54 protein-coding genes and 1 pseudogene (2 of these 55 running past the window's edge) are annotated in these 57032 nt (G+C 56.7%); 20 read left to right on the plus strand and 35 right to left on the minus strand.

The features are described from left to right. The 3 genes from lgt to rppH form a co-directional block, all read right to left on the minus strand. Positions 1-747 carry the 5' portion of a prolipoprotein diacylglyceryl transferase gene (lgt, locus tag ACQUTD_RS01035; protein WP_072569920.1) on the minus strand. Its footprint begins 129 nt before the window's first position, so 747 of the gene's 876 nt are visible here — the first part of the coding sequence; it begins with the start codon at positions 745-747; its stop codon lies beyond the left edge, outside the window. 161 nt (positions 748-908) lie between these two features. Continuing rightward, positions 909-3155, minus strand: a complete 2247-nt coding sequence (gene ptsP / locus ACQUTD_RS01040) for a phosphoenolpyruvate--protein phosphotransferase (RefSeq protein ID WP_318376359.1) — start codon at positions 3153-3155, stop codon at positions 909-911. Between the two features lie 12 nt (positions 3156-3167). Continuing rightward, entirely contained in the window at positions 3168-3698 is a 531-nt protein-coding gene (gene rppH / locus ACQUTD_RS01045; protein ID WP_072569918.1) for an RNA pyrophosphohydrolase, read from the minus strand. 681 nt (positions 3699-4379) lie between these two features. On the opposite strand from rppH, the gene mutH reads away from it, so the two are divergent. From mutH to ACQUTD_RS01065, 4 genes are all read left to right on the plus strand, one after another. Next, the gene (gene mutH, locus ACQUTD_RS01050; protein ID WP_473276746.1) at positions 4380-5075 is read left to right on the plus strand and encodes a DNA mismatch repair endonuclease MutH; all 696 of its coding nucleotides are present in this window, start codon (positions 4380-4382) and stop codon (positions 5073-5075) included. Positions 5076-5137: 62 nt separating this feature from the next. Next, positions 5138-5851 carry a TerC family protein gene (locus ACQUTD_RS01055; protein ID WP_072569916.1) on the plus strand — a complete coding sequence of 238 codons (714 nt, stop codon included), beginning with the start codon at positions 5138-5140 and terminating at the stop codon, positions 5849-5851. A gap of 131 nt (positions 5852-5982) precedes the next feature. Continuing rightward, the gene (locus ACQUTD_RS01060; protein ID WP_072569915.1) at positions 5983-6201 is read left to right on the plus strand and encodes a YgdI/YgdR family lipoprotein; all 219 of its coding nucleotides are present in this window, start codon (positions 5983-5985) and stop codon (positions 6199-6201) included. A gap of 124 nt (positions 6202-6325) precedes the next feature. Then, a complete protein-coding gene (locus ACQUTD_RS01065; RefSeq protein ID WP_318363816.1) occupies positions 6326-7366 on the plus strand; it encodes an NADP(H)-dependent aldo-keto reductase in 1041 nt (346 codons plus the stop codon). A gap of 124 nt (positions 7367-7490) precedes the next feature. On the opposite strand, the gene lplT is transcribed toward ACQUTD_RS01065, so the two are convergent. Next, entirely contained in the window at positions 7491-8681 is a 1191-nt protein-coding gene (gene lplT, locus ACQUTD_RS01070) for a lysophospholipid transporter LplT (RefSeq protein WP_321987984.1), read from the minus strand. Further along, on the minus strand, positions 8674-10833 hold the full coding sequence (aas, locus tag ACQUTD_RS01075) for a bifunctional acyl-ACP--phospholipid O-acyltransferase/long-chain-fatty-acid--ACP ligase (protein WP_473276747.1): 2160 nt from the start codon (positions 10831-10833) through the stop codon (positions 8674-8676). The genes lplT and aas overlap by 8 nt, the downstream gene beginning before the upstream one ends. Before the next feature lie 431 nt (positions 10834-11264). Here aas and galR point away from each other — a divergent pair, with 431 nt between their 5' ends. After that, positions 11265-12272, plus strand: a complete 1008-nt coding sequence (galR, locus tag ACQUTD_RS01080; protein ID WP_072569911.1) for an HTH-type transcriptional regulator GalR — start codon at positions 11265-11267, stop codon at positions 12270-12272. Here the strand turns inward: galR and ACQUTD_RS01085 are convergent. From ACQUTD_RS01085 to ACQUTD_RS01100, 4 genes are read right to left on the minus strand one after another with little or no spacing between them, the layout of a single operon-like run. After that, positions 12269-12718, minus strand: a complete 450-nt coding sequence (locus ACQUTD_RS01085) for a GNAT family N-acetyltransferase (protein ID WP_473276748.1) — start codon at positions 12716-12718, stop codon at positions 12269-12271. The genes galR and ACQUTD_RS01085 overlap by 4 nt on opposite strands. Further along, on the minus strand, positions 12715-13488 hold the full coding sequence (locus ACQUTD_RS01090) for a GntR family transcriptional regulator (protein ID WP_072570142.1): 774 nt from the start codon (positions 13486-13488) through the stop codon (positions 12715-12717). The genes ACQUTD_RS01085 and ACQUTD_RS01090 overlap by 4 nt, the downstream gene beginning before the upstream one ends. 11 nt (positions 13489-13499) lie before the next feature. Then, a complete protein-coding gene (locus ACQUTD_RS01095) occupies positions 13500-14927 on the minus strand; it encodes a family 1 glycosylhydrolase (protein ID WP_473276749.1) in 1428 nt (475 codons plus the stop codon). Positions 14928-14934: 7 nt separating this feature from the next. Further along, entirely contained in the window at positions 14935-16272 is a 1338-nt protein-coding gene (locus ACQUTD_RS01100; protein WP_072569908.1) for a PTS sugar transporter subunit IIC, read from the minus strand. Between the two features lie 250 nt (positions 16273-16522). Here ACQUTD_RS01100 and ACQUTD_RS01105 point away from each other — a divergent pair, with 250 nt between their 5' ends. Continuing rightward, a complete protein-coding gene (locus ACQUTD_RS01105; protein ID WP_473276751.1) occupies positions 16523-17542 on the plus strand; it encodes a substrate-binding domain-containing protein in 1020 nt (339 codons plus the stop codon). Here the strand turns inward: ACQUTD_RS01105 and lysA are convergent. Next, complete coding sequence (lysA, locus tag ACQUTD_RS01110; protein ID WP_473276752.1) at positions 17534-18796, minus strand: diaminopimelate decarboxylase; 1263 nt, start codon at positions 18794-18796, stop codon at positions 17534-17536. The genes ACQUTD_RS01105 and lysA overlap by 9 nt on opposite strands. A gap of 119 nt (positions 18797-18915) precedes the next feature. Between lysA and ACQUTD_RS01115 the strand changes: the two genes are divergently transcribed. Further along, positions 18916-19842, plus strand: coding sequence for a LysR family transcriptional regulator (locus ACQUTD_RS01115; protein WP_473276753.1), 927 nt, complete (start codon positions 18916-18918; stop codon positions 19840-19842). On the opposite strand, the gene ACQUTD_RS01120 is transcribed toward ACQUTD_RS01115, so the two are convergent. Next, on the minus strand, positions 19839-20531 hold the full coding sequence (locus tag ACQUTD_RS01120; RefSeq protein WP_473276754.1) for an aspartate/glutamate racemase: 693 nt from the start codon (positions 20529-20531) through the stop codon (positions 19839-19841). The genes ACQUTD_RS01115 and ACQUTD_RS01120 overlap by 4 nt on opposite strands. A gap of 147 nt (positions 20532-20678) precedes the next feature. Here ACQUTD_RS01120 and ACQUTD_RS01125 point away from each other — a divergent pair, with 147 nt between their 5' ends. The 5 genes from ACQUTD_RS01125 to ACQUTD_RS01145 all read left to right on the plus strand — a co-directional run bounded on the left by ACQUTD_RS01125 (position 20679) and on the right by ACQUTD_RS01145 (position 25676). After that, a complete protein-coding gene (locus tag ACQUTD_RS01125) occupies positions 20679-21005 on the plus strand; it encodes a cupin domain-containing protein (RefSeq protein ID WP_072569903.1) in 327 nt (108 codons plus the stop codon). A 441-nt stretch (positions 21006-21446) separates the two neighbouring features. Further along, on the plus strand, positions 21447-22337 hold the full coding sequence (locus ACQUTD_RS01130) for a carbohydrate ABC transporter permease (RefSeq protein WP_318363807.1): 891 nt from the start codon (positions 21447-21449) through the stop codon (positions 22335-22337). After that, entirely contained in the window at positions 22330-23232 is a 903-nt protein-coding gene (locus ACQUTD_RS01135; protein WP_072569901.1) for a carbohydrate ABC transporter permease, read from the plus strand. Before ACQUTD_RS01130 ends, ACQUTD_RS01135 begins: the two co-directional genes overlap by 8 nt. A gap of 12 nt (positions 23233-23244) precedes the next feature. Beyond that, positions 23245-24372 carry an ABC transporter ATP-binding protein gene (locus ACQUTD_RS01140; protein ID WP_318363806.1) on the plus strand — a complete coding sequence of 376 codons (1128 nt, stop codon included), beginning with the start codon at positions 23245-23247 and terminating at the stop codon, positions 24370-24372. Positions 24373-24386: 14 nt separating this feature from the next. After that, complete coding sequence (locus ACQUTD_RS01145) at positions 24387-25676, plus strand: extracellular solute-binding protein (RefSeq protein WP_473276755.1); 1290 nt, start codon at positions 24387-24389, stop codon at positions 25674-25676. Between the two features lie 141 nt (positions 25677-25817). On the opposite strand, the gene kduD is transcribed toward ACQUTD_RS01145, so the two are convergent. Next, on the minus strand, positions 25818-26579 hold the full coding sequence (kduD, locus tag ACQUTD_RS01150; RefSeq protein ID WP_072569888.1) for a 2-dehydro-3-deoxy-D-gluconate 5-dehydrogenase KduD: 762 nt from the start codon (positions 26577-26579) through the stop codon (positions 25818-25820). Between the two features lie 62 nt (positions 26580-26641). Next, positions 26642-27478, minus strand: a complete 837-nt coding sequence (gene kduI, locus ACQUTD_RS01155) for a 5-dehydro-4-deoxy-D-glucuronate isomerase (RefSeq protein WP_318374091.1) — start codon at positions 27476-27478, stop codon at positions 26642-26644. A 483-nt stretch (positions 27479-27961) separates the two neighbouring features. On the opposite strand from kduI, the gene ACQUTD_RS01160 reads away from it, so the two are divergent. Next, positions 27962-29137 carry an oligogalacturonate lyase family protein gene (locus ACQUTD_RS01160; RefSeq protein ID WP_473276756.1) on the plus strand — a complete coding sequence of 392 codons (1176 nt, stop codon included), beginning with the start codon at positions 27962-27964 and terminating at the stop codon, positions 29135-29137. Between the two features lie 180 nt (positions 29138-29317). Here ACQUTD_RS01160 and ACQUTD_RS01165 read toward each other — a convergent pair whose 3' ends face one another. From ACQUTD_RS01165 to ACQUTD_RS01185, 5 genes are all read right to left on the minus strand, one after another. Beyond that, positions 29318-29998 (minus strand): oligogalacturonate-specific porin KdgM family protein, encoded by a 681-nt coding sequence (locus ACQUTD_RS01165; protein ID WP_473276757.1) that lies wholly within the window; start codon positions 29996-29998, stop codon positions 29318-29320. 585 nt (positions 29999-30583) lie between these two features. After that, positions 30584-31765, minus strand: a complete 1182-nt coding sequence (locus tag ACQUTD_RS01170; protein WP_072569884.1) for an acetyl-CoA C-acetyltransferase — start codon at positions 31763-31765, stop codon at positions 30584-30586. A gap of 156 nt (positions 31766-31921) precedes the next feature. Beyond that, a complete protein-coding gene (locus ACQUTD_RS01175; RefSeq protein WP_072569883.1) occupies positions 31922-32734 on the minus strand; it encodes a MetQ/NlpA family ABC transporter substrate-binding protein in 813 nt (270 codons plus the stop codon). Positions 32735-32761: 27 nt separating this feature from the next. After that, positions 32762-33430 (minus strand): methionine ABC transporter permease, encoded by a 669-nt coding sequence (locus ACQUTD_RS01180; RefSeq protein WP_072569882.1) that lies wholly within the window; start codon positions 33428-33430, stop codon positions 32762-32764. Beyond that, positions 33423-34445 carry a methionine ABC transporter ATP-binding protein gene (locus tag ACQUTD_RS01185; RefSeq protein ID WP_072569881.1) on the minus strand — a complete coding sequence of 341 codons (1023 nt, stop codon included), beginning with the start codon at positions 34443-34445 and terminating at the stop codon, positions 33423-33425. The genes ACQUTD_RS01180 and ACQUTD_RS01185 overlap by 8 nt, the downstream gene beginning before the upstream one ends. Before the next feature lie 396 nt (positions 34446-34841). Here ACQUTD_RS01185 and ACQUTD_RS01190 point away from each other — a divergent pair. The 3 genes and pseudogenes from ACQUTD_RS01190 to ACQUTD_RS01200 all read left to right on the plus strand — a co-directional run. Beyond that, positions 34842-35804, plus strand: a pseudogene (locus ACQUTD_RS01190) (PLP-dependent cysteine synthase family protein); the annotation flags it as partial. A gap of 23 nt (positions 35805-35827) precedes the next feature. Next, positions 35828-36976, plus strand: coding sequence for an aminotransferase class I/II-fold pyridoxal phosphate-dependent enzyme (locus ACQUTD_RS01195; protein WP_473276759.1), 1149 nt, complete (start codon positions 35828-35830; stop codon positions 36974-36976). A gap of 188 nt (positions 36977-37164) precedes the next feature. Beyond that, the gene (locus ACQUTD_RS01200; protein ID WP_473276760.1) at positions 37165-37413 is read left to right on the plus strand and encodes a biofilm development regulator YmgB/AriR family protein; all 249 of its coding nucleotides are present in this window, start codon (positions 37165-37167) and stop codon (positions 37411-37413) included. 65 nt (positions 37414-37478) lie between these two features. Here ACQUTD_RS01200 and ACQUTD_RS01205 read toward each other — a convergent pair whose 3' ends face one another. From ACQUTD_RS01205 to ACQUTD_RS01215, 3 genes are all read right to left on the minus strand, one after another. Further along, entirely contained in the window at positions 37479-37691 is a 213-nt protein-coding gene (locus ACQUTD_RS01205) for a hypothetical protein (RefSeq protein ID WP_158684865.1), read from the minus strand. 159 nt (positions 37692-37850) lie between these two features. Next, on the minus strand, positions 37851-38138 hold the full coding sequence (locus ACQUTD_RS01210) for a hypothetical protein (protein WP_072569877.1): 288 nt from the start codon (positions 38136-38138) through the stop codon (positions 37851-37853). A gap of 104 nt (positions 38139-38242) precedes the next feature. Further along, complete coding sequence (locus tag ACQUTD_RS01215; protein ID WP_318363798.1) at positions 38243-38476, minus strand: hypothetical protein; 234 nt, start codon at positions 38474-38476, stop codon at positions 38243-38245. Positions 38477-38740: 264 nt separating this feature from the next. Here ACQUTD_RS01215 and ACQUTD_RS01220 point away from each other — a divergent pair, with 264 nt between their 5' ends. Both ACQUTD_RS01220 and ACQUTD_RS01225 read left to right on the plus strand, forming a co-directional pair. Beyond that, positions 38741-39649 carry an SDR family oxidoreductase gene (locus ACQUTD_RS01220; protein ID WP_072569876.1) on the plus strand — a complete coding sequence of 303 codons (909 nt, stop codon included), beginning with the start codon at positions 38741-38743 and terminating at the stop codon, positions 39647-39649. Between the two features lie 59 nt (positions 39650-39708). After that, the gene (locus tag ACQUTD_RS01225) at positions 39709-40902 is read left to right on the plus strand and encodes an alcohol dehydrogenase catalytic domain-containing protein (protein ID WP_473276761.1); all 1194 of its coding nucleotides are present in this window, start codon (positions 39709-39711) and stop codon (positions 40900-40902) included. A gap of 98 nt (positions 40903-41000) precedes the next feature. Here the strand turns inward: ACQUTD_RS01225 and urtE are convergent, their stop codons facing one another. From urtE to atzF, 8 genes are all read right to left on the minus strand, one after another. Beyond that, positions 41001-41699, minus strand: a complete 699-nt coding sequence (urtE, locus tag ACQUTD_RS01230; RefSeq protein ID WP_072569874.1) for an urea ABC transporter ATP-binding subunit UrtE — start codon at positions 41697-41699, stop codon at positions 41001-41003. Positions 41700-41701: 2 nt separating this feature from the next. Next, entirely contained in the window at positions 41702-42493 is a 792-nt protein-coding gene (gene urtD, locus ACQUTD_RS01235) for an urea ABC transporter ATP-binding protein UrtD (protein WP_473274688.1), read from the minus strand. Next, positions 42486-43562 (minus strand): urea ABC transporter permease subunit UrtC, encoded by a 1077-nt coding sequence (gene urtC / locus ACQUTD_RS01240; protein WP_473274686.1) that lies wholly within the window; start codon positions 43560-43562, stop codon positions 42486-42488. The genes urtD and urtC overlap by 8 nt, the downstream gene beginning before the upstream one ends. Further along, positions 43562-45136 (minus strand): urea ABC transporter permease subunit UrtB, encoded by a 1575-nt coding sequence (urtB, locus tag ACQUTD_RS01245; protein ID WP_473274698.1) that lies wholly within the window; start codon positions 45134-45136, stop codon positions 43562-43564. Before urtB ends, urtC begins: the two co-directional genes overlap by 1 nt. A 78-nt stretch (positions 45137-45214) precedes the next feature. Further along, entirely contained in the window at positions 45215-46486 is a 1272-nt protein-coding gene (urtA, locus tag ACQUTD_RS01250) for an urea ABC transporter substrate-binding protein (protein ID WP_473274685.1), read from the minus strand. Between the two features lie 41 nt (positions 46487-46527). Further along, positions 46528-47238 carry a GntR family transcriptional regulator gene (locus tag ACQUTD_RS01255; RefSeq protein ID WP_412175866.1) on the minus strand — a complete coding sequence of 237 codons (711 nt, stop codon included), beginning with the start codon at positions 47236-47238 and terminating at the stop codon, positions 46528-46530. Positions 47239-47242: 4 nt separating this feature from the next. Beyond that, entirely contained in the window at positions 47243-50854 is a 3612-nt protein-coding gene (uca, locus tag ACQUTD_RS01260; RefSeq protein ID WP_473274683.1) for an urea carboxylase, read from the minus strand. Further along, entirely contained in the window at positions 50847-52649 is a 1803-nt protein-coding gene (gene atzF / locus ACQUTD_RS01265) for an allophanate hydrolase (protein ID WP_473274680.1), read from the minus strand. The genes uca and atzF overlap by 8 nt, the downstream gene beginning before the upstream one ends. A 354-nt stretch (positions 52650-53003) precedes the next feature. Between atzF and ACQUTD_RS01270 the strand changes: the two genes are divergently transcribed. Continuing rightward, positions 53004-53372: a type II toxin-antitoxin system RelE/ParE family toxin gene (locus ACQUTD_RS01270; RefSeq protein WP_473274678.1), complete on the plus strand. Its 369-nt coding sequence runs from the start codon at positions 53004-53006 to the stop codon at positions 53370-53372. Next, positions 53359-53658: a helix-turn-helix domain-containing protein gene (locus tag ACQUTD_RS01275; protein WP_072569867.1), complete on the plus strand. Its 300-nt coding sequence runs from the start codon at positions 53359-53361 to the stop codon at positions 53656-53658. The genes ACQUTD_RS01270 and ACQUTD_RS01275 overlap by 14 nt, the downstream gene beginning before the upstream one ends. Before the next feature lie 82 nt (positions 53659-53740). Here ACQUTD_RS01275 and ACQUTD_RS01280 read toward each other — a convergent pair whose 3' ends face one another. The 6 genes from ACQUTD_RS01280 to ACQUTD_RS01305 all read right to left on the minus strand — a co-directional run. Further along, positions 53741-54013: a GNAT family N-acetyltransferase gene (locus ACQUTD_RS01280; protein ID WP_072569866.1), complete on the minus strand. Its 273-nt coding sequence runs from the start codon at positions 54011-54013 to the stop codon at positions 53741-53743. After that, a complete protein-coding gene (locus ACQUTD_RS01285) occupies positions 54013-54255 on the minus strand; it encodes a (4Fe-4S)-binding protein (protein ID WP_473274677.1) in 243 nt (80 codons plus the stop codon). The genes ACQUTD_RS01280 and ACQUTD_RS01285 overlap by 1 nt, the downstream gene beginning before the upstream one ends. Positions 54256-54351: 96 nt before the next feature. Further along, a complete protein-coding gene (locus tag ACQUTD_RS01290) occupies positions 54352-54765 on the minus strand; it encodes an ATP-binding protein (protein ID WP_473274675.1) in 414 nt (137 codons plus the stop codon). Then, complete coding sequence (locus ACQUTD_RS01295; protein ID WP_318373515.1) at positions 54755-55099, minus strand: STAS domain-containing protein; 345 nt, start codon at positions 55097-55099, stop codon at positions 54755-54757. Before ACQUTD_RS01295 ends, ACQUTD_RS01290 begins: the two co-directional genes overlap by 11 nt. Further along, positions 55099-56304 carry a PP2C family protein-serine/threonine phosphatase gene (locus tag ACQUTD_RS01300; RefSeq protein ID WP_072569857.1) on the minus strand — a complete coding sequence of 402 codons (1206 nt, stop codon included), beginning with the start codon at positions 56302-56304 and terminating at the stop codon, positions 55099-55101. The genes ACQUTD_RS01295 and ACQUTD_RS01300 overlap by 1 nt, the downstream gene beginning before the upstream one ends. Positions 56305-56312: 8 nt before the next feature. Then, on the minus strand, positions 56313-57032 hold the 3' portion of the coding sequence (locus tag ACQUTD_RS01305) for a hypothetical protein (protein ID WP_473274673.1). It continues 180 nt past the right edge of the window; the window shows 720 of its 900 coding nt (coding positions 181-900); its start codon lies off the right edge, out of view — the gene reads right to left on this strand; its stop codon occupies positions 56313-56315.

The raw sequence follows: 57032 nt of genomic DNA on the forward strand, positions 1-57032 counted from the left end.
ATCCGGCTGGCGGAAGAATTCAACAATGATGCGGAACGCGCCATAACCAATCAGGAACAATCCGGAGACGGCACCCATCGGGCGCGGTTTGCGAATAAACAGGTTGAGAATGATGAACAGTACAATGCCTTCCAGCACCAGTTCATAGAGCTGGGACGGATGTCGCGGCAGGACGCCGTAAGTATCAAAAATAGACTGCCATTCCGGGTGCGCCGGCAGCAGCGCCATATCTTCGCTGCGGGAGGCGGGGAACAGCATGGCGAACGGGAAGCCCGGATCGACACGGCCCCAGAGTTCACCGTTGATAAAGTTACCCAGACGGCCTGCGCCCAGCCCGAACGGGATCAGCGGCGCGATGAAATCCGCAACCTGGAAGAAATGACGTTTGGTGCGACGGGCAAAAATGACCATTACCAGAATAACGCCGATCAGACCGCCGTGGAACGACATGCCGCCGTCCCAGACGCGGAACAGGTACAGCGGATCGCTCATGAATACCGGGAAGTTATAGAACAGCACGTAGCCGATACGCCCGCCAAGGAACACGCCGAGGAATCCTGCGTAAAGCAGGTTTTCGACTTCGTTTTTCGTCCAGCCGCTGCCGGGACGATTAGCGCGGCGCGTCGCCAGCCACATCGCAAAGATGAAGCCGACCAGATACATCATGCCGTACCAGTGCAGGGCAAGCGGCCCTATGGAGAAAATCACCGGATCGATGTCCGGAAAACGCAGATAACCACTGTTCATCTGTCACCACAACTTGTTGTTATTCCGCCGAAAGTGGTCAGCGGCAAAGACGTGCGCCCGCGTCGACAGGCGCGCCAAAGTTGCGAATCATAGCATAAGGCGGACATGCTGATTGCGCTGAAGTTGTAAAAGATATGTATAACGTTCGCCGGATCCTGCACCTAGCGTCCGCCGCGAATTAACCCGCCCATGCTGCGCCGTTCCATAAAGGCCGCGACCTGATGGCGAACTTCTGCGGCCAGCTGGGCGTCAAGCGCCCGTCTGGCAAGCGTCTGCGCATCTTCGTGATCGATATGGCGCAGCAAATATTTGATACGCGCCACCGAGCGGCCGTTCATCGACAGATGACGGTAGCCAAGGCCGATGAGAATGGCGACGCACATCGGATCCCCTGCCATTTCACCGCACAGCCGCAGATCGATGTCGTGCCGTTCGGCTTCGTCGGCGATCATCGCCAGCGCGCGCAGCACGGCAGGATGCAGGCTGTCGTACATATTTGCCACGCGGGTATTGTTGCGATCCACCGCCAGAATGTACTGGGTCAAATCGTTGGTGCCGACCGAGATAAAATCAACCCGTTTAACCAGATGGGCGATCATAAAGACCATCGACGGCACTTCCAGCATCACGCCAATGCGCGGTTTGGGAATGGCGTAGCCGATCATCTCTTCCACTTCGCGACCGGCGCGCTCAATCAGACGTCGCGCCTCGTCGATCTCATCGATGCTGGTGACCATCGGTAGCAGAATATTCAGGTTACCGGTGGCGGCGTTGGCGCGCAGCATGGCGCGCACCTGGATCAAAAAGATCTCCGGCTGATCGAGCGTAATGCGGATCCCGCGCCAGCCGAGGCACGGATTCTCTTCGCTGATCGGCATGTAAGGCAGCTGTTTATCGGCGCCGACATCCAGCGTACGCAGCGTGACGGGCTTGTCGATAAACATCTGCATCATGCCCTGGTACTGCGCCACCTGCTCCTCTTCCGAGGGGAAACCGCTTTGCAGCATAAAGGGGATTTCGGTGCGGTAAAGACCGATGCCGTCAATGCGGCTGTCGAGATTTTCTTCGTGCGCCGGGCTTAAGCCCGCGTTGAGCATCACTTTTACCCGCTCGCCGCTTCTGAGCTGGGCGGGCAGATTAACTTCATCTTCAGCCAGACGGCTTAATTCATTTTCTTCGCTGATAAGCCGCTGATATTCCTGCATCAGGATCGGCTCTGGATCCACCAGCAGTTCACCGCGATAGCCATCGACGATCAGCGTGCGTTGATGCAGGATCGACGGCTGAATGTCTGCGCCCATCACGGTCGGGATGCCAAGGGCGCGAACCATGATCGCCGCATGGGAGTTCGCCGCGCCATCGCGCACCACCACGCCCACCAGTCGGTCGTGCGGCAGTTCGGCAAGCGTGGTGGCGGAGAGTTCATCAGCCACCAGCACAAAGCGCGCAGGCCAGGCATTCGGGCCCTGTAATGTATCGTCAAGGTGGAAGAGCAGACGCTGGCCGAGCATGCGCAAATCCCCGGCGCGCTCCTTCAGATAGCCATCGGTCAGCGCCGCAAACTGTTCGGCAAAGCGCTCAATAACCTTTTTTACCGCCCATTCGGCGACAAAGCCCCGGTCCACTTCCTCAAACAGTTCCCGGCGCAGGCGGGCGTCAGAGAGCAGATGCGAATAGAGATCGAAGATCGCTGCCGTCTCTTTCTGCGCCCCGGCAGAGAAGCGCTTGCTGTAACGGCGAAATTCACTGGCCGCCTCTTCCAGCGCCCCGGTCAGCCTTTCGCGCTCCAGCGAGGTGTCGAGCGTCGAGGCTTCATACACCTGCTCCATCAGCGGCAGCGTGGCATCCATCCAGCCTTCGGCGATGGCTACGCCCGGCGAGGCAGGCAGCGCGCGGATGCGTGTCTGACGGTACTGACCAAAGAGCGCCGCCAGCTGTGACTGGGAAAGAATGGCGGCCATCTGCGTGGCCAGCGTGACGAGGAAGGACTCTTCGCTCTCGTCAAACTGGCGTAATTCACGCTGCTGCACCACCAGCACGCCCAGCAACTGGCGGCGCTGAATAATGGGCACGCCAAGAAAAGCACGGAAGCGCTCTTCTTTGACTGCGGGAATGAATTTAAAGCTGGGGTGCTTTTGCGCATCGGCCAGGTTGATGGGCTCCGCAAGCCGACCGACCAGGCCGACAATGCCCTGATCGAAGGCAAGCGTGACAGTACGACCACGCGGCTTTTTCAAACCGCGCGTCGCCATCAGGTAATAGCAGCGTCTGTCGTGATCGGCGAGATAAACCGAGCAGACCTCGGTATCCATCGCCTGACAAATTTCAGTAACCAGTACGTCCAGCGCCTCGTTGAGGCGCGGAGCACTTGCCACTTTCTCGACGATTTCTCGCAGCCGGGTGAGCATGTTATGTATGGCTTAACCTCTTTTACGTCGCCAGGCTGGGGGACTTTGCGGCTTCGGCGTCGCTTCAGAAAGCGCCATCACTACGCTTGCAAACTCTTTCATCACCCGACGATAGACATCGCGTTTAAAGGAGACAACCTGACGAACGGGATACCAGTAACTCACCCAGCGCCAGCCATCAAACTCGGGGGTACTGCTGGTTTGCATATTAATATCAGCATCGCTGCTGACTAATTGCAGAAGAAACCATTTTTGTTTCTGGCCGATACACACCGGCTTTGTGTCCCAACGCACCAAACGTTTCGGTAACTTGTAACGCAACCAGTTGCGAGTAGAAGCAAGGATACGCACATCTTTACGACTTAACCCAACCTCTTCGAACAGCTCCCGGTACATAGCCTGCTCCGGGGATTCTCCGGGGTTAATTCCCCCCTGAGGAAACTGCCATGAGTGCTGACCAAAGCGCCTGGCCCACATCACCTGGCCCTGTCGGTTACAAATTACGATCCCAACATTAGGGCGGTAGCCATCGTCATCAATCACCGGACTACCTCAAAAAAAATCTGAATTTGAACGATTGTTTCACACTAGTGGTAAACGGTAAACCACTCTGTTAACGGTGCATAACCTAATAACAATTGAATAACTCACAGTTATCTGCCGAGTTATAAACAGATTAGGGTTCCGGGCGGCCACTTTATTCACTTTTTCTGTGGATATAGTTGTGAAGAAGTATGGAATTAAAGGGGGAAAACCCGGAGTAGTCCTAAATCCGCATCCATGCCATAAAAAAATAAAGCGCTATGCGTCAGTATCTTAATGCACTTATACCGGAACGAAAAGGCGGTTATGTGACGATCATCACAGGGATGATCGCCTCGCTGATGAAAGATCGCACAGCGTCGGTTTTATCCACAGATTGTGCCACTAAGTTAAACACAATTTGTGCGAAAATTCGATTTTGCTCCCACGTCAAGGCTGTAAATGGAAACAGTAGTGAAGGTTTTTACCAGTTATCCCACTTTTCTGTGGATAACATGGTGTAAGATCCTGTTCATTGCCAGTGACCAGAATTGGAAAACCGGGCAGGCTGTTGCGCAACATAAGGTTTTATTTCCAAAAAGAGTCGTTAAATCATAGTATTGAAGGTTGCCGATAGAAATAAACCTCACTGCTCACCCCGGTGCATAATTGTTGTTCATTTTTTAACCAAAGGTCTGAATCATGTTTCCACCTGTTCCCTTAACTTCACCGCCGGATTCCGAAGCAAAGCTGTTAGCGCAGGCACAGCGTCTGGCGGGCTTCACGTTAGGAGAACTGGGTCAAATGGCCGGTCTGCCAGTGCCCCAGGATCTGAAACGTGATAAGGGCTGGACCGGGATCCTGCTGGAACGCTGGCTGGGCGCAAGCGCAGGCAGCAAGCCGGAACAGGATTTCGCGGCGCTCGGGGTGGAGCTTAAAACCATTCCTGTGGATAACGCCGGACGCCCGCTGGAAACCACCTTTGTGTGCGTTGCCCCTTTGACGGGTAATAGCGGGGTGGTGTGGGAAACCAGTCATGTGCGTCACAAGTTAAAGCGTGTGCTGTGGATCCCGGTGGAAGGATCGCGGGAGATCCCTCTCGCCGTGCGGCGTGTGGGAGCACCGCTGCTGTGGAGTCCGGATGAAGATGAGGAGCGCCAGTTGCGCCTGGACTGGGAGGAGCTAATGGATCTCATCGTACTGGGTCAGGTTGAAACAATTACTGCGCGTCACGGCGAAGTGTTGCAACTGCGCCCGAAAGCGGCGAACAGTAAAGCGCTGACCGAGGCCGTGGGCACCGAGGGCCAACGTATCCTGACCCTGCCCCGCGGCTTTTATCTGAAAAAGAATTTTACCCGCGCATTGCTGGCGCGGCATTTTTTGTTGCAGGGTTATTAAATTTTGCCCTGACCGGGCTTGCGCTTATAATTAGCCCTTCTTTTTTTGGCAGGACTTTTACGATGTTATTTGCATGGATCACCGATCCCAATGCCTGGCTGGCGCTCGGAACACTGACGCTGCTGGAAATAGTGCTGGGTATCGATAATATTATTTTCCTTTCTCTGGTAGTGGCAAAACTCCCGCCCGCACAGCGTAACCGCGCCCGCCGTCTTGGCCTTGCGGGAGCAATGATCATGCGTCTGGCGCTGTTGGCCTCAATCGCATGGGTGATACGCCTGACCACGCCGCTGTTTGAGGTGATGGGCCATGCGGTGTCGGCACGCGATCTGATTTTGCTGCTTGGCGGCTTATTCCTGATCTGGAAAGCGAGCAAAGAGATCCACGAGTCCATTGAAGGGGAAGAGGAAGGACTGAAAACCAACGTCCACTCCTTTATGGGCGCGATTGTGCAGATCATGCTGCTGGACATCATCTTTAGTCTCGACTCGGTGATTACGGCGGTGGGGCTTTCTGACCATCTGTTCATTATGATGGCGGCGGTGGTGATTGCCGTTGGCGTGATGATGTTCGCGGCGCGTCCGATTGGCGAATTCGTCGATCGTCACCCGTCGGTGAAAATGCTGGCGCTGGCCTTCCTGATCCTCGTCGGCTTTACGCTGATGCTGGAAAGTTTCGGCATCCACGTGCCGAAAGGCTACATCTATTTCGCGATGTTCTTCTCCATCGCCGTGGAAACCCTCAATCTGTTGCGCAACAAGAAGCGCCCGCTCTGATTTACCACTCCCCCGATGCCGGGGGAGTGTTCATTTTTTCTTCCGCTTTCAGAATTTGCTGCTTTTTCATCACATTATTCTGCGTTATTACTAGACTACATTCAGTTAACCGTCACGCGAGGAATAAAACGATGAAAAAATGGGCAGTGGTGATCTCTGCAGTAGGCCTGGCTTTTGCGGTTTCAGGGTGCAGCAGTGATTACGTTATGGCGACCAAAGATGGCAAAATGATCCTGACAGATGGTAAACCACAAATTGATGATGACACCGGACTGGTTAGCTATCGCGATCAGCAGGGCAACGAGATGCAGATCAACCGCGACGACGTTTCACAGATTATCGAACGTTAATCCTGAAAGGGTCAGTACCCTGCTGACCTTTTGATTTTTCACTTTCCCTTTTCACTCCCCTCTGCCATGTTTATATTCCTTTGTCAGGAAGCGACTGACGTTGTTAACAAAAGGAAGCCGGCAAATGCACTATCACCGTATCCCTCACAGCTCCCTTGAGATAAGCACGCTGGGGCTGGGCACTATGACGTTTGGTGAACAAAATAGCGAAGCCGACGCCCATGCACAGCTCGATTATGCCGTAAGCCAGGGAATAAATTTTATTGATGTCGCGGAGATGTACCCTGTTCCGCCGCGCCCGGAAACCCAGGGGCTTACCGAGACTTATGTCGGCAACTGGCTGACGAAGCGGGGTAACCGTGAAAAACTCGTTATCGCCTCTAAAGTCAGCGGCCCGAGCCGCAACAGCGACAGCGGTATCCGCCCGGATCAGGCGCTGGATCGCAAAAATATCCGCCAGGCGCTGGATGCCAGTCTGAAACGCCTGCAAACCGACTATCTCGATCTCTATCAGGTTCACTGGCCGCAGCGTCCGACCAACTGCTTCGGCAAACTGGGCTATGAGTGGACGGATAGCGCGCCGGGTGTAACCATCCTTGAAACCCTTGAAGCGCTGACGGAATACCAGCGTGCCGGGAAAATTCGTTACATTGGCGTCTCCAACGAAACGGCGTTTGGCGTGATGCGTTATCTGCACCTGGCGGACAAGCATGATCTGCCGCGCATCGTCACCATTCAGAACCCGTACAGCCTGCTGAACCGCAGCTATGAAGTGGCGCTGGCGGAAGTCAGCCAGTTCGAAGGCGTGGAACTGCTGGCCTATTCCTGCCTGGCCTTTGGTACGCTGACCGGGAAATACCTCAACGGCGCGAAACCGGCAGGCGCGCGTAATACCCTGTTCAGCCGCTTTACCCGCTACAGCGGCGAGCAGTCGCAAAAAGCAGTCGCCGCTTACGTGGATATTGCGAAGCGTCATAATCTGGATCCGGCGCAGATGGCGCTGGCCTTTGTGCGTCGCCAGCCGTTTGTCGCCAGCACCCTGCTGGGGGCGACCACGCTGGAACAGCTGAAGACCAATGTGGAGAGCTTCCATCTTGATCTCAGTGAGGACGTGTTAGCGGAGATTGAAGCAGTGCACCGGGTGTATACCTATCCGGCGCCATGATGTAAAAAGCCGGGCATCTGCCCGGCTTTTTTTGCCGGGTGGCGCTTGCGCTTACCCGGCCTACGTATCGCAGCAGTGTTGTAGGCCCGGCAAGCTTGCGCCGCCGGGCAGACCAACCACGATTTTACCGACGACGCTGCCAGATCCACAGCGCGGCAATCGCCAGCGCAAAGAGCGCACCGAAGCCCACGCCAACACCCACCACCGGCACGCCGACTTTTATCGCCAGCGAATACAGCCCCAGCATCAGGAGCATGGCGGTGTTCTCACCGAGATTCTGTACCGCAATGGCATTCCCCGCGCCCACCGAGCGTTTACCGCGCTCCTGCAATAGCGCGTTCAGCGGCACCACAAAGAATCCACCCAGCAGACCAATCAGAATTAACAGGCCATAGGCAGGCAGTAGCGCATGTTGCAGGGAGAAGAACAGCACGCCGACGCCAATTAAAATCCCGGCGGGCATACAGCGCGACACCGTTTCCAGGGTGACGAGTTTCGCCGCCACGCCTGCGCCCACCACGATCCCCACCGCTACCATCGCGTTCAGATAGGTCGGCGTGGCGTTATCGGTAATACCCAGCGCCTCCGGTACCCACAACACCAGCAGGAAGCGCAGCGTCACGCCTGCGCCCCAGAACAGACTGGTGCCCACCAGCGAGAAGCGGGTTTCGCCGTTCTGCCATAAGGATCGGCAAGCGCTGAAAAAGCTGTTGGTCATCGGCCCGAAACGCCAGGACTGACCGGGACGGGCCACCGGCAGCACCGGGATCAGCAAATTCGCCACCACCGCCCCGGCGTACACCAGCGCACAAACGCCAAGCGCCGCCAGCACGTGCCAGTCTGCCAGCACCCCGCCCGCCACCGAGCCAAGCAAAATGGCGGCGATGGTGGAGGACTCCATCAGACCGTTCGCTTTTACCAGCTTATCACCGGTGGTCAGCTCGCCCAGAATGCCGTACTTGGCTGGCGAATAGGCCGCCGCGCCAATCCCCACCAGCGTATAGCCAACAAACGGGTTAACGCCGAGACAGATGCTTGCCGCGCCGAGCAGTTTCAGGCTGTTCGCCACCATCATCACGCGGCCTTTGGGGAAGCTGTCAGCAACCTGGCCGACAAAAGGCGCAAAGAGTATGTAAGCGCCTACAAACACCATTTGCAGGATCGGCTGGCTCCAGTCCGGGTAATACTGCTCTTTCAGCAGCGCCAGAGTGGCGAACAGCAGCGCGTTATCCCCGAAAGCAGACAGGAACTGCGCGGCGGTGACTGCCAGCATCCCCTTCGACCACAGGGAATTGTTAGTGTGTGACTCACGCATGATGATGTTCCGGGTCTTCAAGCAGACCTTTAAGGGTGACAAAATCAGGCTTGCCGCTGCCCAATACCGGAAGTTGCTTCAGATAGCGAATATCCCGCGGGACGGCCAGCTCAGGGATCCCCTGCGCGCGGGCATGCTGGAGCAGCTTGTCGCGCGTCAGCTCGCTGTCGGTGGTAAACATCACCAGCGCCTCGCCTTTGCTGGCGTCGCTTTTGATCACCGTGCCGTGCATTTTTTCCGGCGATACCGCCAGCGCCAGCTGCTCGACCATCTCCAGCGACACCATTTCGCCCGCAATCTTGGCAAAGCGTTTTGCGCGCCCCTGGATCTGCACAAAGCCGCTGTCATCAAAACGCACGATGTCACCGGTGTCGTACCAGCCCGGCTCGATCTCGCCGCGCTCATTTTCCGCCGTCGGCGCTTCCAGCACGCCGGGGTTTTCCACCCGCAGATAGCCGTTCATCACGTTCGGCCCTTTCAGTTGCAGGCGACCGCCGTCTTCAATACCGGGTACCGCCAGCAGACGGGCGTCCATACCCGGCAGAATGCGCCCGACGGTGCCGGGGCGCGCCGCCATCGGCACGTTAATGGAGACCACCGGCGCGCACTCGGTCACGCCGTAGCCTTCCAGAATGCGCAGACCAAATTTGTCCTGCCAGATTTGCCGCGTGCTCTCCTGAAGTTTTTCCGCCCCCGCCACCACGTAACGCAGACGATAGAAATCATAAGGATTGGCGAAACGTGCGTAGTGGCCGAGGAAGGTGGAGGTGCCGAACAGCACGGTACAGTTACGGTCATACACCAGTTCCGGCACGATGCGGTAATGCAGCGGGCTTGGGTAGAGGAACACTTCCGCGCCGGTCAGCAGCGGCGTGAACAGGCCGACGGTTAAGCCAAAGGAGTGGAACAGCGGCAGCGCCGACATAAAGCGGTCGTTAGCCGTAAAATCCGCGATGGTGCGGATCTGCTCGACGTTCGCCAGCAGGCTCTTGTGGCTGTGCACCACGCCTTTCGGATTACCTTCCGAGCCGGAGGTAAACAGCACCAGCGCGGCGTCTTCCGGCTGCTGCGGCACCTGCGCCAGATGCGGCATCAGCACGTGGGCGAAGATCCACAGCTTATCGGCAAGGGTCACGTCGCCCTTCAGATCTTCGAGATACACCCAGCGCACCTGCGTCAGCTGCTCCGGCAGGTGCCAGAGCTTGCCTTTGTCCATAAAGGTGCGTGAGGTAAAAATGGTTTTGATTTGCGCGGCGGTGATAGCGCTGGTCAGCCCCTTCACGCCTGCGGTGTAGTTCATCATCGCCGGAACGCGCCCGCGGGCGACCGCGCCAAAGATCACCGCCGCGCTGATGGCCGCGTTCGGCAGCATCAGGCCGATCTTTTCGCCCTGCGCGGTGTATTTATCCAGAATACGCGCCACGAACAGGGTTTTGGTTAACAGCTTGCGATAGGAGTCCGGTTTGAAGTTGATGTCTTCAATACAGGGCTTGTTCGCGCCATAACGGTATTGCGCCGCAAGCAGCGCTTCAAACAGCGTTTCACGCGGGCGCACGGCCATACGCGCTTCCATCATGATCTGGTGCAGCATTTCGCCGGCGATTTTACGACGGTCACGGGCGCGCGGCGCATCCGGCATCGGCAGCGAGGTAGGCGGCAGGATGCGGATATGAATGCGCGGGAACAGGCGCTGTTTGACCAGCCCTTTCAGGCGGCTGAAGAAGGTCAACTCCGCGCCTTCGATGCGCACCGGCACCACGGTCGCGCCGGATTTAGCGGCCACAAAGCCTGCGCCGTCATAAATTTTCATCAGCGATCCGGACACCGAGATACGCCCTTCCGGGAAGATCACCACCGGGCGGCCCTGGCCAATCATGCGCACCAGATGTTTAACAGACATCGGTTTTGTGGGATCGAGCGGCACAAAATCAATCAGATTGCGCAGGGCGCGCATGTACCACTGCTGGCTGATGGAGGTGTAAACCGCAAACACCGGACGTACCGGTAAAAACAGCGCCAGCAAAACGCCGTCAAGAAAAGAGACGTGATTAGGGGTGATCAGTACGCGCTCACCGCGGAGCGCCTGGGTATCGCCGGTCAGTTCGACCCTGAACAACAGGCGGAATAAAAAACGGAAAAAGTCCAGTAACATGGCAACTTCCTGTGTCAGTTAATATGAAAGATGTCAGGGAATTGTGGCAGATTACACGAGAAGTGCAGAAGGGGCGAAGGTAAAATCCAGACGAAAAAAAACCTGCGCATCCGCGCAGGTTGGTGCAAAACGTGAGTACTCAAAACGTACTGAAATCTCACCAATCAATACCTCTGGGACTTCAACTGTAGCAACAGCCCCCCTGTCCCTACAGTAATCAATCGCAACAGCCCTTCGCAAAGTGTAACCAAAGGTTTGAATTCGCTTTTTTTGTCTTATTTGCTGTCAACCACCTCGTGTAACGTTTTCACCAACCGCAGTAGGCTGTCGATCACGTTTACGGTGTCCCGTCCCGCAATCGCCTTGAACAGACGGCGCTTTTCCGTAACACTTAACGCTGTGTAAACGCTTACCCAAAAAGAAGGTTCTGTATGGCGACGATAAAGGATGTAGCCCGGCTTGCAGGTGTTTCTGTTGCCACGGTGTCACGCGTGATCAACCACTCCCCGAAAGCCAGCGAATCGTCGCGCCTGGCGGTGCAGAGCGCCATGGAATCCCTTAATTACCACCCGAACGCCAATGCCCGCGCGCTGGCGCAGCAGTCGACGGAAACCGTCGGGCTGGTGGTGGGCGATGTCTCGGATCCCTTCTTTGGCTCAATGGTGAAAGCCGTGGAGCATGTGGCCTATAACACCGGCAATTTTCTGCTTATCGGCAACGGCTACCATAACGAACACAAAGAGCGGCAGGCGATTGAACAACTGATCCGCCATCGCTGCGCGGCGCTGGTGGTGCACGCCAAAATGATCCCCGATGCCGATCTCGCCGCCCTGATGGAACAGATGCCGGGCATGGTGCTGATCAACCGCATCGTGCCGGGCTTTGAAACGCGCTGCGTGGCGCTGGATGACCGCTACGGCGCCTGGCTGGCGACCCGCCATCTGATCCAGCAGGGGCACACGAAAATCGGCTATCTGTGCTCCAATCACGCCATTTCAGATGCGGAAGATCGTCTGCAGGGCTATTACGACGCGCTGCGGGAAAATGGCCTGCCGTGCAACGACCGGCTGGTGACCTGGGCTGCGCCTGACGAGAGCGGCGGCGAACAGGCGATGACTGAACTGCTGGGACGCGGCAAAAACTTTACCGCGGTGGCCTGTTATAACGACTCCATGGCGGCAGGGGCGATGGGCGTGTTAAACGATAACGGCATTGACGTGCCGGGTGAGATTTCGCTGATCGGCTTTGATGACATTCTGATCTCCCGCTACGTGCGTCCGCGCCTGACCACCGTACGCTATCCGATTGTCACCATGGCGACCCAGGCCGCCGAACTGGCGCTGGCGCTGGCGGAAAATCGTCCGCTGCCGGATATTACCCACGTCTTTAACCCGACGCTGGTACGACGCCACTCGGTCGGCACGTTGCAGGAAAGCTAAAGCGTATAGCGGTACAGGTGCACAGTTTTGTCCGGGTATTCAAGGCCGTCGCCAATGTACTGCCAGCCGTAGCGCTCGTAAAAATCCATGCAGGCAGACCACAGATACAGCTGCGGATAGCCCTGCCCGCGGGCGTGCTCTATCACCTGTTGTTGCAGCTCCCCCGCCAGCCCCTGCCCGCGCGCGCTTTCATCCACATACAGCGCCGCCAGCCACGGCCACAGATCCTGACGGCTGATTAAATCGCAGCGCCAGAGTCCCACCGTACCCAGCAACTGCTCGCCGTCCGTCGCCACGAAGGTCAGCGGCAGCTCGCCGGGACGCTGGCTGTGTTCGACGATGCTGGCGAAAAATTCCCGCGGCAGCCCGTCGCCAAAGGCGCGCCACTGCCAGTCGATCACCTGTCCGGTAAACTGCGGCACGTCGTAAAGCGGCTGGATCTTCACATTAATTTTCCCTGAAAAAGCGGTACGGATTCGAACAGATAGCCGTCGAAGTCCGGCGCGTCTTCGTCCGACAGCTCCAGAAGGCTTTTTTTGACGTTTTCCAGATGTTGCCACATCGCCTGCCACGCCCCCATTACATCGCGACGGCGCAGCGCCGCCAGCAGGGTTTGCCGGTCCCCCAGCCATTTCAGACGGTACGCCCGGCTGGCGATGTGCACATTGAACTGCTGCCACAGCGGGCTGCTGTCCATGTGATGCCAGATGCTTTCCACCGTGCCCAGCAGCATCTGGTTTTGTGACGCCCCAGCCAGCACCAGGTGGAACATTTTGCTGTTGTCCTGGGAGTTGTCATTCATGGCAATGGCGCGCTGTTCCTGCTCCAGAATACGCCGCAGGTTGTCGATGTCGGCGCGGGTGGCCATTTTTGCGGCAAAGGCGGCAATGTTGCTCTCCAGCAGTTGCCGCGCCTGGAGGATTTCAAAGGGGCCGACGTCGCTGCTTAAAAAGCGTTCTTCTTCGTTTTCGTGCTCCTGGGGGATGCGCATCACGTACACCCCGGATCCCTGGCGGATATCCACCGTGCCCTGCAACTCCAGCATTAACAGCGCCTCGCGCACGATGGTGCGGCTGACGCCGTAGGTTTCGGCAATATTTCGCTCCGGCGGCAGACGGGAGCCCACCGGGTAGTGTCCCTGGATAATCTGCGCGCGCAGATCCTCACCTATCTCCTGGTACTGTTTTTTTTCCGTCACTACGACTGCTTTCTCCACCATATCACCTGCTATTTCCATTCATCGTCGAGAGTCAGCGTGAGCGTGCGCTCCTCGCTTAACCGACGGTACCATGAGGCAGATTTTTTGGCGCGCCGGTTACGGTTATTTTGCAGATCGATCTCAATTAAACCATAGCGATTTTTAAAGGCGTTCATCGGCGAGACGTTATCGGTGAACGCCCACAGCATATAACCCTGGCAGTTAGCGCCGTCTTCCCTGGCGCGCAGCGTCTGGTAAAGATGTTCGCTGATAAAGGCGATGCGATAATCATCTTCAATCACGCCATCGGCATTGCGGAACTGCCCCTCGTTTTCAATACCCATCCCGCTTTCGGCAACGAACCACGGAATATTGCCGTAGTCGTTTTTAATGCGCATCGCCATGTCGTAAATAATCTGCGGATAAATTTCCCAGCCGCGGGATTTATTCATCCGCCGCCCCGGTAATTCAAATGGCTCGTAATAGTATGCCGGATGGAAAGGCGTATCCGGATGCCAGGCGCGGGACGGCGCTTTCACGCGGTGCGGGTAATAGAGATTAATCCCCAGTTCATCGACGGTATTATCGCGAATGATCGCCAGTTCTTCGTCGTTGTACTCCCACGCCACCTGATGCTGTTCCAGCAGGCTGAACAGCTCCGGGGGATAATGACCCTTCACTAACGGATCCAGAAATACGCGGTTGTAGAACAGATCGTACATGTCGGCCGCCCGCACATCGTGCGGCGCACGAGAGCGCGGGTAGGTCACTTCCGGATTAAGAATACAGCCGACGCTGCCCTGATAGCCCTTCTCATGGAACAGTTTCACCACTTTCGCCGTGGCGAGGTTTTTGTGATGGTTCCACTGCATCCAGGTGCCGGTGTTTTGTTCATAGGGCCAGCGCAGCGCGTCCAGATAGACGCGCGTCTGCACCACAATCGGCTCGTTAAAGGTGAACCAGCGCGTCACCTGGGTGTGATAGCGGGCAAAGACTTTTTCCGCATACAGCAGGAAAAACTCCACCACCTTTTTGGACGCCCAGCCGCCGTAGTTTTCCAGCAGATAACCGGGCAGCTCGTAATGCTCAAGGCAGATCATCGGTTCTATGCCGTGGCGATGCATCTCGGCAAAGAGTTCGTCATACCAGGCGGCGTACTCCTCATCCACCACGCCATTCTCGTAGTCGATAAAAAAGCGTGACCAGTTGATCGAGGTGCGGTAGTGGGTCAGCCCCGCCGCTTTCATCAGCTGCACGTCTTCACGGAAGCGATGATGAAAATCGGTGGCGACCGCCGGACCGTAGCCTTCATGCCAGACGTGGCGGTCGTTTTTGTACCAGAGATCCGGCCAGGAGTCCTGCCCGGCTTTTTTCCCGCTCCAGCCTTCGGTTTGCCAGGCGGAGGCCGCCGCCCCGAGGATAAATGACGGCGGGATAACGATGGTTTTCGTGCTCATACTGTCCTCAGGCGTTTTTCGCCAGTTCCGTTGCTTCCGCCTTCAGCTGTGCCTGTTCCGCGCGGCGCGAGGCGATCTTCACAAAGGGCAGATAGATAATCACTGCGGTAACGATGCAGATAAACTGGGTGATCACCGCTCCCATCGATCCAGCGGTGGAGAGCCAGGCGTTGATCAGCGGCGGCGTGGTCCAGGGCACCATTACCACCGCTTTTCCGGCGAAACCGGTGACGGTGGCGAAATAGCCAATGGATCCGGTGACCAGCGGCGTGATGATGAAGGGGATCGCGAGGATCGGGTTGAGCATGATCGGCATGCCGAAAATCACCGGTTCGTTGATGTTAAACAGGCCAGGACCGATGGAGAGCTTGGCGATCTCACGCATCTCTTTACGTTTGGTGGCGATCATCACGGCAATCAGCAGGCCGATGGTCAGCCCGGAACCGCCGATGCTCATGTACACATCCCAGAACGGCATGGTGATGATGTTCGGCACTTCTTTGCCCTGTTCGAAAGCGCTCATATTGACGGTGATCGCCCCCAGCAGCAGCGGCTCGCGGATCGGTTTGATCATCTGGTTACCATGAATACCGATCACCCAGAACAGCTGCGCCACGAACATCAGCAGCAGGATCCCCGGCAGGCTCTGCACCACACGCTCCAGCGGCTGTTGCACCACCTGATAGATGGCATCGTAAAGGTACAAGCCGGTGATTTGATGGAAAACGAATCCGAAGGTGGCGATGGCGGTGGTGGTGATGATCGCCGGGATCAGCGCCGAAAACGACGCCGCGACGTTGGGCGGCACGGTATCGGGCATTTTGATCTTCAGCCCCTTGCGCCCTTCCAGCCAGCAATAAATTTCCACCGACAGAATGGCGATAAACATGCCAAGGAACAGGCTGCGGGTATCGGAGAACTGACGCAGCAGCACGTCTTTCACCACATGCATTTCGCCGTCCACCAGCATTTCTACGGTCGTTGGCGTCACGCAGATAAAACAAATGACCGCCAGCAGGCCAGGAAATAAGGATTTAATACCGTTAATACGCCCTAATTCCAGACCAATTAAAAATACCGCGCCGATATTTAAGAAGTTGAGCGTGGCGTAATTAATGGCGCTGGTAATGGGTTTTAACGCCGCCAGAAATGACAGCGACTGAAAACTGGCGAGACCGTTTTTCGGATCCAGCACCATATTGGAAATCAGTACTGAAAACGCACCGACAATAATGACCGGCATCAGGGTAATAAAGGCGGATTTAATCGCCATAATATAGCGATAACTGTTAAAAGTTGTCGCGAAACTACCCAGAGAATCAATGAGCTTATCCTGTAAAGCCATACGATGGTACCTCAGTAAAAGGGCTTTTTTATTGTCCAGGGTTACAGCCGAATACCAACTGGCATACCAAAAGTAGACAGCGTAGGGGAAAAGTTCTGTGATAAAGCTCTCAGGATAGAAAGTGGTATTCCAGATTATGTGATCCCGCGTAGATTGGTATTCCACCCATCTCTTTTCCTCCGGGAGAGGCCGTAACGTCATATAGCCTTTGTGATAAACTCCCGCTCAACTCAGGAAACAGGACGTCGTCATGGCAACAATGCTGGATGTTTCACTGCGCGCGGGCGTCTCGAAGGCGACGGTTTCACGCGTGCTGAACGGTACAGGTCAGGTTAAAGACAGCACCCGGCAGCAGGTGTTTAAAGCGATGGAAGAGCTGGGCTACCGGCCTAACTTTCTGGCCCAGTCGCTGGCCAACCGCACCAGTAACAGTATTGGCCTGGTGGTCTCGACTTTTGACGGCTTCTACTTTGGTCGCCTGTTACAGCAGGCGTCGCGTCAGACGGAAACCCACGGCAAGCAGCTGATTGTCACCGACGGGCACGATACCCCGGAGCGGGAAGAAGAAGCGGTGCAGATGCTGGCGGACCGCCGCTGCGACGCCATTGTGCTCTACACCCGCTTTATGCGCGAAAAAGCCATTATGGCGCTTATCGATCGCATCCCGATGCCGCTGATTGTGATCAACCGCGACGTCAGCCAGGCGCGGGATAAATGCGTGTTCTTCGAGCAGCAGGACGCGGCCTTTAAGGCGGTGGAGTATCTGATTTCACAGGGACATCGCGATATCGCCTGCATTACCGTACCTATCCACACGCCCACCGGCAAAGCGCGTCTAATGGGCTATCGCAAAGCGCTGGAAAAACACGGCATCCGCTGGGATGCGGCGAAAGTCAGGTATGGCGATGCGGGCATGACCAGCGGCTATGAGCAGTGTCGGGCGCTGTTGCAGGAAGGTGTCGCCTTCAGCGCGCTCTTTGCCTGTAACGATGATATGGCGCTCGGCGCATCGAAGGCGATCCACCAGGCCGGGTTGCGTATTCCGCAGGATATTTCGCTGTTTGGTTTTGATGATGCCCCCAGCGCCAGATGGCTGGAGCCGGGGCTGTCGACGGTTTGTCTGCCTATCGACATCATGATCACCACCGCCATTGATCAGGCGATGCGGCTGGCGGCGGATCGCCCCATTGAGACGATCCCGCCCTTTACCGGCACGCTGGTACTGCGCGATTCGGTCGCCCCCGGCCCGCATTTCAAAAGCTTAAAGTAATTCCAGCGCCAGCAGTTCGTCGATGGTCTGACGGCGGCGGATCAGGCGCGGCTCGCCGCCCTCAAACAACACCTCTGGCAGCAGCGGACGGCTGTTGTAGTTAGAGGACATCGAGGCCCCGTACGCGCCGGTATCGTGCAGCACCAGATAATCCCCTGGCACCACGGCGGGCAGCGCGCGGGTTTCCACTTTGCCGCCCTCCTGCTGGGTGAATACGTCGCCGGATTCGCACAGCGGCCCGGCCACCACGGTGTCAATGAGCGGCGCGTGGGTTAAATCGCGGCCATCTGCGGCAAGCGCCGTGATGTGATGATAACTGCCGTACATGGACGGGCGCATCAGATCGTTAAAACCGGCGTCGATCAGCACAAAGTGACGGCTGCCCATCGCTTTCACACTGCGCACCTGCGCCACCAGCACGCCGGATTCTGCTACCAGGAAACGCCCCGGCTCGATTTCCAGCTTGACCGGATGCCCCAGATGCTCCGCGATCTGCTCCCGGGCGCGGTTCCACAGGGCGTAATAGTGGTGGGTATCAATGGCCTCTTCCCCTTCGCGATAAGGGATCGACAGGCCGCCACCGGCGGAGATGGCTTCCAGATCCTGACCAAACTCGATCACCTGACGCACCATCGCGCCGCACACCTGCTCCAGATGCCCATAGTCCACGCCGGAACCAATATGCATATGCAGGCCAACCAGTTTCAGCTGATAACGCTTAATCACTTCCAGCGCCTCAGGCAGATCGCTGTACCAGATACCGTGCTTGCTGTTTTCGCCGCCGGTATTGGTTTTCTGGCTGTGACCGTGGCCAAAGCCCGGATTCACCCGCAGCCAGACGCGATGCCCTGGCGAGACTTCCCCCAGCTGGCGCAGCATATCCACCGATCCGGCATTCACCGGAATTTGCAGCTCATGCACCCGCGCCAGCGTCGGGGCGTCGATCATATCAGCGGTGAAGACCACGTCATCGGGACTGGTCTGCGGCTCGTAACCCGCCACCAGCGCGCGCTCAATTTCACCCAGCGACACGGAATCCACTTTCACGCCCAGCTCGCGCATCAGGCGCAGAATGTGCACGTTGGAGCAGGCCTTCTGCGCAAAACGCACCACGTCGAACTGACTGAGCTGGGCGATTTTTTCGCGGATGATCTGCGCGTCGTACGCCCAGACCGGGCAGCCGTACAGGGCGGGCAGCGCCAGCAGGTTCGCGGCGTTAAGGGCGGTGTCGGTGTTGTTAAGTGAGCGTGGCATAGGTGGCTCCGGTAAATAATTTTAGCCATTACGCCACAACGCGAACCGGATAAAAAATATCGTTTTATCGCGAGTCTATTCATTTATGATATGGGAATCTGTTGTATGAGGAACCTGTCATGCCCGCCGTTAACCTGCGCCATATCGAAATTTTTCACGCGGTGATGACCGCTGGCAACCTGACAGAGGCGGCGCGGCTGTTGCAGACGTCACAGCCCACCGTCAGCCGTGAGCTGGCGCGCTTTGAAAAGGTGATCGGCCTGACGCTGTTCGAGCGCACGCGGGGCCGCCTGCATCCCACGGTGCAGGGGCTGCGGTTGTTCGAAGAAGTACAACGCTCCTGGTACGGGCTGGACCGCATCGTCAGCGCCGCCGAAAGCCTGCGGGAATTCCGCCAGGGGGAGCTGTCGGTGGTCTGCCTGCCGGTGTTCTCCCAGTCGTTTCTGCCGCTGCTGCTGCAACCCTTTCTGGCGCGCTACCCGGAGGTCAGCCTCAACGTGGTACCGCAGGAGTCGCCGCTGCTGGAGGAGTGGCTGTCCGCGCAGCGTCACGATCTGGGGCTGACGGAGACATTGAGCACGCCCGCAGGCACCGGGCGCACGCCGCTGCTGACGCTTAACGAAGTGTGCGTACTGCCGCAGGATCATCCGCTGGCGCATAAAACCGTGCTGACGCCGGAGGATTTTCAGGGGGAAAACTACATCAGCCTGTCGCGTACCGACAGCTATCGCCAGTTGCTGGACGCGCTTTTCGCGGAGCATCAGGTGAAGCGGCGGATGGTAGTGGAAACGCACAGCGCGGCGTCGGTGTGCGCCATGGTGCGGGCAGGCGCGGGGGTGTCGGTGGTAAATCCGTTGACGGCGCTGGATTATGCCGCCAGCGGCGTGGTGGTCAGGCGTTTCAGCATTGACGTGCCTTTTACCGTCAGCCTGATCCGCCCGCTGCACCGCCCCGCCTCGGCGCTGGTGGAAGCCTTTGCGCGGCATCTGCAATCTTCCATGCCGCGCATCACCGAACCGCTGGATGCGGTGCTGGCGCGGCCTTAAGAGAGCATAAACTCCACCGCATCGGCGGCATGCAGCGCGGCGGTGTCAAATACCGGGATCGGGCACTGGTCAGCCGACACCAGCAGTTCGATTTCAGTACAGCCGAATATCACCCCCTGCGCCCCTTCCGCCGCCATGCGCGCGATTAGCCCAAGGAAATAGTCCCGCGACGGCTCACTGAAGGTGCCGAGGCAAAGTTCTTCAAAAATGATCTGATTGACCCGCCCGCGATCGTCCGCATCCGGCACCGTGGTTTCAATCCCAAAGTGGTGCGCCAGTCGGCCCCGGTAAAACTCCTGCTCCATGGTATAGCGCGTACCGAGCAGCGCCACGGATTTCAGCCCGGCGCGCTGAATTGCCCGGGCGGTGGCATCGGCGATATGTAAAAACGGCACCTGACAGCGGTCTTCAATCTGCCCCGCCACTTTATGCATGGTGTTGGTACAAAGCACGATACCCTGCGCGCCCGCGCGCTCAAGCCCCGCCGCCGCTTCCGCCAGCATCACGCCAGCCTTATGCCAGTCGCCGTTAGCCTGGCAGGCTTCGATCTCGTGAAAGTCCACGCTGTGCAACAGGAGGCTGGCGGAATGCAGCCCTCCCAGCCGTGCTTTTACCCCTTCATTAATTAAGCGGTAATACGGAATGGTGGATTCCCAGCTCATACCGCCGAGCAAGCCTATCGTTTTCATCTTTTTCCCCTTAAACGTTATCGTCAAAACAATATGTGATCGGCTTTCCACTTCACCGGCTCTGGCGTTTCTTTTTAGCTCTGGCTGATATAAATTTAATGAAACAATGTTTTACTTCATGCAATTTACTGACTACAGGACGATCCGATGTTTATTTTCCATAAAGACACTCAGCTTGACGATTTGGGCAACGGCGTTACCCGTCGTATCCTTGCGCACGACGGTAAAATGATGGCAGTAGAAGTCAATTTTGAAGAAGGCGCGGTCGGCCCGCTTCATAATCATCCTCATGAACAGCTGACCTATGTGCTCTCCGGCGAATTTGAATTTACCATCGGCGATGAAAAACATATCGTCAGCGCCGGTGATACACTTTACAAGAAACCGCACGTAATGCACGGCTGCGTCTGCCTGAAGCCCGGTACGCTGCTCGACACCTTCACGCCGGTACGGGAAGATTTCCTTAAAAGCTGATAGCCCGCCACTGTTTAAAGCGCCCTCTGCACGAGGGCGTTTTTATTTATGCCGACGCGCTAAATACTTAGTCTGTAAATGATTTTAGCGGTGATCTATTTCTGGCTGCGCCTTGTTTTATTCATGTTCTGTATGTCATTCGCCCTGTCTATACATCAGATCTTTTTCGCAGAAATGACACACACCTCACCTTATTGAAACGTCGTTTCGACTCTGATCACATTTCCATGATTAATCGAATGACGCCGTAACAAATCACAATAAAATAAATTAAAACGATGTTTTACAAATCAAGAACGCGAGTTCAGAAGATTTTAAAACTCATTCACACCGCCCATGGAAAAGGGCAAAGATTTTGCACATTTACGCCTTCGCCTTACCGGTGCGGGCACCAGAAATCTCCGGTTCCGTTTTAAACCATTGATCGCCAGGTAGGTATGTATGAATGAAAACAGAGCACTGGGATTAGCCTGGATTTCACCCTATATCATAGGGTTGATTATCTTTACGGCCTTTCCCTTCGTTTCATCTTTTGTACTCAGCTTTACCGAGTACGATTTGATGAGCCCGCCGGTATTTAACGGCATAGAAAACTATCGCTATATGCTGACAGAAGATTCTCTCTTCTGGAAATCCATGGGCGTGACCTTTGCCTATGTATTTTTAACCATCCCCCTCAAGCTGGCCTTCGCGCTGGGTATTGCGTTTGTACTGAACTTTAAACTGCGCGGCATCGGTTTTTTCCGTACCGCTTATTATATTCCATCGATCCTCGGCAGCTCTGTGGCAATTGCCGTGCTGTGGCGCGCGCTCTTTGCCATTGATGGTCTGCTAAACAGCTTTATCGGCGTGTTTGGTCTGGATCCCATTAACTGGCTGGGCGAGCCGTCGCTGGCGCTGATGTCCGTTACCCTGTTGCGCGTCTGGCAGTTTGGCTCGGCAATGGTGATTTTCCTCGCCGCACTGCAAAACGTTCCGCAATCACAGTATGAAGCGGCAATGATCGACGGCGCATCCAAATGGCAGATGTTCATGAAAGTGACGGTGCCGCTGATCACGCCGGTCATTTTCTTCAACTTCATTATGCAGACCACGCAGGCCTTCCAGGAATTTACCGGGCCATACGTGATCACCGGCGGCGGGCCGACCTACTACACCTACCTGTTCTCGCTCTATATCTACGACACCGCCTTCAAGTACTTTGATATGGGCTATGGCGCAGCGCTGGCGTGGGTACTGTTCCTGGTCGTGGCACTCTTCGCCTCTGTCGCCTTTAAATCTTCAAAATACTGGGTGTTCTACTCCGCCGATAAGGGAGGCAAAAATGGCTGACGTACAACAAATTACGCCTGCAATGACAGACGCAGAGCGCGAAGTGGCGCAGACGCAGCGTAAAGAGAAGATCAGCGCCGCGATCCGCTACGTGATCCTGCTGTTTGTTGGCCTGTTGATGCTCTATCCGCTGGCGTGGATGTTCTCGGCGTCGTTCAAACCGAACCACGAGATCTTCACCACGCTCGGACTGTGGCCTGCCCACCCGACCAGCGACGGCTTTGTGAACGGCTGGAAAACCGGCACGGAATACACCTTCGGCCATTACATGTGGAACACGTTCAAATATGTGATCCCGAAAGTGCTGCTGACCATCATCTCGTCAACCATTGTGGCCTACGGTTTTGCGCGCTTTGAAATTCCATGGAAGAAGTTCTGGTTCGCGACGCTTATCGCCACCATGTTGCTGCCAAGCACCGTGCTGCTGATCCCGCAGTACCTGATGTTCCGTGAAATGGGCATGCTGAACAGCTATCTGCCGCTGTATCTGCCGACCGCGTTCGCCACGCAAGGGTTCTTCGTCTTCATGCTGATCCAGTTCCTGCGCGGCGTGCCGCGCGACATGGAAGAAGCGGCGCAGATCGATGGCTGTAACTCGGCGCAGGTACTGTGGTACGTGGTGGTGCCGATCCTGAAACCGGCGATTATCTCCGTGGCGCTGTTCCAGTTCATGTGGTCAATGAACGACTTTATCGGGCCGCTGATCTACGTCTACAGCGTGGACAAATATCCGATCGCCCTGGCGCTGAAAATGTCCATCGACGTCACTGAAGGCGCGCCGTGGAACGAAATTCTGGCAATGGCGAGTATCTCCATTCTGCCGTCCATCATTGTGTTCTTCCTGGCTCAGCGCTACTTCGTGCAGGGCGTTACCAGCAGCGGAATTAAAGGTTAAGAGGGAAATATCATGGCTGAAGTTATTTTCAACAAACTGGAAAAAGTGTACTCCAACGGCTTCAAAGCGGTACATGGTATCGACCTGAAAATCGCTGACGGGGAGTTTATGGTGATCGTCGGGCCATCCGGCTGCGCCAAGTCCACCACCCTGCGTATGCTGGCGGGCCTGGAAACCATCAGCGGCGGCGAAGTGCGTATCGGCGAGCGCGTGGTGAACAACCTCGCGCCAAAAGCCCGCGGTATCGCCATGGTGTTCCAGAACTATGCGCTTTACCCGCATATGACGGTGCGCGAAAATCTGGCCTTTGGCCTGAAGCTGAGCAAACTGCCGAAAGATCAGATTGATAAGCAGGTGGATGAAGCGGCGAAAATCCTTGAGCTGGAGGAGCTGCTGGACAGGCTGCCGCGTCAGCTTTCCGGCGGCCAGGCGCAGCGTGTGGCGGTAGGCCGCGCGATTGTGAAAAAGCCGGACGTTTTCCTGTTCGATGAACCCCTTTCCAACCTTGACGCCAAGCTGCGCGCCTCGATGCGCATCCGTATTTCGGATCTGCACAAGCAGTTAAAACAGTCCGGCAAACCGGCCACCACGGTATACGTGACGCACGATCAGACCGAAGCGATGACCATGGGCGACCGCATCTGCGTGATGAAGCTCGGCCATATCATGCAGGTGGATACGCCGGACAACCTCTACCATTTCCCGAAAAACATGTTCGTGGCGGGCTTTATCGGCGCGCCAGAGATGAACATCAAACCGGGAAAAATCGTCAGAAAAGGTGAAGATCTGCACATCACCGTTGGCGATGAAACGCTACCCCTGAACGCGAAACAGCGCGAAAAAGTGGCAAATTATCAGGATCAGGACGTCTTCTTTGGCGTGCGCCCGGAATTTGTTTCCGTCTCTGACGAACCTTTTGCAGAAGGCTACGGCTCAGGCGATCTGGTGCGCGTGGAAAACATGGGTCATGAGTTCTTTGTTTACCTGAAGGTAGGTAACTATGAACTGACCGCCCGCATTCCTTCTGATGTAGCCAAACCGATGATAGCGAAAGGTTTACATCGTAAGGTGTACTTCAAGTTTGACATGGATAAGTGTCATATTTTTGACGCGAAAACCGAACAGAACATCTCTCTCTAAACTGGAGCATAAAAATGAAAAAAGTGCTTTTAAGCGCAGCTATCTCCGCCACTCTGGGACTCTGTGCCTTACCGTCTTACGCCGCAGACAATGTGGATCTGCGTATGTCCTGGTGGGGGGGCAATGGCCGCCATCAGGTGACGCTCAAGGCGCTTGAAGAGTTTCACAAGCAACATCCAAATATCAACGTAAAGTCCGAATACACCGGCTGGGATGGTCACCTCTCCCGCCTGACCACACAGATCGCCGGCGGTACTGAGCCTGACGTGATGCAGACCAACTGGAACTGGCTGCCGATTTTTTCCAAAACCGGTGACGGCTTCTACGATCTGAACCAGGTGAAAGACGTTATTGACTTAAGCCAGTTCGATCCGAAAGAGCTGAAAAGCACCACCGTTAACGGCAAGCTGAATGGCATTCCGATCTCCGTCACGGCGCGCGTTTTCTATTTCAACGATGAGACCTGGAAAAAAGCGGGTGTCGCCTACCCGAAAACCTGGGACGAGCTGAAAGCCGCGGGCAAAACCTTTGAAAGCAAGCTGGGCAAACAGTATTACCCGGTGGTGCTGGAGCACCAGGATACGCTGGCGCTGCTGAACTCTTATATGATCCAGAAATACAACATTCCGGCGGTGGACGAGAAAACCAAAAAATTCTCTTACACCAAAGAGCAGTGGGTGGAGTTCTTCCAGACCTATAAGAACCTTGTCGACAGCCACGTGATGCCGGACACCAAGTACTATGCGTCCTTCGGTAAGAGCAACATGTATGAGATGAAACCCTGGATCGAAGGCGAATGGGGCGGCACCTATATGTGGAACTCCACTATCACCAAATACTCCGACAACCTGAAGCCACCGGCGAAGCTGGAACTGGGCAGCTATCCGATGCTGGAGGGCGCCACCGATGCAGGCCTGTTCTTCAAACCGGCGCAAATGCTCTCTATCGGTAAATCCACTAAGCATCCGAAAGAAGCAGCCGAGCTGATTAACTTCCTGCTGAACAGCAAAGAAGGCGCGGAAACCCTCGGTCTGGAGCGCGGTGTACCGCTGAGTAAAGCGGCGGTGGAAACCCTGACCGCCAGCGGCGCGATCAAAGAAGAAGATCCGGCGGTAGCGGGTCTGCGTCTGGCGCAGTCTCTGCCGTCTAAACTGACGGTATCGCCATACTTTGACGATCCGCAGATCGTGGCACAGTTCGGGACCGCATTGCAGTATATCGACTACGGCCAGAAAAGCGTGGAAGAAACCGCCGCTGACTTCCAGCGTCAGGCAGAACGTATTCTGAAACGCGCAATGCGTTAATCGCTAAATCTAAAAGCGTAAGGGCAGCCTCACCGCTGCCCTTTTTTATTGCCTGCAGGAGGAGTAATAATGTGTGGGCATTTATTGCAGCCATAAAAAAACCCTGCCGTGGCAGGGTTTTTAGTTATTAGAAATACTGTATTAACGGGCCAGCCAGCCGCCGTCAACGGCCACGGTATATCCATTAATATAATCAGACGCGCTGGAGGCCAGGAACACCACCGGCCCCATCAGATCGCTCGGCAGACCCCAACGACCCGCCGGGATACGCTCAAGAATTGCCGCGCTACGCTCTTCGTCGGCACGCAGCTGCTGGGTGTTATTAGTTGCCATGTAGCCCGGCGCAATCGCGTTAACGTTGATGTTGTGCTGCGCCCACTCGTTCGCCAGCAGACGGGTCACGCCCATCACCGCGCTTTTCGAGGCGGTGTAAGACGGTACGCGGATGCCGCCCTGGAAAGAGAGCATGGACGCGATGTTGATGATCTTGCCGCCTTTACCCTGCGCGATAAAGTGTTTCGCCGCGGCCTGAGACATAAAGAACACGCTCTTGATGTTCAGGTTCATCACGTCGTCCCAGTCTTTTTCGCTGAAGTTAATCGCATCTTCACGGCGAATAAGACCGGCGTTGTTCACCAGAATGTCGATATGACCGAATTCAGAGACCGCGCGTTCCAGCAGCTCAGGAATACCGTCAATCTGACGCAGATCGGCGGTCAGGCTCAGAAAACGACGGCCCAGCGCGGTTACGCGTTCGATGGTTTCCGTCGGCTCAACAATGTTGATGCCCACGATGTCGCAGCCCGCTTCCGCCAGGCCCAGCGCCATACCCTGACCCAGACCAGTGTCACAACCGGAGACAACGGCCACTTTACCTTGAAGAGAAAATGCATCCAGAATCATGTTTGTTCCTTAATCTTGCAGCGCCTGCACGAACAGGCAGAGTTAACTTATGCTGTCCGCGACTAGCGCAGATCCTTAACGGCGACGTGGTCCATATCATCAAAGACCTGGTTTTCGCCGACCATACCCCAGATAAAGGTATAAGCGCGCGTTCCCACGCCTGAGTGAATAGACCAGCTCGGAGAGATCACCGCTTGCTCGTTGTGCATCACAATGTGACGCGTTTCCTGCGGCTGCCCCATCATGTGGAACACGCAGGCGTCTTCGTCCATGTTGAAGTAGAAGTAGACTTCCATGCGGCGCTCATGGGTATGACACGGCATGGTGTTCCACAGGTTGCCCGGCTCAAGCTCGGTCAGGCCCATGCTGAGCTGGCAGGTTTCCAGCACATCAGGGACAAAATATTTATTGATGGTGCGACGGTTACTGGTCAGCGGATCGCCCAGCGTCACCGGCGATACTTCAGACGGCGTCACTTTTTTGGTCGGATAGGTGGTATGGGCCGGGGCGCAGTTGTAGTAAAACTTCGCCGGGTTCGCCGCATCGCGGCTGGCAAACACCACTTCTTTAGCGCCTTTACCGACATACAACGCATCGCGATGGCCGATTTCATACACCTGACCGTCAACAGTAATGCTGCCCGCGCCGCCGATGTTGATCACGCCCAGCTCGCGGCGCTCAAGGAAGTAGCTTACGCCGAGCTGTTTGCCCACTTCGCCGCCCACAGACACGGTTTTGGCCGCTGGCATAATGCCGCCGACGATGATGCGGTCAATGTGGCTGTACACCATGGTGTACTCATCCGCGACGAACACTTTCTCAACTAAAAACTCATCGCGCAGCCCCTGGGTATCCAGTGTTTTTGCGTGCGCGCTGTGGATGCTTTGTCTGACTTCCACATTAACCTCCAAAGAAACTGACTGAGATGTCATGCAGCGAAGCATTAAAACAGTGTTCCGCTTGCAGTATGGGCACATAGTATCCCGCTTAAAACGTGTTTTCAATTCCAAATAAAACAACGTTTCACTTTTTCTGTAATTAAATAGTAAAAGTGTAAAGAGGATCACGATTGTACGCAGTTGACAACAAGACAGGATTAACTCTGGCGTTTTCCTCTCGAATAAAAATCATTTAAAACAAACACTTAAAATACCTTTAAATTTACCCATTTTGAGTGAGTTTTAGTGTTGAAAAACGAAGATCCCGGAGCTTCTGCACCGGGGCCAGACGTCGTTATGTAAAATAAATTAAGGAGATCCTCATAAAGTGCGCCACCTGTCACACACATTGAAACGATGTTTTGATAAATTAACACCCAGCTTTTAAACTCATCAACTCTTTGGGACACCGCCCTACAACCGGACCAGGAAAAGGAGCGCATTATGGCGAAAGGCATGCGGGTAAAACTTCAGTATGAGGTCAGCCGTGACCCCGATACGGGTGCGGAGATCACCCGCTTAACCCCACCAGAAGTCACCTGCCATCGTAACTACTTCTATCAGAAGTGTTTTTTCAACGATGGCAGTCATCTGCTTTTCGCCGGTGAATTTGACGGGCACTGGAACTACTACTTGCTGAATATTGAAAAGGCCGAAGCCGTACAGCTGACAGAAGGCAGTGGCGACAATACGTTCGGTGGTTTCCTTTCTCCTGACGATCGCTCCCTTTATTACGTAAAAAACGATCGCACCCTGCGCGAAGTCAACCTCACCACCTTTGAAGAGCGCGAAGTCTACCGCGTGGCTGACGACTGGGTAGGCTACGGCACCTGGGTTGCCAACAGCGACTGCACCAAACTGGTGGGCATTGAGATCGCGAAAAGCGACTGGACGCCGCTCACCGACTGGCAGCTGTTCCATGACTTTTTCCATAAAGGTCCCCATTGCCGCCTGATGCGAATTGATTTGCAGAGCGGCGAAAGCTCAGTGATCCACGATGAGAAGATCTGGCTCGGCCACCCGATTTACCGTCCATTCGATGACAACACCGTGGCGTTCTGCCACGAAGGCCCGCACGATCTGATCGACGCCCGCATGTGGCTGGTTAATGAAGACGGCAGCAATGTGCGTAAAGTGAAAGATCACGCCGAAGGCGAAAGCTGCACCCATGAGTTCTGGGTGCCGGACGGTTCCGCGCTGGTGTACGTCTCTTATCTGAAAGGACAACAGGGCCGCACGATCTCCCGTTTTAATCCGGACACCGGTGTGAATGAAGACGTCATGCAGATGCCCGCCTGTTCACATCTGATGAGCAATTTCGACGGCACGCTGCTGGTCGGCGACGGTTCCGGCACGCCGGTTGATGTAAAGGACACCGGCGGCTACACCATCGATAACGATCCATATCTTTATGTCTTTGATGTGGCGCAGCGCGCGTATTTCCGCGTGGCGCGTCACGATACCTCATGGGCCACCTTTGAAAACAGTCGTCAGGTGACTCACCCGCACCCGTCCTTTACGCCGGACGATAGTGCGATCCTGTTTAGCTCCGATAAAGATGGCAAACCCGCCCTTTATATTGCGAAGCTTCCTGAGCAGCGTGAAATGTTGCAAGCGTAATTGAGTTAGTGTTTCTGTAACTGGCCTTGCCCTCCTTCGGGAGGGCCTTTTTTTTATTTATAATATCCTTTAAATCCGCTTATTATTATTTTATTAGATTGTCTGCCAGTGCCATAAATAGCAAAAACGAGAAAACCCCGACTAACTGCGCCGGGGCATCTCATGAGGGTAAGTTTTATATCAGAAGGAATATGCGACGCCTACACGATAACGGGTCTGACGCTCATCGGTATTTCTCACGCCAACGTTACCCAGCTCAACATACGGCGACCAGTTTTTATCCCATTTGTAAGCCAGCTTGGCGTTATATTCGTTGGAGTAGTTTTTACCATTTTCACGAACCACGTCTTCGGTGCTTTTGGCATAGACGTAGTTCAGCTCGGTACGCCAGTCGCCCATCGCCCAGCCCACCCAGGCGTCGAATTTATTTACTTTGTTATCAACTACATCTGAGTACGGGTTACGGGTGTACTCATAGCGGTAACGACCCGCTACATAAAAGCCGCTGTCAAACGTGTATTGCGCATGCAGATACGGTTTATAAATGGAGAAGGTGTCTTTACTTTCAATATTAAAACCTGGCGTCAGCGCAAAATTGTCTGTCGCCTTCCAGCGCCAGTTAATGGATTCTTCATGGCCATTACCTACAATTTCGGTTAATGGTTTATCTGCATCTTCACCGCCTGATTTCCATTTTGCTTCCACACCAAAACCGATGCCATTATCAAAACGGTGGGATACAGAAACACGGTCGGCGTTGCTGCCACTGTCAATATATTCGTGACGCAGGTCAACGGTTACGGCCTGGGCCGCAAATGATGCACCAATGAGAGACGCAAGGACCAGAGACTTTTTAACCATGAAAAAACCCTCAAAAATTTAAAATATCGTTCCGTTTTTATGAGACTGCATTTTATTTTTTTAAAAAGGATTTTTTAGTGATCCGGATCGTAATTATTTGTTTCCTGAAAAGCAGAGCGGGAAGACGTGATGAGCATCAATAATAATTTGTGATAATGCCATTAAATAAAGACTGTGATCACATAAATATATTATTAACGTAGAAACAACAAAGATTTCATAAAAAATGAAAACCTATATTTATCAGCATGATAGTGGATTAGCAGACATATAGTACCTGTTGTTACTTTATTTTTAAGTCATCATTAAATTTATAATTATTCATTACCCATGGCATCAGGATTAATTTGCAGGAAGAAGTTTTAATTTCAAAAAATTTAAAACAGTAAGGATTAGCTTATTTGTGTTTATCGGGGGGGGGAGTTGAGAGGAGGAGTCTGGCACGCCCGGCGGCGCAAGCTTGCCGGGCCTACACAGAGACCCAACACCACAAACGTAGGCCGGGCAAGCGTAGCGCCGCCCGGCAAAACAGCCATAAACCCAGGCCGGGCAAACACAGCGCCGCCCGGCACAAAAGACAAAAACTCAATCGCGCTCGATCGCCAGCGCCACGCCCTGCCCGCCGCCAATGCACAGCGTCGCCAGGCCCTTGTGCGCCCGCCGTTTCACCATTTCATGCACCAGCGACACCAGAATACGGCAGCCGGACGCGCCAATCGGATGCCCCAGCGCAATGGCCCCGCCGTTAACGTTTACCCGCCGCTCGTCCCATTCCAGGATCTGCCCGACCGACAGCGCCTGCGCCGCAAAAGCTTCGTTGGCCTCGATCAGATCGACATCCTGTAGCTGCCATCCCGCGCGTTCAAGGCAGCGCCGCGTGGCATATACCGGCGCAATGCCCATCAGCGCCGGATCGACCCCGACGCTGGCAAAAGCCCGGATACGGGCCATGATCGGCAGGTTAAGTTCCAGCGCCTTGCTTTCACTCATCATCAGCACCGCCGCTGCGCCGTCGTTAATGGATGACGCATTGCCCGCCGTCACCGAACCGCTGCGATCAAAGACCGGACTTAGCCCCGCCAGCCCTTCGGCGCTGGCGTCGGTGCGCGGCTGCTCGTCGCACTCCACCCGCAGCGTCTGCCCGCCGGGGCGATCCACCAGCACCGGCACGATTTCGTCGCGAAAGCGCCCCGCGTCTATCGCGGCGCGGGCTTTTTGCTGGGAGCGTAAGGCGTAATCATCCTGGCGCTCACGGCTGATGCCGTACTCCCGCGCCAGGTTCTCCGCCGTCACGCCCATATGATAATCATTAAAGGCGTCCCACAGGCCGTCATGCACCAGGCTGTCGATCAGCTGGCTGTTGCCAAGCGGCGCGCCGGTGCGGCTGTCCGTCAGCACGTGTGGCGCACGGCTCATGTTTTCCTGGCCGCCAGCGATGACGATATCCGCCTCGCCGCACTGGATCGCCTGGGTCGCCAGATGCAGCGCTTTCAGCCCGGATCCGCAGACATCATTAATGGTGATAGCCGACACCGAATTCGGTAGCCCGCCCTTGATCGCCGTCTGGCGGGCAGGGTTTTGCCCGGCGCCGGCGGTTAACACCTGTCCGAGGATAACTTCATCTATATGCTGTGGGATCACGCCACTGCGTTCGATAAGCGCTTTAACCACCAGACTGCCGAGTTCCACCGCAGAATGACGAGATAAAGCGCCCTGAAAACAGCCAATAGGCGTGCGCACGGCCCCTACGATCACGACATCTTTCATCTCTACCTCTGCTCAGCTTGTCCCGGCAATAGTAGAGGATTGTTATTAACTATTTTCTTAATTGTTTAGAATTGGTGACTACTATCACAGAGGAATTTCATACGGCAGGATGGGGGAAACACGCGCCAGCGGCAGCCGACGCGTGAAGGGGCTGGATTAGTTGTTAACCGGGATCACCGCGCCTTTATATTTGGTGCGGATCCACTCCTGAATTTCTTTCGAGTGCAGCACTTTCACCAGCTCGACGATCTCTTTTTTCTTCTCATCGCCGCGATGCACAGTGATGATATTGGCGTACGGGTTGTTTTCGCCGCTTTCCACGGCAATCGGATCTTTCACCGGATCCAGGCCAGCATCGATGGCGTAGTTCGCATTGATCACCACAGCATCGCCTTCGTCGTTGTTATACATCTGCGGCAGCAGAGAACCTTCGACGTTCGGCAGGAACTTCAGCTTTTTCGGGTTTTCCACGATATCGCTGATGCGCGCGGTCACTTTGTCGATGCCCGGCTTCAGTTTGATCACGCCCTCTTTCTCGAAGATAGACAGGATACGACCTTCTTCCGCCACCGCGTCACGCATGATGACTTTGCCGCCTTCCGGCAAATCTTTCAGCGATTTGTATTTTTTGGAGTAGATACCAATTGGCTCAATGTGGATTGCGCCCGCATTGACGAAATCATAAGTTTTGTCATCCGCATGATCTTTCAGCACGCTGTTCAGATACGGGATGTGCTGGAAATAGTTGGCGTCGATATCGCGGCTTGCCAGCGCGGTGTTCGGCAGGATGTAGTCCTGGAACGGACGGATTTCCAGATCGATACCCTCTTTGGCGAGGATCGGCTTCGCCTGCTCAAGAATTTCCGCGTGCGGCACATTGGATGCGCCCACGGTCAGGGTATCGGCCCAGGAAGCAAAGCTCAGGGCGCTCAGAGTGGCTGCGGCAATCAGTGTCAGTGTCTTTTTCATGATGTTGGTTTCCAGTAATTGTTATGTTTAGCGTTTGTCTAACAGAGAGGTCAACACGTCGCCGCAGAACTGAATGATGAAGACAATCACCAGAATGGTTACTGTCGCCACCAGCGTGACGTCATTATGGTTACGCTGGAATCCTTCCAGATATGCAAGATTTCCTAAGCCACCGGCACCGATAACACCTGCCATGGCGCTATAGCTCACCAGCGCGATCAGCGTGACGGTAATACCGGACACCAACGCAGGCGAGGATTCAGGGATTAATACCCGGAATACGAGGGTGCTGAGGCGCGCGCCCATTGAACGCGTCGCTTCAATCACCCCTTTATCCACTTCACGCAGGGCGATTTCCACCAGGCGGGCATAAAAAGGCGCCGCGCCGACAATCAGCGCCGGCAGTGCCGCATCCGCGCCGAGAATGGTGCCGACAATCGTCTTGGTGAAGGGGATCAGTAATACAATCAAAATGATGAACGGGATGGAACGGAACACGTTCACCACCACCGAAATCACGCTGTACAGCGGCTTATTCTGGAACAGGCCGCCTTTGGCGGTCAGGAACAGCGCCAGCCCCAGCAGCAGGCCGAGCGCAAAGGTCGCCACGCCGGACAGCGCCGTCATATATAAGGTTTCGAGCGTCGCCGCCCACAGCTGGTCCCATTTCAGGTGGGGCAGTAAATTCTCAATCATGCTTAATTACCTCGCCTTCAATATCACTCTGTTGCAGATCGGCAAGGATATTGTTCAGTTGTTCCTGATTTGCCACCACATGTACCCACAGCTGACCGAACAGGCCATGTGCGGTTTGCGTCATTTTGCCGTGCAGAATATTAAACGACAGGCCGTAGCGCAGCGTCAGTTCACTGACCACCGGTTGATAGGTTTTATTGCCGGTAAAGGTCAGTTTGATAATGCTACCGTCAAGACCGGACGCCAGCGCCGGGTTAAAGGCCTCTTCCTCCGCGTACTGGCTCACCTGGCGCACAAACTGGCGGGTGATCGGCTGCTGCGGATGGGTAAACACCTGAAGCACATCGCCCTCTTCCACCACTTTGCCGTTTTCCATTACCGCCACGCGATCGCAGATCTTGCGCACCACGTGCATCTCATGGGTGATCAGCACAATGGTCAGCTTAAAGCGGCGATTAATATCCAGCAGCAGATCGAGAATTTGATCGGTGGTCTGCGGATCGAGCGCCGAGGTGGCTTCGTCACACAGCAGCACGTCCGGGCTGTTGGCCAGCGCGCGGGCAATACCGACGCGCTGTTTCTGGCCGCCGCTGAGCTGCGACGGGTAGGCTTTTTCGCGCCCGGTCAGCCCCACCAGCTCAATCAGCTCCGCCACGCGGGCGGCGATTTTCGCTTTCGGCACACCGGCAATCTGCATCGAAAAAGCGATGTTCTCGCTGACGGTGCGCGACCACAGCAGGTTAAAGTGCTGAAAGACCATGCTGATCTTCAGACGCGCCTGGCGCAACGCTTCGCCCTCGGCGCTGGAAATATTCTGCCCGTTGATGGTGACATCCCCGGAGGTCGGTTTTTCCAGACCGTTAAGCAGACGGATCAGCGTGCTTTTTCCTGCGCCGCTGTAGCCAATAATGCCGTAAATTTGTCCCTGCTCCACCGTCAGGTTAACGCTATCCACGGCGGTGATAGGCACCTTTCCGTGGTCAAAAATCTTGGAAATATTCCGAAGGACGATCATGTATGTGTTTTATCCGTTTTGGCGGTTTAGCAGTATGGATGTCCAGACGATAATAATCTGTCGCAATTATAATTGAAATAACTTAATCATCATTGCTTATACCTGTTAGCTATAACCAGCATGGCAAAAGGGTTGGCTGTGTAATGGATATTTTCAGCATTGGTTAGCTAAAAAACGCATAAATCACGGACAATTTATGCGCCATTCGCCTGTTTTTACGGCAAAAGTGCCGTTTTATAGCAATCAACACGTCCGGATGTCTACAGGGATTTACTTCCTGATGGCTGAACAGCAGGTGATATTCCTTTTCGGTCTAAAATGCAGAGAAAGATTCTTTAATCCGCGAAAATCGCAGACCTATTATCCAGGCATCGTGTTAACTACGGATCGCACACCATGTCTGTTGCCCATTCTGTCACTGAATTAATCGGCCATACGCCGCTGCTCCAGCTGCATAAGCTTCATCGCGGGCCCTGTGAGCTGTTCCTGAAGCTGGAAAACCAGAATCCCGGCGGGTCGATTAAAGATCGGGTGGCGCTGTCGATGATCGAGGCTGCCGAGAAAGAAGGTTTACTCAAGCCGGGCGGCACCATTATTGAAGCCACCGCGGGCAATACCGGGCTGGGGCTGGCGCTGATCGCCGCGCAAAAAGGCTACAAGGTGGTGCTGGTTGTGCCGGATAAAATGAGCCGCGAGAAGATATTCCACCTGCGCGCGCTGGGCGCAGAGGTGGTGCTTACCCGCTCGGACGTCACCAAAGGCCATCCGGAGTATTACCAGGATTACGCTCTGCGTCTGGCGCAGGATATGCCCGGCGCCTATTACATCGACCAGTTTAACAATCCGGCCAATCCGCTGGCCCATGCCGTCACCGCCAAAGAGATATATGATCAGCTCGACGGGCGCGTGGACGCCATTGTCGTCGGCGTCGGCTCTGGCGGCACCCTCGGCGGCCTGCAAGCCTGGTTTGCCCGCCACTCACCGCATACCGAATTTGTGCTGGCGGATCCCGAAGGCTCCATTCTTGCCGATCAGGTGGACAGCGGGCGACACGGCGAGGCGGGATCATGGCGGGTGGAGGGCATCGGCGAAGACTTTGTCCCACCGCTTGCGCTTATCGACGGCGTCAGACAGGCGTATCGCGTCAGCGATGCCGACGCCTTTGCCACCGCGCGCCTGCTGCTACAGCGAGAAGGCGTGCTCGCCGGATCCTCCACCGGTACGCTGCTGGCGGCGGCGCTGCGCTACTGCGCCGCCCAGACCACACCGAAACGCGTGGTGACCTTCGCCTGCGACAGCGGCAACAAATATCTCTCAAAAATGTTTAACGACGACTGGCTGCGCGAGCAGGGTCTGATCAACGATGTGTATAAGGAAGAAAAATGAAAACATTACATACCCTCAGCGTGCACAGCGGCGCGTTTAACGATCAGCATGGCGCGGTAATGCCGCCGATTTACGCCACCTCCACCTTTGCGCAGCCTGCGCCGGGTCAGCACACCGGCTACGAATACTCCCGTAGCGGCAACCCGACGCGTCACGCGCTGGAGAGCTCCATCGCCGAACTGGAAGGCGGTGCGCGCGGCTACGCCTTCGCCTCTGGGCTGGCGGCCATTTCCACGGTGCTGGAGCTGCTGGACAAAGACAGCCACATTGTCGCCATCGACGACGTCTACGGCGGCACCTACCGTTTAATCGAAAACGTGCGACGCCGCAGCACGGGCTTACGGGTGAGCTGGGTGAAGCCGGATGATCTGGCGGGTCTGGAGGCGGCGATCCGCCCGGACACACGGATGATCTGGGTGGAAACGCCGACCAACCCGCTGCTGAAGCTGGCGGATCTGGAAGCCATCGCCGCCATCGCCAGACGCCACAACCTGATCAGCGTGGCGGATAACACCTTTGCCTCGCCGCTGATCCATCGTCCGCTGGCGCTGGGTTTTGACATCGTGGTGCACTCCGCCACCAAATACCTTAACGGTCATTCGGACGTGGTGGCCGGGCTGGCGGTGGTGGGCGATCGCCCTGAACTGGCTGAACAACTTGGCTATCTGCAAAACGCCGTCGGCGGCGTGCTCGATCCCTTCAGCAGTTTTCTCACCCTGCGCGGCATCCGCACTCTGGCGCTGCGTATTGAGCGGCACAGCAGCAACGCCCTGTGGCTGGCGCAATGGCTGGAACAGCAGCCGCAGGTTGAACAGGTCTTTTTCCCGTGGCTGGAATCACATCCGCAGTATCAGCTGGCCCGCCGCCAGATGGCGCTGCCGGGCGGTATGATCTCCATCGTGGTGAAAGGCGATGAACAGCGTGCCGCGCAAATCATCAGCCGTCTGACGCTCTTTACGCTGGCGGAAAGCCTCGGCGGCGTGGAAAGCCTGGTGAGCCAGCCGTTCTTTATGACCCACGCCTCTATCCCGCTGGCGCAACGTCTCGCTAACGGCATTACGCCGCAGTTAATTCGGTTATCGGTTGGGATCGAAGATGAGAAGGATCTGCTGGAAGATCTGAAACAGGCACTGGCAGAAGATTAAGCTGTTACAGAACTGCGCTTAACATTTGATAAGCACATTCTTAAAATAGTTAACGTTTGCGTAAAAAATTTTTGAAGAAATTGCACGTGCCATATTGCGGATAATCTTAATGATGACTAATTTTATTCGGTTACTCATACCCTCTCGCCATATTGAGAGGAAAACGTTATGAATTTTGAGGATCTTTTATGCACACCGCGACATCAGAAGAACAGTTGAATGAATACTTCGGCCAGAGCGCGCAGACGTTTGAAGCCGAAAGACTGTTCATCCAGGAGCTTTCGGCAAGTCTGAAGCGTAACCAGATAGAGGTCACCAATAAGAACCTTATTCTGGCGGTGATCCGCTTACTTGAGACGGAAGAGGAAGTTGTAAAACTGGATGTCTATCGCAGCGCGCTGGAAAAGATTGTTCAGCAAACGCCAGATGACCTGTAAGTTTTGATAAAAATCCACCCGGTCTACCGTGAAACACGCACGGCTGACCGGTGTGAATTCTGAGATTACGCGGATTGTTTTACCCGAACCTTAAGTAACTTACAGGCTCCTTCAAAAACGTGCTGGTGGTGTGGATCGGTCGTCATCATACGGCGTGCGCGCAGTACGAGGATGATATTTTCGGCGTCTATAGCATGACCGTTACTCATAAGATGAGTCGCAGCCTCGCCGATAGCCTCTTGAATATTTTCAAGAAAAATCTGTTCATCTTCTTTCAATTGCACTCTCAATGCGGGGTGGGATGTCTTCTTCTATGGCCGGAGCCATTATCAAAGTCACAGGAGCATCGATGAAGCATGCCAGAGCAAGTCTGATTAGAAGGGCGAACTCTGCTAACCCGAAGGTTAAGCAGAGGGACAGATTAGTGTTTAGTGGTATTAGTGTTTAGTGGTAGAAGTACTTTTCTGCGCCAGCGAACTGCGCAAACTCTGCTTTAGCGATCCCGGCGTGCTCACCGATTGAGTTTGCAGCGACCGGAACTGATGAACACCGTTAATGGCGGTCCGGAAAGCATCGCGCCTTTCCCGGTCGGTTTCATTTTGCAGATTTTCCTGTAACTGGCCGATAAGCGCATCAAAGGAAACGTTGTCATCATTTTCGAGAAGATGCAACACCGCTTCCCCCATGATGGTATCTACCAGTCTTTCCTTATCATTTTTGCTCATTGAGCCTCTCATTATTGTTACCGTTAGGCACGGTGTAACCCGGTGAGTATGGCTGCGTCAGCGGCGGAAAGAAAGGGCCTGGACATAGATATTCACAATGAATTTTAACTTTTATTTAGCACCAGACCAAGAAGTTCACTCAGCTGCGCTTCCAGCGCCGGATCGGTTGAAAGGTCAATCTGCGCGGCCAGTTTGACGCACAGGCTATGCCGGTTGATTTCCTGTCCGCCTCGCAGCATTTCCATCACCACCCTTCCCAGCGTCTCTTCCCCGGACGGGGGCGCAAGCGCAGGTAAAGACGTGCTGTTGCCAGAAGCATTTTTGTAAGTGTCTGTCACCACATCCTCACTCGTTTCAGCGGTTGTCGGTGGGCTTTGCCACATCTGCAACCAAAAACCAAACGATTTTCAATGCTTCAAGTATTTTGCACCTTGCGGCATGGCGCAAGCCAGCATTGCGAATTGCAGATTTTTCCAGGCTGGCTAAACGAAGCGGCAAATGCCTTTTAAGCAACTTTTTATGTGCAAAATTCCGAGAAAACTGGCATTTCACGCTGATGATCTATGCTTAATAGACCCAAAGCCACACAGAAGGAGCGAAACATGAGCAATAAAAACGGCGTCACCACCGCAGGTATCTCCAATCCGGCAGACAACTATCCGGTTCCCCCGTTTGAACGTCAGCATCAACCCTTCCCTGGCCTGGCCTGTAAAATGAATCCGCGTCCCGATCACGGCGAAACCTCCTATAAGGGCAGTGGTCGTCTGGAAGGCAGAAAAGCGCTGATCACCGGCGGCGATTCCGGTATTGGCCGCGCGGTGGCCATTGCCTATGCCCGTGAAGGCGCAGACGTCGCCATCAACTACCTGCCGGCGGAAGAAGAAGATGCCCGCGAGGTAATTGAACTTATTCGCGCCGCAGGCCGTAAAGCCGTGGCGATCCCGGGCGATATTCGCGACGAATCCTTCTGCCAGCAGCTGGTCAAACAGGCGGCCGAAGAGTTAGGCGGGCTGGATCTGCTGGTGAATAACGCCGGTCGTCAGCAGTTCCGCAACCATATCCGCGAACTGTCTACCGAAGACTTTGACGCCACCTTTAAAACCAACGTCTATGCGATGTTCTGGATCACCAAAGCGGCGCTGGATTATCTGCCACGCGGCGCGTCTATCATCAACACCTCGTCTGTACAGGCCTACCAGCCAAGCCCGACGCTGCTGGACTATGCCCAGACTAAAGCGTCCATTGCCGCCTTTACCAAATCCCTGGCGCAACAGCTGGCGGAAGAAGGCATCCGCGTAAATGCGGTCGCGCCGGGGCCATACTGGACGGTTCTGCAGGCCTGCGGCGGTCAGCCTCAGGAAAAACTGGAGCAATTCGGTGCCTCAGCGCCGCTGGGTCGCCCCGGGCAGCCTGCCGAAATCGCCACTATTTATGTGACGCTGGCCTCCAATGAAAACAGCTACAGCTCAGGTCAGGTCTGGTGCTCCGATGGCGGTACCGGCACGCTGTAACGGCAAGATCTGACGTAGTTTTTGTTTAACACGCGATTACGATACCGGAGCAAACAATAATGAAAGCACTCACCTATCACGGCCCGCATAAAGTCAGTGTCGATACCATGCCCGATCCGAGTATCGAAGCGGCGGACGACATTATCCTGCGCGTTACCGCCACCGCGATCTGCGGTTCGGATCTTCACCTCTATCGCGGGAAGATCCCCGGCACCGATCATGGCGATATTTTCGGTCATGAATTTATGGGGGAAGTGGTCGAGACGGGGAAAGATGTGCATGCCGTCGCGAAAGGCGATCGCGTGGTGATCCCCTTTGTGATCGCCTGCGGTGACTGCTTTTTCTGTCATATGCACCAGTATTCCGCGTGTGAAAACACCAACAGCGGCGGCGGCGCCACCTTAAACCGTAAATCCATTACGCCGCCCGCCGCGCTCTTTGGCTACAGCAAACTTTACGGCGGCGTTCCCGGCGGTCAGGCCGAGTACGTGCGCGTACCTAAGGCCAACGTCGGCCCGTTCAAAGTACCGGACACGCTGCCGGATGAGAAAGTGCTGTTCCTGTCAGATATTCTGCCTACCGCCTGGCAGGCGGTGAAAAACGCGGATGTTAAGCAAGGCTCCAGCGTGGCGATCTTTGGCGCCGGTCCGGTCGGTTTACTGAGCGCCGCCTGTGCCCGTCTGATGGGCGCGGAGCTGATCTTTATGATCGACCATAACGACTACCGGCTGGAGTTTGCCAAACAGCGCTATGGCATCGTGCCGATCAACTTCGACGATAATGACGATCCGGCGGCCTACATCATTGAGCACACCGCAGGTCATCGTGGCGTGGATGCAGTGATCGACGCCGTAGGCTTTGAAGCCAAAGGCAGCCTGACCGAAACGGTACTGAGCAATCTGAAGCTGGAAGGCAGCAGCGGTAAAGTGCTGCGTCAGGGTATCGCGGCGGTACGTCGCGGTGGCGTGCTCAGCGTGCCGGGCGTCTATGCGGGCTTTATTCACGCCTTTATGTTTGGCGATGCGTTCGACAAAGGGCTGACCTTTAAAATGGGTCAGACGCATGTCCACGCGTACCTGCCGGACCTGTTGGCGCTGATTGAAAAAGGCCATCTGACGCCGGAAGAGATCGTCACCCACCATATGCCGCTGGAAGATGCGGCGCGCGGCTATGAGATCTTCGAGAAACGCCAGGAGGAGTGCCGCAAGGTGATCCTGGTGCCGGGGATGCATGCCGGGAATGCGACATTGTGATGTAACTGTTGTGCCGGGTGGCGCTGGCGCTTACCCGGCCTACAGGTATTGACCGTAGGCCCGGCAAGCAACGCGCCACCCGGCACCACCCCACAAAACTAAATCGCCACCAGATGCCGTACCCCCTGCGCTTCCATCTCATGCCCCTTCCCTGCCTGAATAATCGCCCCGCGTGACATCACCAGATAATTATCCGCCAGCTCAGCGGCGAAATCGTAAAACTGCTCCACCAGTAATATCGCCATATCGCCCCGGTTCGCCAGGCCGCGGATCACCGCGCCGATCTCCTTGATCACCGACGGCTGGATGCCCTCGGTCGGCTCATCCAGGATCAACAGCTGTGGACGGCACGCCAGCGCCCGGCCGATCGCCAGCTGCTGTTGCTGACCGCCGGAAAGATCACCGCCCCGCCGCTGCTTCATCTCCCGCAGCACCGGGAACAGCGCATAAATCTCCTCCGGCACGCTTTTCGCGTCGCGGCCGGAAAAGCGCGACAGCCCCATCAGCAGGTTTTCCTCCACCGTCAGACGCGGAAAAATTTCCCGTCCCTGCGGCACATAGGCGATGCCCTGCTGAACGCGCTGGTGCGGCTTCGCATTGTTAATCAGCTTGCCCTGCCAGTGAATGGTGCCGGATTTCGCCGGGATCAGCCCCATCAGGCATTTCAGCAGCGTGGTTTTACCCACGCCGTTGCGCCCCAGCAAACAGGTGATCTCGCCGGGCGGGGTGTCAAAGGATAAGCCGCGCAGAATATGACTGCCGCCGTAATACTGCTGTAACTCTTTAACCTGCAACATGATCAGCGCCCCAGATAAACGTCGATAACCTGCTCATTCGCCTGCACCTGCGCGAGCGAGCCTTCTGCCAGCACCTGCCCCTGATGCAGCACGGTCACGTGATCGGCTATGGTTTCCACAAAGCCCATATCGTGCTCCACCACCATCAGCGAATGCTTGCCCGCAAGCTTGCGGAACACCCCGGCGATATATTCGGTTTCCGCATCCGTAAGGCCGGCGGCGGGTTCATCGAGCAGCAGTAAATGCGGCTCCTGCACCAGCAGCATGCCGATCTCCAGAAACTGTTTTTGTCCGTGGGAGAGCAGACCCGCCGGGCGCTGTTTCTGCCCGGTCAGACGCAGCAGCTCCATCACTTCATCAATGCGATCGCGCTGCTCGCCGTTCAGCTTCGCCCGCAGGCTGTGCCACACCGATTTATCGGTTTTCTGCGCAATCTCCAGATTTTCCAGCACGCTCAGCGCTTCAAACACCGTCGGTTTCTGGAATTTACGGCCAATGCCCGCCCGGGCGATCTCCACCGGCGACAGTTCCAGCAGGCTGATGGTCTGATCGTAAAACACCTGTCCGCTCTGCGGCCGCGTCTTGCCGGTGATCACGTCCATCAGCGTGGTTTTCCCTGCCCCGTTGGGGCCGATCACACAGCGCAGCTCGCCGACGCCAATGGACAGCGACAGATCCGTCAGCGCCCGGAAACCGTCAAAGGTGACGTTGATTTTTTCCAGCTGCAATACCGGATCGGTGGTTTCCCGAAAGCGATCCTGCGGCAGCGGCTGGGTAAAGAGCGCATCAGTCATGCTTCCTCCGTTGAATAAGGCCGATAACGCCACGCGGCAAAAACAGCGTGACCAGAATAAACATCAGGCCGAGGAAAAAGAGCCAGAAGTCCGGGAAGGCCACGGTAAACCAGCTGCGCGCGCCGTTGACGATCCCCGCGCCGAGGATCGGGCCGATCAGCGATCCGCGCCCGCCCAGCGCCACCCAGATCGCCGCTTCGATGGAGTTGGTCGGTGACATTTCGCCGGGATTAATAATGCCCACCTGCGGCACATAGAGCGCCCCCGCCAGCCCGCACAGCACCGCCGACAGCGTCCAGACGAACAGCTTAAAGCCGCGCGGATCGTAGCCGCAGAACATCAGGCGGTTCTCCGCATCGCGCACCGCCGTCAGCACGCGGCCAAACTTGCTGCGGGTTAACAGCACGCCCACCAGCAGCGTGCCCGCCAGCAACAGCACGGTGGCGATAAACAGCCCGATGCGCGTGCCGGTGGCGGAGACCGGAAAGCCCAGCATGGTGGTAAAACCGGTAAAACCATTGTTGCCGCCAAAGCCGGTTTCGTTGCGGAAAAACAGCAGCATTCCGGCATAGGTCAGCGCCTGGGTCATAATTGAAAAGTAGACGTCTTTAATGCGCGAGCGGAAGGCGAACCAGCCGAACACCAGCGCCAGCAGCCCCGGCACGAGGATCACCAGGCACAGCGCCCAGGCAAAATACTGCGTGCCCGCCCAGAACCAGGGCAGCTCCGTCCACGACAGAAACGACATAAAGGCAGGCAGCCCGTCGCCGGCGGCCTGACGCATCAGGTACATACCCATGGCGTAGCCGCCGAGGGCGAAAAACAGCCCGTGCCCGAGCGACAGCATCCCGGCGTAGCCCCACACCAGATCCAGCGCTACCGCGACCACCGCATAGCAGAGGATCTTGCCGATCAGCGTCAGCGTATAAGTGGAGATCGCCAGCGGATGATTTGCGGGCAGCAAAGCCAGAAACGGCAGCGCCAGCAGCGCCAGTAACAGCAGCCCGGTAAAAAAGCCGGTCAGGCGTGGCGCGCGTCGGGCCAGGGTCAGCGTTATCGGTTGGCTCATCAGTCAATTACCCGCCCTTTGAATGCAAATAACCCCTGCGGCCGTTTCTGGATAAACAGCACGATCAGGACCAGAATGGCGATTTTCGCCAGCACCGCGCCGGTTTGCGGCTCCAGCACTTTGTTGAGCACGCCCAGCCCCAGCGCGGCCACCACCGTGCCCGCCAGCTGGCCGACGCCGCCGGTGACCACCACCAGGAAAGAGTCGATGATGTAACCCTGCCCCAGTTCCGGGCCAACGTTGCCCAGCTGCGATAAGGCCACGCCCCCCAGCCCGGCGATGCCGGAACCCAGGCCGAAGGCCAGCATGTCCACCCGTCCGGTCGGCACGCCGCAGCAGTCCGCCATACGGCGGTTTTGCGTCACCGCCCGCACGTTCATGCCGAGACGGGTTTTATTGAGCAGCAGCCAGGTAAGGGTCAGCACGCCCGCCACAAAGAGGATCACCGCCAGCCGGTTGTACGGCAGCACCAGATTCGGCAGTACCGCCCAGCCGCCGGAGAGCCAGGCCGGGTTGGCCACTTCGAGATTTTGCGTACCAAACAGCATGCGCACGCACTGGATCAGCATCAGGCTGATCCCCCAGGTGGCGAGCAGGGTTTCCAGCGGTCGTCCATAGAGGTGGCGGATAATGGTACGCTCAAGGATCATGCCCACCGCGGCGGTGATCAGGAAGGCCACCGGCAGCGCCGCCAGCGGGTAGAACGCCAGCCACTCCGGGGCCACGCGCGAAAAGAGATCCTGCACCAGCCAGGTGGAGTACGCGCCGATCATCAGCATCTCGCCGTGGGCCATATTGATCACCCCCAGCAGGCCATAGGTGATCGCCAGCCCCAAAGCCGCCAGCAGCAGGATCGATCCCAGCGAAATGCCGCTGAACGCCTGCCCCAGCCACTCGCCCCACTTCAGGCGCTGCTGCACCTGCGCCAGACTTTCCGCCGCGGCGGCACGCACCGCCGGATCCGGCTCCGCCTGCGGATCCGTCAGGCGCATCAGGCTGGCCTGCACCTGCGGATCGCTGGCTTCACCCAGCAGTTTCACCGCTTCCAGGCGTTTTTCCGCCCGGCTGTCCGCCAGTTGTAAATTCGCCACCGCAATCGCCAGCGCGGTATGCACCCGATCATCCTGTTCGGCGGCCAGGCGCGCGCTGAGCAGCGGCAGCTGATCGGCCTGAGCATTAGCCTGTAACGTCAGCGCCGCCTGAAGCCGCACGGCGTCATCGGGGCTGACCAGTTGATGCGAGGCCAGCGCGCTTTTGATCAGCCCGCGCAGGCGGTTATTAAGGAAGATTTTTTTGACGCTGCCCACCGGGGCGGCATCGCCTTCCAGCGGAATAAATTTGTCACCCGCTGGCGTAAACAGCTGACCGCGCGTATCCGTCACCACTTCCGCCTCATTAAGCGTTTGCAGAAACGGCAGGCGTGAAGCTTCAGGCGCGGCGGCCCACTGCTGGAGCAACTGGATCTGCTGCGCGCGGCTGGCCTGACCGTACTCAGCGGCAGGCCCGGCGTATGCGTGGCTTGCCATCAGCAGACCGCTTAAAAGAAGAAAGCCCAAAGCCGGGAATATTTTCATCATGTCACTGTCTTTCCGGGTGAGTTCAGCCACAGCGTGGGGCCGCGTCTGCCGCCCCACGCCTCTGCCCTGCGGGAATTACTTACCGCCGGTTTTCACCGGGTGATCCGGCTTTTTGTCGTTACCGGCAATGAACGGGCTCCACGGCTGGGCGCGAACCGCCTGCTCCGTCTGCCACACCACGTTGAACTGACCGTTATCTTCGATTTCGCCAATCATCACCGGTTTGTGCAGGTGATGGTTGGTGGCGTCCATGGTCAGGGTGAAGCCGCTCGGCGCGGCGAATGACTGGTTGGCCATGGCCGCGCGCACTTTATCCACATCGGTGGTGCCTGCTTTTTCCACCGCCTGCGCCCACATATGAATGCCGACGTAGGTCGCTTCCATCGGATCGTTGGTCACCACGGTATCGGCGTTCGGCAGCTTGTGCGCTTTGGCATACGCCCGGTAATCGGCGACAAATTTGGTGTTCACCGGATTGCTGACCGATTCAAAATAGTTCCACGCCGCCAGATGCCCGACCAGCGGTTTGGCGTCGATCCCGCGCAGCTCTTCTTCACCCACCGAGAAGGCCACCACCGGCACGTCCGTCGCCTTGATGCCCTGGTTTGCCAGCTCTTTATAGAACGGCACGTTGGAGTCGCCGTTGATGGTGGAGATCACCGCCGTTTTGCCACCGGCCGAGAATTTTTTGATGTTGGAGACAATGGTCTGGTAATCGCTGTAACCGAACGGCGTATAGACCTCTTCGATGTCCTGATCCTTCACGCCTTTGCTGTGCAGGAAGGCGCGCAGGATCTTGTTGGTGGTGCGCGGATAGACGTAATCGGTGCCGAGCAGGAAGAAGCGTTTCGCGCTGCCGCCGTCTTCGCTCATCATGTACTCCACCGCCGGGATCGCCTGCTGGTTCGGCGCTGCACCGGTGTAGAAGACGTTCGGCGACATCTCTTCGCCCTCATACTGCACCGGGTAGAACAGCAGCCCGTTCAGCTCCTCAAATACCGGCAGCACGGATTTACGCGATACCGAGGTCCAGCAGCCAAACACCACCGCCGCTTTATCCTGGCTCAGTAACTGACGGGCTTTTTCCGCGAACAGCGGCCAGTTGGAGGCGGGATCGACCACCACCGGCTCCAGCTGTTTACCCAGCACGCCGCCTTTGGTGTTGATCTCGGCGATGGTCATCAGCGCCATGTCTTTCAGCGGTGTTTCAGAGATCGCCATGGTCCCGGAAAGGGAGTGCATGATCCCCACTTTAATCGTCTCTGCTGCGTGTGCCTGTAGAGAAAAGCCCATGCTCAAAAAGGTGGCGGACAGGGCAAATGCTTTCAGCAACGAACGTCTTTTCATGACTAAACCCCTAAATGGTATTGAGTGAGTGTTGTTGTTGACTACGGTGAAACGGGTTGCAAACTGGCCTGCTGGAGCATGTGTAGTGTGATTTTTCTGACCTCGGCTTTGCTTTGGGAAATATGTCCGGTCAGCAGCTGTTGCGCCTCCCCGGTGTTCTGATCTTCGATGGCCTGCAAAATGCGGGCGTGCTCGTTGTAGGTCGCCTCGACGCGATCCTCGCGGGTGAAATCCAGGTGACGGATAATGCGCATCTTCTCCGTCAGCTCGACGTGCACCCGCACCATTTCGCTGTTGCCGGTGCTCTGCACCAGCGTGGTGTGAAACTGTTCGTCCATCAGCGACAGCGCCTTGCCCGGCGTCATACGCGGCGCGGCGATCCAGAAAGCCGTGAGCGGCGCGAGATGCTCTGAACAGAGCCCCGGCGGCATGCCGCACAGGCGGCGCACCGCTTCCCGCTCCAGCACGATGCGAAAGTCATACAGCGCTTCGTAGTAGGTGAAATCAAAAGGCCGCACCTGCCAGCCGCTGCGGGAATACACCTGCACATAGCCTTCGTGCTCCAGCCAGAACAGCGCCTGACGCACCGGCGTGCGGCTGGCGGACATACGGGCGGAAATCTCGCTTTCGCTGAAATGCTCGCCGGGCATCAGGCGGAAATCGAAAATCTCGTTTTTCAGCGCCTGATAGATGCGTTCCGCCAGCCCCGCGCTGCGCGTTTTGTCGTTTTTACCGCTCGCCGCCATTTGCATCGTGCTACTCCAGCCACAGCAGGCTGTCGCCGGGATTGACCGGACGGCCAGGCTTACAGCCGAGACGCTTCACGCGCCCCGCCTGCGGCGCGACAATCGCCAGCTCCATTTTCATCGCCTCGACGATGACCAGCGGCTGTCCGGCCGTCACCTCGTCGCCCGGCTGCACCAGCACTTTCCAGATATTGCCGCTCATGTCGGCCATTACCGGCTGCGCGTCCTCGTCGATCGCGTCCTCTGCCACCGGCGCGATCTCCTGGCTGCTGTCATCGTCCAGCTGCCAGCGCTCCACTTCCGTCTCAAAAGCGGCGGCCTGATGCTCACGGAAACGGGCGATGTCGTCGGCGTTATCATCCAGGAATTGCAGATGCGCCGGGAAATCGAACACCGTTTCTTCAATGCGCACGGTGGCGCGGCCTTCGCGGAAATCCTCCCGCAGCCGATCCAGCTCTTCTTCGCTGACCGGGTAGAAACGCACCTGGTCGAAGAAGCGCAGCAGCCAGGGTTCGCCGGCGCTGAACTGGTCGTTTTTCAGGAACTTGTTCCAGATCGGCAGCGTACGACCCACCAGCTGATAACCGCCGGGGGAGTCCATGCCGTAGATGCACATGTACATGCCGCCGATGCCCACCGTGCCTTCGGCGGTAAAGGTGCGCGCCGGGTTGTATTTGGAACTTAACAGCCGGTGACGGGGATCGACGGGCACCGCGCAGGGCGCGCCGAGGTATACATCGCCCAGGCCGAGGATCAGATAGCTGGCGTCAAAAATCGTCTCCTTCACCGCCTCGCGGCTTTCAAGACCATTAATGCGCTGAATAAAATCGACGTTGTTCGGCAGCCAGGGGGCGCTGGCGCGTACCGTATCCTGATAGCGGCTGACGGCATCGAGGGTGGCGCGATCTTCAAAGGCCATCGGCAGATGCACGATGCGCGACGGCACTTTCATCTGGCTGACATCGCCGGTGCGCGATTCGGTTTCCAGCAACAGCGCCACCAGCGCCTGCTGGCTGATAAGCTTGCTGTCGTAACGCACCTGTAAGGAGCGCACGCCCGGCGACAGCTCTTTAATGCCCGGATGCGACAGCTCACGCAGTTGCGCCATGATCAGGTGCACGCGCAGACGCAGCGCCAGATCCAGCACGTTATCGCCGTACTCGATGAGGATGTAGTTATCCCCCGCCTGGCGATAGACAATGGCCGGCGCACCGGCGGATGCCGGAAGCGACACCAGCGCCGCCGCGGAGACGCCGTTGCGCTCCGCCAGGGACGGCACCTCAAAGGCGGCCAGCGGGCTGGTTTGCAGCGAATCGATAATGCGATCCATGGCGTTCTCCCGCGCCACCGCTTCCTCAATACTCATCGGGTAGAAACGGATGCGGTCGCCGGGCTTCACCTGGCCCACTTTCCACAGCTCGGCTTTGGCGATGGTCACCGGGCAGACAAAACCGCCGAGGCTTGGCCCGTCACGGGTGAGGATCACCGGGAAATCGCCGGTAAAGTTGATCGCGCCAATAGCGTATTCACAGTCATGCACGTTAGAGGGATGCAGCCCGGCCTCGCCGCCGTTGGGCCGCGCCCAGCCGGGTTTTGGCCCCACCAGCCGCACGCCAAGCCGGTTGGAGTTGTAATGCACCTGCCATTCGCTGGCAAAGAAGTCGTCGATGGACGCCTGGGTGAAGAAATCCGGCGCGCCGTGCGGGCCGTAAAGCACGCCGATGCGCCACTCATCACCATAGGTTGGGATCAGTACCGGCGACAGCGCCTGCGGCTCGCTCACCGGCGCGGGGGTGGTGCAGGCGATCAGCGCCGGACGGGAAATGGGCAGCAGATCCGCCACGCTGAGCGTGCGCCCGGCATGACCACCAAACTGCCCCAGCGCGAAGGTGGAACGGCTGCCGAGATATTCCGGCACGTCGATGCCGTTGCGAACCGCCAGATAACCGCGACAACCGCTCTGCGCCCGGCCCAGCGCCAGCGTCTGCCCCGCCTGCACCGTTACCGGCTGCCACAGGGGAACGGTCTCGCCGTCCAGGGTAGCCTGGCAGTCCGCGCCGGTCAGGGCGATCACCGACGCGGTGTGAAAACGCAGCACCGGGCCCTGCAGGGTAAACTCCAGCCCCGCCGCCGCGTCGTGGTTGCCGACAATGCGGTTCGCCAGCCGGAAGGCAAAATCATCCATCGGGCCGGACGGCGGCACGCCGATGTCCCAGTATCCGAGACGTCCCGGATAGTCCTGCACGCTGCTCCAGGTGCCCGGTTGCAGCACTTCAATCACCGCGCTCTCCACCGTCACGCTGTCGAGCATTCGCGTCCAGACGTTGCCGTCCACGAAGGCGTCGCTGGCGGTGATCTGCCGCAGATAATCGAGGTTGGTGGCGATGCCGTGCAGACGCGTGGCGTTCAGCGCCTGCTGAAGTTTTGCCAGCGCCGCTTCGCGGGTTGGCGCATGGACAATCAGTTTGGCGATCATCGGATCGTAAAACGCTGACACCTCGCTGCCGGTGATGACGCCAGTATCAATGCGCACGTCCGGCGGGAACACCACTTCGGTCAGCACGCCGGGGCTGGGCTGGAAGTTTTTCAGCGGGTTTTCGGCATAGATGCGCACTTCAATGGCCGCGCCCTGCGGGGCCTGCGCCAGCCGAGCCCAGTCGATGGACTCTCCGGCGGCGACCCGCAGCATGCACTCCACCAGATCCAGCCCGGTAACGCACTCGGTTACCGGATGCTCCACCTGTAAGCGGGTGTTCACTTCGAGGAAATAGAAGGCGTCCTGCGCACTGTCGTAGATAAACTCCACCGTCCCGGCGCTGCGGTAGTTAACCTGTTTCCCCAGCTGTACGGCGGCGTTCAGCAGCGCCTCGCGGGTGGCGGGCGGCAGATGCGGCGCGGGCGTCTCCTCCACCACTTTCTGATTGCGGCGTTGCAGGGAGCAGTCGCGCTCGCCGAGGGCCACCACGTTGCCCTGCCCGTCGCCAAAAATCTGTACTTCGATATGGCGCGCGCGATCGATGCAGCGTTCAAGGAATACCCCCGCGTCGCTGAAGAACTGCTCTCCCAGACGGCGCACGCTTTCCCAGGCCTGTGCCAGCGCCTCGTCGTCGGCGCAGCGCGTCAGGCCGATGCCGCCGCCGCCCGCGGTGCTTTTCAGCATCACCGGATAGCCGATCAACTCCGCGGCGTTAAGCGCCTCCGGCAGAGTATTGAGCAGACCGGTGCCCGGCGTCATCGGCACGCCTGCGGCGGCGGCCAGCTCACGGGCGCGATGCTTGAGGCCGAACTCGCCGATCTGCTCTGCGGTCGGGCCGATAAAGACGATCCCGGCGCTGTCGCAGGCGGCGGCAAACGCCAGGCTTTCAGAGAGAAAACCGTAGCCCGGCCAGATGGCCTGCGCCCCGCTCTCCTGCGCGGCGGCAATGATGTTGTCGATGCGCAGATAGCTGTCGCTGGCCTTTTCACCGCCGAGCGGCAATGCCACATCCGCCTGTTTGACGTGTTCGGCGTTTTTATCCGCGTCGGAGTATACCGCCACACTGGTGATGCCGAGGCGCTTCAGGGTGCGGATGGCGCGGCAGGCAATTTCGCCGCGGTTAGCGATAAGCACGGTATTAAACATGGCGGGTCTCCTGGCGGGCGATCCAGTTGCGCCAGCCTCCGAATGCGGTAATGTTCGTGGCATCAGGTAGCGCTGCCGGTTCACAGATAAAGCCTTTCACCAGACGGCCATCGCTCAGCTCCAGCGTGCCGATGCCGAGCGGCGGCGGGATCTCCGCGACGAATTCACCGAAGCGGGCCAGCGGGATGTCCCACAGCTCCACCTCAATGGCCGCCCCCTCATCCGCGCGGGCAAGACCCGGTTTCTGCGGCTGAGTGTTTGCCAGCGCATACAAGCGGTAGCAGGCCGCCGTTTGCGTGGCTTCCACAAAGACCGCCCGGCGGGTAGTCAGCTGGAAATTGAGCGGCATACCGCGCAGATGCGCGCCAACCACCGCCACGCGCACATGCTGCGCCGACACCGGCAGCGGCGTGCAGGACGGCGTGAAATCCCGCCCCGTCGCCCCCAGCGGCAGCGCCAGCTGCTGTTGCCAGCGCACGCCGAAATCCGCCAGGGCGCGATCGTGCCAGGCCGGGGCGATAAGCGTGATCCCTGCCGGTAAGCCGTCTGCGCGGAACGGCGCAGGCAGCGCCAGCGCGGAAAGATCCGCCAGATTGGTAAAGTTGGTGTAGGTACCAAACTGCGAGTTAAAGCGCACCGGCTCCTGCTTCATCTCATCGATGGTGTGAATGGTCGGCGAGGTCGGCACCACCAGCGCATCCACCTCACGCAGGGCGGCGTTAATCTGCTGCGCCAGTTCCGCGCGCAGGTATTCCGCCTGAAACGCTTCCACGGCGCTGAATTTCAGGCCCCCGGAAATAATCCCGTGCACGGTGGGATCCATTTGCGCCGGGTGATCCAGCATTTCACCAACAGCGGCGGTACGCTCCGCCACCCATGGCCCCTGATACAGCTGTTCTGCGAGACGGGTGAAGGCTGAAAAATCAATCGGCTTCAGGGTAGCGCCGCTTTCGCGCAGCGCGGCCAGCGCCTGTTCCCACGCGGCTTGTGCCTGCGCGTCGTCAAAAAAGGTCAGGGTTGCCGGGATGGCAAACAGCGGATTTTGTGAAATGGCGGCAGGCGCGGTGGCCGGATGGACGCGGGAGTAGGCATCCCCGGCGTCGTGGCCAGCGGCAAGAGTGGTGATATAAAAGGCGTCCTCCACCGTCAGGGCGAAGACCGACAGCGTGTCGTTCAGCCGACAGGCAGGCACCACGCCCTGAGCGGAGAGCCAGCCTTTGGTGGGCTTCAGACCAACGATATTGTTAAAGGCCGCAGGGACGCGCCCGGATCCGGCGGTATCAGTACCCAGCGCGAACGGCACCAGACCACGCGCCACCACCGATGCCGAGCCGGAACTGGAGCCGCCGCTGACGTAATCCGCGTTAAAAGTATTGCTCACCGCGCCATAGGGTGAGCGCGTGCCCACCAGCCCGGTGGCGAACTGGTCGAGGTTGGTTTTGCCGATGACGATCGCGCCTGCCGCTTTGAGTTTTGCCACCGCGAAGGCATCGCGCTCAGCAGGGTAAGCGAAGGCCGGACAGGCGGCGGTGGTCGACCAGCCCGCGACATCAATATTGTCTTTCACCGCAAACGGAATGCCGAATAACGGCAGCGCGTCCGGGTCCTGCTGGTACTGTGGCAATAAGGCGTCGAGCTGCTCGCGGATCTGCGCAGCGCTGGCAATGGCGATCCAGGCGTTATCTTCCGACGCCAGGGATCCGGCATACGCCTCAAGGAGTGAAAATATGTCATCGCTATGCTGGTGGATATGCTGTTGCCATGCCGACAACGTATTTCCTGTCATTGCTGTCATGTTCTGGATCCCTGTTGGTATACAAGATGAAATCCAGATAGCAACTGCCGTGCCAGAAAGTTAACTCAATGATTAATTTGATTTATTTGTATATATCGGGAATATATTTACGATGGCGCTGCACTACCGTTGAACATATTTGTACCAGCGCAGTGCAGAGGGTCAGAGGAATAATCAATAAAAGAAAAGGCCATCAGATAATAATGTTATGGCTTTTTACTAAATATCGGGAATGCATTCATGAGAATCATTATAAATCTTTAAAGGAGGCTATTTTATGGGAAACCACTTGCCATTATAACCTGTGGGTTATAAAATTTTATAACCCGCAGGTTATAGGAGATAAGGAAATTGGTGTGGGAAATCATTACGCGAAAGCTGTTTGATAGGTGGTTTGAGGAACAGACCGAGGAAGTACAGGAAGAAATTTTAGCCCACTTCGTCATTCTCGAAGAGGATGGTCCACACTTAGGACGACCACAGGTAGACCAGATCAAGGGATCGCAATACCAGAACATGAAGGAACTTCGCGTACAGGTTGCGGGGCATCCATTCCGGGCATTCTTCGCATTTGATCCGCAGCGAAAAGCGATTGTGTTATGCGCGGCAGATAAGAAAAGTGAAACGGATAAAATCTTCTATAAACGTATGATTAAGATTGCCGATGCTGAGTTCAAATCGCATCTGAAATCACCGGAGGTTAAAGAAAATGGCGACGCTTAAAGAAATGATGGCTAAACGCTCTCCAGAAAGCCGTGATCGCATAAAGGCGCGTGCCGCTGAAATACGTCAGGAAATTACCTTAGCGAAACTGCGCGAAGAGCTAAACGTCTCGCAGACACAACTCGCCGCCGCGCTGGGCGTAAGCCAGCCTTCTGTCGTTAAGATGGAGAAGATCGATAATGACCCGAAACTTTCTACACTCAAGCGCTATGTTACGGCGCTGGGCGGAGAGTTAACGTTAGATGTTACCCTGCCAGACGGTAAGCGAATTGCGCTTAACCTGTAACTGAAATTTAAGAGCCCGCATTATGCGGGCTTTATATATTCAGACGCCGATGACTTCGCATTGCATACTCACATGCGTACTATCAGGCGCGGATATCGTCATACTCGCGGGTATTATCAAACTCATGTTTGGCAAACGGGCAAAGCGGGATAATTTTTCGCTCTTCCTGACGCATTTTTTCAACCACGCGCGCCACCAGCTGTTTGCCGACGCCCTGACCTTTCAGGCTCGGGTCGACATCGGTATGTTCGATAATGCTTAAATGCTCGCCGGTCGGGACAAAAACGATTTCCGCGATCTGCTCGCCGTCGGCATTATTCACATAAAATTTATTATGGCCTTCAAGGATTTCCATTATTTGCTCTCTTTTTTCTGGCGGTACTGAAGTGCACCGCTCGGGCAGGTGTCGATAATGCGTGTGACCGTTGCCGCATCCACTTCATCCGGCATGATCCAGGGTTTGCGTTTCAGATCGAAAAGCGCCGCGCTGCCGCGTACGCACTTTCCGGCATGCTGACAGAGTGCGGTATTGAAATAGACATCTATTTGCTGACCGCTGTAGAGGCGGTAGCCCGCATCCAGGAGTGCTTTATCCATGACATTGGCTCGGTATGTTATTTTTTTGGGGGCGAATTTAGCATACCGATATGAAGGCGTGGTGACTACGGGGCGGCCGCATAATTATTCACGGCCTTACACCTTTTTTACCAGCGTGGTGACATTGCGGTCTGCCTCGCGCGCGTAATCGAAAGTATCGACGCACAGCAGGATCAGCTTCAGCCCGCGGCCGCTTTCCATCAGCGGCGACATCTCCGCAAAGTCTGTCGCGCGCGCCGCCTCAATCAGCCCGTCAGGCATGGCGTCGCCGCTGTCGGTAAAGCGCAGGCAGACCTCTTCGTCCGTGGCGGTAAATTCGGCGCTAAAGGATCGGCTGTCGTCCTCGTGCAGGGCATAACGAATGATATTGGTGGCCGCCTCGCAGGCGGCTAAATCAAGGGCGAACTGCCACTCCTCCTGCACCGGCAATTCCGCCATATGGTTTGCCAGCCACCCGGCCAGCGGCGTAAGCGAGCGGAGCGACGCCGCAAAACGCTGTTTATCCGCCATGGTTCAGCTGCTCGACGGCCGCCGCGCGATCGGGGCAGATACGAAAAATACGATCCATACGCGTGAGGGTAAACATATTGCGGATCCCGGCGTTCATGCTGCACAGCGCCATTTCTCCCCTGCCGTTCATCATTTTCATCAGCGACACCAGGGTGCCGAGGCCGCTACTGTCGATAAAATCAATTTTGCTGAAATCCATGATCAGCGCCTTACGATCTTCCCCCACTTCCCGCATGATCGCCTCTTTGAAGGCCGCGGCAACGGAGGCGTCGAGGCGGCGGATTGAGGGGGTGAGGATATTCATGTTCAGATGTCGTTCAGTATCAATGTGCATTACGCTTCTCCTTTTCGCTCGATCAGCAGCAGTGAAACATCGTCGGCCATCGCGTTATCGCCATCGCCTTCACCGTTGCGCCAGCGGATCAAATGTTGACCAAACTGCGCCAGCAGTTCGTCCAGCGGCAAAGTTGTGTGGCTTTGCAGCCAGTGTTGTAAAGATTGCGGGCCGAACTGCGTGCCGGTCGGATCCTCGCATTCGGTAATACCATCGCTGAACAGGCACAGCCGCTCGCCCGCAGCCAGCGAGAAGTGCACGTCCTCCCAGCTGAGATCGGGCATTAAGCCTACAGGCGCGCCGCCGTTGCCCACGGCGCGCGCGTCGCCGTTCGGAGTGATGATAAAGGGCGTCGGGTGCCCGGCCTGGCACAGCCGTCCCTGGCCGCTGTCGAGATCGATGACGCCATAAATCATCGTGAAATAGCTCATGATCTCTGCCTCTTCGCTGCAAAAACGGCTGTTGAGGATCTGCACCACATCGGCGGGGGATGCCACCTCGCCATTATCGGCAAATAAGAAGCGCTCCACTGCCCGGCCATGCAGAAACTGGCGCGCAACGGCAAGGGACATCATGGCCGCGCCGACGCCATGGCCCGAAACATCGACGCAGTAAAACGCCAGATGGTTATCCAGGGGAAAGACGTTGAAAATATCCCCGGACACCCAGGCCGAGGGCAAAAACAGCCAGTCGGAAAAAAAATCCTGATAGCGCAACTGGTGGGACGGCAGTACCGAGTGCTGAATACGCGCCGCCGCTTCCAGATCCAGCTCAATCTGCCGCAGCGCTTCGCTAAGCCGCGTGTTGTGCGCCGCCAGCGTCGCCTCCAGCGTCAGAATACGCGCCCCGGCGTGCAGCCGCGCCCGCAGCTCTGCCTGCTCGACGGGCTTACTGAGAAAATCATCCGCGCCCGCATCAAAGCCGAGGGTCACATCGCCGGTATTTTCCCGCGCGGTGAGCAGGATGACATAAATATAGTGACCAAACTGGCGGCTACGGATCTCCCGGCACAGCGTCAGGCCATCCATCTCCGGCATTTCCCAGTCGCTGATCACCATGCTCACCGGCTGGGTTTCCAGAATATGCAGCGCAGCGATGCCGTTTTCCGCCTCGCTCACCGCATAGCCCCACTGGGCCAGCATCCGCACCAGCAGACGACGGTAAACCGGTGAATCTTCAACAACCAGAACCTGTTGTGGCGACATGGTATCCCCTATAGCGGTAAGAACCAGGTAAGGCTGACCGTGCCTTCACGAAATTTCCCATTGCCGGTCTGATGACCCGGATAACGCGTGCCGGAATAGTTGGCGTACTGCACGGAAAAAGATCCCGGCGTATAGCCCGCATAGCCAAAACTGTAGCTGTAATCGCCGTTCCACGGCTGCTGCTGACTGCTGTCGGGATACCAGAACGCCGTGGCGCGCACGAAGAAATGCTGTTTGAAGGTATAACCGCAGCCGCCCAGCATGACGTTTTTGTTTTTGCGGATATCGTTGCTGCTTAAATCGTAATAGCGCGGCACCCAGCTGTAGCCCGCCTGACAGATAATGGAGTCGCCTTTATTGATCAACAGCGCGTTTTCCACGGGCTTTGGCAGCGAGAATTTATAGGCCAGCGTCACGGCGCCCTGCTCAAAATAGGTGTTACGGCGGCTGCCGGAGGTCCAGAAGTGATTGTCGCCATAGTTGCTGTAGACCAGGCTAACGGTATTGGCGTGCCAGTCGTCATAGCCAAAACTGTAGCGGAAATCCGCCGTGTAACGGCTGGTATCCGTCACCGGCAGACGGGAAGTGACGTTAGCGAACCAGAAGCTGTAGGGCGAATATTGCAGGCTGAGGTTCAGCGTCTGGTTGTATTTCTTTTTCTGCTCCGCCGTGGATGAACTGTTAGGAATGGCGATCCTCTGCTCCTTCAGCCCTGAAGTGAAGCTCAG

Source organism: Enterobacter sp. K510 (assembly GCF_055804875.1).

Coding starts and splice junctions, on each gene's coding strand:
- ptsP (WP_318376359.1), bottom strand. CDS start 3,155: ATGCTCACCCGGCTGCGAGAAATCGTCGAGAAAGTGGCAAGTGCTCCG.
- mutH (WP_473276746.1), top strand. CDS start 4,380: ATGTTTCCACCTGTTCCCTTAACTTCACCGCCGGATTCCGAAGCAAAG.
- ACQUTD_RS01055 (WP_072569916.1), top strand. CDS start 5,138: ATGTTATTTGCATGGATCACCGATCCCAATGCCTGGCTGGCGCTCGGA.
- ACQUTD_RS01060 (WP_072569915.1), top strand. CDS start 5,983: ATGAAAAAATGGGCAGTGGTGATCTCTGCAGTAGGCCTGGCTTTTGCG.
- ACQUTD_RS01065 (WP_318363816.1), top strand. CDS start 6,326: ATGCACTATCACCGTATCCCTCACAGCTCCCTTGAGATAAGCACGCTG.
- lplT (WP_321987984.1), bottom strand. CDS start 8,681: ATGCGTGAGTCACACACTAACAATTCCCTGTGGTCGAAGGGGATGCTG.
- aas (WP_473276747.1), bottom strand. CDS start 10,833: ATGTTACTGGACTTTTTCCGTTTTTTATTCCGCCTGTTGTTCAGGGTC.
- galR (WP_072569911.1), top strand. CDS start 11,265: ATGGCGACGATAAAGGATGTAGCCCGGCTTGCAGGTGTTTCTGTTGCC.
- ACQUTD_RS01095 (WP_473276749.1), bottom strand. CDS start 14,927: ATGAGCACGAAAACCATCGTTATCCCGCCGTCATTTATCCTCGGGGCG.
- ACQUTD_RS01100 (WP_072569908.1), bottom strand. CDS start 16,272: ATGGCTTTACAGGATAAGCTCATTGATTCTCTGGGTAGTTTCGCGACA.
- ACQUTD_RS01105 (WP_473276751.1), top strand. CDS start 16,523: ATGGCAACAATGCTGGATGTTTCACTGCGCGCGGGCGTCTCGAAGGCG.
- lysA (WP_473276752.1), bottom strand. CDS start 18,796: ATGCCACGCTCACTTAACAACACCGACACCGCCCTTAACGCCGCGAAC.
- ACQUTD_RS01115 (WP_473276753.1), top strand. CDS start 18,916: ATGCCCGCCGTTAACCTGCGCCATATCGAAATTTTTCACGCGGTGATG.
- ACQUTD_RS01120 (WP_473276754.1), bottom strand. CDS start 20,531: ATGAAAACGATAGGCTTGCTCGGCGGTATGAGCTGGGAATCCACCATT.
- ACQUTD_RS01125 (WP_072569903.1), top strand. CDS start 20,679: ATGTTTATTTTCCATAAAGACACTCAGCTTGACGATTTGGGCAACGGC.
- ACQUTD_RS01130 (WP_318363807.1), top strand. CDS start 21,447: ATGAATGAAAACAGAGCACTGGGATTAGCCTGGATTTCACCCTATATC.
- ACQUTD_RS01135 (WP_072569901.1), top strand. CDS start 22,330: ATGGCTGACGTACAACAAATTACGCCTGCAATGACAGACGCAGAGCGC.
- ACQUTD_RS01140 (WP_318363806.1), top strand. CDS start 23,245: ATGGCTGAAGTTATTTTCAACAAACTGGAAAAAGTGTACTCCAACGGC.
- ACQUTD_RS01145 (WP_473276755.1), top strand. CDS start 24,387: ATGAAAAAAGTGCTTTTAAGCGCAGCTATCTCCGCCACTCTGGGACTC.
- kduD (WP_072569888.1), bottom strand. CDS start 26,579: ATGATTCTGGATGCATTTTCTCTTCAAGGTAAAGTGGCCGTTGTCTCC.
- ACQUTD_RS01160 (WP_473276756.1), top strand. CDS start 27,962: ATGGCGAAAGGCATGCGGGTAAAACTTCAGTATGAGGTCAGCCGTGAC.
- ACQUTD_RS01165 (WP_473276757.1), bottom strand. CDS start 29,998: ATGGTTAAAAAGTCTCTGGTCCTTGCGTCTCTCATTGGTGCATCATTT.
- ACQUTD_RS01170 (WP_072569884.1), bottom strand. CDS start 31,765: ATGAAAGATGTCGTGATCGTAGGGGCCGTGCGCACGCCTATTGGCTGT.
- ACQUTD_RS01175 (WP_072569883.1), bottom strand. CDS start 32,734: ATGAAAAAGACACTGACACTGATTGCCGCAGCCACTCTGAGCGCCCTG.
- ACQUTD_RS01180 (WP_072569882.1), bottom strand. CDS start 33,430: ATGATTGAGAATTTACTGCCCCACCTGAAATGGGACCAGCTGTGGGCG.
- ACQUTD_RS01185 (WP_072569881.1), bottom strand. CDS start 34,445: ATGATCGTCCTTCGGAATATTTCCAAGATTTTTGACCACGGAAAGGTG.
- ACQUTD_RS01195 (WP_473276759.1), top strand. CDS start 35,828: ATGAAAACATTACATACCCTCAGCGTGCACAGCGGCGCGTTTAACGAT.
- ACQUTD_RS01200 (WP_473276760.1), top strand. CDS start 37,165: ATGCACACCGCGACATCAGAAGAACAGTTGAATGAATACTTCGGCCAG.
- ACQUTD_RS01210 (WP_072569877.1), bottom strand. CDS start 38,138: ATGAGCAAAAATGATAAGGAAAGACTGGTAGATACCATCATGGGGGAA.
- ACQUTD_RS01220 (WP_072569876.1), top strand. CDS start 38,741: ATGAGCAATAAAAACGGCGTCACCACCGCAGGTATCTCCAATCCGGCA.
- ACQUTD_RS01225 (WP_473276761.1), top strand. CDS start 39,709: ATGAAAGCACTCACCTATCACGGCCCGCATAAAGTCAGTGTCGATACC.
- urtE (WP_072569874.1), bottom strand. CDS start 41,699: ATGTTGCAGGTTAAAGAGTTACAGCAGTATTACGGCGGCAGTCATATT.
- urtD (WP_473274688.1), bottom strand. CDS start 42,493: ATGACTGATGCGCTCTTTACCCAGCCGCTGCCGCAGGATCGCTTTCGG.
- urtC (WP_473274686.1), bottom strand. CDS start 43,562: ATGAGCCAACCGATAACGCTGACCCTGGCCCGACGCGCGCCACGCCTG.
- urtB (WP_473274698.1), bottom strand. CDS start 45,136: ATGAAAATATTCCCGGCTTTGGGCTTTCTTCTTTTAAGCGGTCTGCTG.
- urtA (WP_473274685.1), bottom strand. CDS start 46,486: ATGAAAAGACGTTCGTTGCTGAAAGCATTTGCCCTGTCCGCCACCTTT.
- ACQUTD_RS01255 (WP_412175866.1), bottom strand. CDS start 47,238: ATGCAAATGGCGGCGAGCGGTAAAAACGACAAAACGCGCAGCGCGGGG.
- uca (WP_473274683.1), bottom strand. CDS start 50,854: ATGTTTAATACCGTGCTTATCGCTAACCGCGGCGAAATTGCCTGCCGC.
- atzF (WP_473274680.1), bottom strand. CDS start 52,649: ATGACAGCAATGACAGGAAATACGTTGTCGGCATGGCAACAGCATATC.
- ACQUTD_RS01275 (WP_072569867.1), top strand. CDS start 53,359: ATGGCGACGCTTAAAGAAATGATGGCTAAACGCTCTCCAGAAAGCCGT.
- ACQUTD_RS01280 (WP_072569866.1), bottom strand. CDS start 54,013: ATGGAAATCCTTGAAGGCCATAATAAATTTTATGTGAATAATGCCGAC.
- ACQUTD_RS01285 (WP_473274677.1), bottom strand. CDS start 54,255: ATGGATAAAGCACTCCTGGATGCGGGCTACCGCCTCTACAGCGGTCAG.
- ACQUTD_RS01290 (WP_473274675.1), bottom strand. CDS start 54,765: ATGGCGGATAAACAGCGTTTTGCGGCGTCGCTCCGCTCGCTTACGCCG.
- ACQUTD_RS01295 (WP_318373515.1), bottom strand. CDS start 55,099: ATGCACATTGATACTGAACGACATCTGAACATGAATATCCTCACCCCC.
- ACQUTD_RS01300 (WP_072569857.1), bottom strand. CDS start 56,304: ATGTCGCCACAACAGGTTCTGGTTGTTGAAGATTCACCGGTTTACCGT.